The sequence below is a fragment of the Halalkalibacter krulwichiae genome, from assembly GCF_002109385.1.
Classification (GTDB): Bacteria; Bacillota; Bacilli; order Bacillales; family Bacillaceae_D; genus Halalkalibacter; species Halalkalibacter krulwichiae.
In genome coordinates, this window is record NZ_CP020814.1 from 2,252,572 (window position 1) to 2,310,242 (window position 57,671).

The 57,671-nt window shown below is 35.1% G+C and carries 53 protein-coding genes, 1 other RNA gene and 4 pseudogenes (2 of these 58 only partly in view); 14 read left to right on the forward strand and 44 right to left on the reverse strand.

The features are described 5' to 3' along the window. Positions 1 to 1,120 carry the 5' portion of an ATP-binding protein gene (locus BkAM31D_RS11285; protein ID WP_066149141.1) on the reverse strand. The gene continues 389 nt to the left of window position 1, outside the view, so 1,120 of the gene's 1,509 nt are visible here — the first part of the coding sequence; its start codon is at positions 1,118 to 1,120; its stop codon lies beyond the left edge, outside the window. Between the two features lie 241 nt (positions 1,121 to 1,361). Between BkAM31D_RS11285 and xerS the strand changes: the two genes are divergently transcribed. Both xerS and BkAM31D_RS11295 read left to right on the forward strand, forming a co-directional pair. Further along, positions 1,362 to 2,447: a tyrosine recombinase XerS gene (xerS, locus tag BkAM31D_RS11290; protein ID WP_066149144.1), complete on the forward strand. Its 1,086-nt coding sequence runs from the start codon at positions 1,362 to 1,364 to the stop codon at positions 2,445 to 2,447. A gap of 319 nt (positions 2,448 to 2,766) precedes the next feature. Continuing rightward, a pseudogene (locus BkAM31D_RS11295) lies at positions 2,767 to 3,727 on the forward strand (calcium/sodium antiporter). 212 nt (positions 3,728 to 3,939) lie between these two features. On the opposite strand, the gene BkAM31D_RS24855 reads toward BkAM31D_RS11295, so the two are convergent. The 4 genes from BkAM31D_RS24855 to BkAM31D_RS11310 all read right to left on the reverse strand — a co-directional run bounded on the left by BkAM31D_RS24855 (position 3,940) and on the right by BkAM31D_RS11310 (position 6,757). Beyond that, positions 3,940 to 4,023: a putative holin-like toxin gene (locus BkAM31D_RS24855; protein WP_369692298.1), complete on the reverse strand. Its 84-nt coding sequence runs from the start codon at positions 4,021 to 4,023 to the stop codon at positions 3,940 to 3,942. Positions 4,024 to 4,153: 130 nt separating this feature from the next. Continuing rightward, positions 4,154 to 4,420, reverse strand: coding sequence for a hypothetical protein (locus BkAM31D_RS11300; RefSeq protein WP_066149149.1), 267 nt, complete (start codon positions 4,418 to 4,420; stop codon positions 4,154 to 4,156). Between the two features lie 50 nt (positions 4,421 to 4,470). Next, positions 4,471 to 5,460 carry an LLM class flavin-dependent oxidoreductase gene (locus tag BkAM31D_RS11305; RefSeq protein ID WP_066149151.1) on the reverse strand — a complete coding sequence of 330 codons (990 nt, stop codon included), beginning with the start codon at positions 5,458 to 5,460 and terminating at the stop codon, positions 4,471 to 4,473. A 124-nt stretch (positions 5,461 to 5,584) separates the two neighbouring features. Next, positions 5,585 to 6,757: a TraB/GumN family protein gene (locus BkAM31D_RS11310; RefSeq protein WP_066149153.1), complete on the reverse strand. Its 1,173-nt coding sequence runs from the start codon at positions 6,755 to 6,757 to the stop codon at positions 5,585 to 5,587. Between the two features lie 238 nt (positions 6,758 to 6,995). Here BkAM31D_RS11310 and BkAM31D_RS11315 point away from each other — a divergent pair, with 238 nt between their 5' ends. Beyond that, positions 6,996 to 7,175, forward strand: coding sequence for an H-type small acid-soluble spore protein (locus BkAM31D_RS11315; RefSeq protein ID WP_066149155.1), 180 nt, complete (start codon positions 6,996 to 6,998; stop codon positions 7,173 to 7,175). 73 nt (positions 7,176 to 7,248) lie between these two features. Here the strand turns inward: BkAM31D_RS11315 and BkAM31D_RS11320 are convergent, their stop codons facing one another. From BkAM31D_RS11320 to gnd, 7 genes are all read right to left on the reverse strand, one after another. Continuing rightward, positions 7,249 to 7,458, reverse strand: coding sequence for a hypothetical protein (locus BkAM31D_RS11320; RefSeq protein WP_066149157.1), 210 nt, complete (start codon positions 7,456 to 7,458; stop codon positions 7,249 to 7,251). Positions 7,459 to 7,561: 103 nt separating this feature from the next. After that, complete coding sequence (locus tag BkAM31D_RS11325; RefSeq protein WP_066149158.1) at positions 7,562 to 9,700, reverse strand: ATP-dependent Clp protease ATP-binding subunit; 2,139 nt, start codon at positions 9,698 to 9,700, stop codon at positions 7,562 to 7,564. 411 nt (positions 9,701 to 10,111) lie between these two features. Next, positions 10,112 to 10,505, reverse strand: an RNA gene (gene rnpB / locus BkAM31D_RS11330) — RNase P RNA component class B. A 70-nt stretch (positions 10,506 to 10,575) separates the two neighbouring features. After that, positions 10,576 to 12,645: a peptidoglycan D,D-transpeptidase FtsI family protein gene (locus BkAM31D_RS11335; RefSeq protein ID WP_257391659.1), complete on the reverse strand. Its 2,070-nt coding sequence runs from the start codon at positions 12,643 to 12,645 to the stop codon at positions 10,576 to 10,578. A 131-nt stretch (positions 12,646 to 12,776) separates the two neighbouring features. Beyond that, on the reverse strand, positions 12,777 to 13,349 hold the full coding sequence (locus BkAM31D_RS11340; RefSeq protein ID WP_066149163.1) for a YdcF family protein: 573 nt from the start codon (positions 13,347 to 13,349) through the stop codon (positions 12,777 to 12,779). Positions 13,350 to 13,414: 65 nt separating this feature from the next. After that, positions 13,415 to 15,109, reverse strand: a complete 1,695-nt coding sequence (locus BkAM31D_RS11345) for a M3 family oligoendopeptidase (protein WP_066149165.1) — start codon at positions 15,107 to 15,109, stop codon at positions 13,415 to 13,417. Between the two features lie 85 nt (positions 15,110 to 15,194). Further along, a complete protein-coding gene (gene gnd, locus BkAM31D_RS11350) occupies positions 15,195 to 16,604 on the reverse strand; it encodes an NADP-dependent phosphogluconate dehydrogenase (protein WP_066149167.1) in 1,410 nt (469 codons plus the stop codon). Between the two features lie 335 nt (positions 16,605 to 16,939). Here gnd and BkAM31D_RS11355 point away from each other — a divergent pair, with 335 nt between their 5' ends. Further along, positions 16,940 to 17,500, forward strand: a complete 561-nt coding sequence (locus BkAM31D_RS11355) for a ribonuclease H-like YkuK family protein (RefSeq protein WP_066149169.1) — start codon at positions 16,940 to 16,942, stop codon at positions 17,498 to 17,500. 276 nt (positions 17,501 to 17,776) lie between these two features. Here the strand turns inward: BkAM31D_RS11355 and BkAM31D_RS11360 are convergent, their stop codons facing one another. The 12 genes and pseudogenes from BkAM31D_RS11360 to BkAM31D_RS11415 all read right to left on the reverse strand — a co-directional run bounded on the left by BkAM31D_RS11360 (position 17,777) and on the right by BkAM31D_RS11415 (position 31,033). Next, positions 17,777 to 18,007 (reverse strand): hypothetical protein, encoded by a 231-nt coding sequence (locus BkAM31D_RS11360; protein WP_066149171.1) that lies wholly within the window; start codon positions 18,005 to 18,007, stop codon positions 17,777 to 17,779. Between the two features lie 222 nt (positions 18,008 to 18,229). Then, positions 18,230 to 19,576, reverse strand: a complete 1,347-nt coding sequence (locus tag BkAM31D_RS11365; RefSeq protein ID WP_066149173.1) for an allantoinase — start codon at positions 19,574 to 19,576, stop codon at positions 18,230 to 18,232. 255 nt (positions 19,577 to 19,831) lie between these two features. After that, a pseudogene (locus tag BkAM31D_RS11370) lies at positions 19,832 to 21,116 on the reverse strand (peptidase). A 16-nt stretch (positions 21,117 to 21,132) separates the two neighbouring features. Next, positions 21,133 to 21,798, reverse strand: coding sequence for a 3-oxoacid CoA-transferase subunit B (locus BkAM31D_RS11375; RefSeq protein ID WP_066149177.1), 666 nt, complete (start codon positions 21,796 to 21,798; stop codon positions 21,133 to 21,135). Continuing rightward, positions 21,783 to 22,444 (reverse strand): annotated as a pseudogene (locus BkAM31D_RS11380) (CoA transferase subunit A). Before BkAM31D_RS11380 ends, BkAM31D_RS11375 begins: the two are co-directional and overlap by 16 nt. Before the next feature lie 48 nt (positions 22,445 to 22,492). Next, complete coding sequence (locus BkAM31D_RS11385; protein WP_066149181.1) at positions 22,493 to 23,824, reverse strand: aspartate aminotransferase family protein; 1,332 nt, start codon at positions 23,822 to 23,824, stop codon at positions 22,493 to 22,495. A gap of 57 nt (positions 23,825 to 23,881) precedes the next feature. After that, positions 23,882 to 24,157 carry a YokU family protein gene (locus tag BkAM31D_RS11390; protein WP_066149183.1) on the reverse strand — a complete coding sequence of 92 codons (276 nt, stop codon included), beginning with the start codon at positions 24,155 to 24,157 and terminating at the stop codon, positions 23,882 to 23,884. Between the two features lie 15 nt (positions 24,158 to 24,172). Next, entirely contained in the window at positions 24,173 to 25,576 is a 1,404-nt protein-coding gene (gene kamA / locus BkAM31D_RS11395; RefSeq protein ID WP_066149185.1) for a lysine 2,3-aminomutase, read from the reverse strand. Between the two features lie 229 nt (positions 25,577 to 25,805). Beyond that, entirely contained in the window at positions 25,806 to 26,657 is an 852-nt protein-coding gene (gene ablB, locus BkAM31D_RS11400; RefSeq protein WP_066149187.1) for a putative beta-lysine N-acetyltransferase, read from the reverse strand. A gap of 22 nt (positions 26,658 to 26,679) precedes the next feature. Next, positions 26,680 to 28,080 (reverse strand): sigma-54 interaction domain-containing protein, encoded by a 1,401-nt coding sequence (locus BkAM31D_RS11405; RefSeq protein ID WP_306807465.1) that lies wholly within the window; start codon positions 28,078 to 28,080, stop codon positions 26,680 to 26,682. A 41-nt stretch (positions 28,081 to 28,121) separates the two neighbouring features. Continuing rightward, complete coding sequence (gene cls, locus BkAM31D_RS11410) at positions 28,122 to 29,573, reverse strand: cardiolipin synthase (RefSeq protein ID WP_306807466.1); 1,452 nt, start codon at positions 29,571 to 29,573, stop codon at positions 28,122 to 28,124. A 173-nt stretch (positions 29,574 to 29,746) separates the two neighbouring features. Next, entirely contained in the window at positions 29,747 to 31,033 is a 1,287-nt protein-coding gene (locus BkAM31D_RS11415; protein WP_066149191.1) for a glycoside hydrolase family 18 protein, read from the reverse strand. A gap of 136 nt (positions 31,034 to 31,169) precedes the next feature. On the opposite strand from BkAM31D_RS11415, the pseudogene BkAM31D_RS24300 reads away from it, so the two are divergent. Next, positions 31,170 to 31,805: pseudogene (locus tag BkAM31D_RS24300) on the forward strand (M50 family metallopeptidase). 16 nt (positions 31,806 to 31,821) lie between these two features. Here BkAM31D_RS24300 and BkAM31D_RS11430 read toward each other — a convergent pair. Then, positions 31,822 to 32,391 carry a nitroreductase family protein gene (locus BkAM31D_RS11430; protein ID WP_066149193.1) on the reverse strand — a complete coding sequence of 190 codons (570 nt, stop codon included), beginning with the start codon at positions 32,389 to 32,391 and terminating at the stop codon, positions 31,822 to 31,824. Between the two features lie 339 nt (positions 32,392 to 32,730). Here BkAM31D_RS11430 and BkAM31D_RS11435 point away from each other — a divergent pair, with 339 nt between their 5' ends. The 3 genes from BkAM31D_RS11435 to yxiS are packed head-to-tail and all read left to right on the forward strand — an operon-like array spanning position 32,731 to position 35,074. Next, the gene (locus BkAM31D_RS11435) at positions 32,731 to 34,059 is read left to right on the forward strand and encodes a hypothetical protein (protein WP_235820217.1); all 1,329 of its coding nucleotides are present in this window, start codon (positions 32,731 to 32,733) and stop codon (positions 34,057 to 34,059) included. Positions 34,060 to 34,074: 15 nt separating this feature from the next. Beyond that, on the forward strand, positions 34,075 to 34,773 hold the full coding sequence (locus tag BkAM31D_RS11440) for a hypothetical protein (RefSeq protein ID WP_066149197.1): 699 nt from the start codon (positions 34,075 to 34,077) through the stop codon (positions 34,771 to 34,773). Positions 34,774 to 34,777: 4 nt separating this feature from the next. After that, complete coding sequence (gene yxiS / locus BkAM31D_RS11445; protein ID WP_066149199.1) at positions 34,778 to 35,074, forward strand: protein YxiS; 297 nt, start codon at positions 34,778 to 34,780, stop codon at positions 35,072 to 35,074. A 72-nt stretch (positions 35,075 to 35,146) separates the two neighbouring features. On the opposite strand, the gene BkAM31D_RS11450 is transcribed toward yxiS, so the two are convergent. The 8 genes from BkAM31D_RS11450 to lepB form a co-directional block, all read right to left on the reverse strand. Beyond that, positions 35,147 to 35,329, reverse strand: a complete 183-nt coding sequence (locus BkAM31D_RS11450; RefSeq protein ID WP_066149201.1) for a hypothetical protein — start codon at positions 35,327 to 35,329, stop codon at positions 35,147 to 35,149. A 114-nt stretch (positions 35,330 to 35,443) separates the two neighbouring features. Then, positions 35,444 to 38,026 (reverse strand): helicase-related protein, encoded by a 2,583-nt coding sequence (locus BkAM31D_RS11455; RefSeq protein ID WP_066149203.1) that lies wholly within the window; start codon positions 38,024 to 38,026, stop codon positions 35,444 to 35,446. 265 nt (positions 38,027 to 38,291) lie between these two features. Beyond that, the gene (locus BkAM31D_RS11460; protein ID WP_066149205.1) at positions 38,292 to 39,914 is read right to left on the reverse strand and encodes a Na/Pi cotransporter family protein; all 1,623 of its coding nucleotides are present in this window, start codon (positions 39,912 to 39,914) and stop codon (positions 38,292 to 38,294) included. A 328-nt stretch (positions 39,915 to 40,242) separates the two neighbouring features. Next, on the reverse strand, positions 40,243 to 40,881 hold the full coding sequence (locus tag BkAM31D_RS11465; protein WP_066149207.1) for a hypothetical protein: 639 nt from the start codon (positions 40,879 to 40,881) through the stop codon (positions 40,243 to 40,245). 164 nt (positions 40,882 to 41,045) lie between these two features. Then, complete coding sequence (locus tag BkAM31D_RS24305) at positions 41,046 to 41,633, reverse strand: sensor histidine kinase (protein ID WP_235820225.1); 588 nt, start codon at positions 41,631 to 41,633, stop codon at positions 41,046 to 41,048. 60 nt (positions 41,634 to 41,693) lie between these two features. Beyond that, positions 41,694 to 42,863: a HAMP domain-containing protein gene (locus tag BkAM31D_RS24310; RefSeq protein ID WP_257391660.1), complete on the reverse strand. Its 1,170-nt coding sequence runs from the start codon at positions 42,861 to 42,863 to the stop codon at positions 41,694 to 41,696. Positions 42,864 to 42,879: 16 nt separating this feature from the next. After that, complete coding sequence (locus BkAM31D_RS11475) at positions 42,880 to 43,881, reverse strand: BMP family ABC transporter substrate-binding protein (protein ID WP_066149209.1); 1,002 nt, start codon at positions 43,879 to 43,881, stop codon at positions 42,880 to 42,882. A gap of 169 nt (positions 43,882 to 44,050) precedes the next feature. Continuing rightward, complete coding sequence (lepB, locus tag BkAM31D_RS11480) at positions 44,051 to 44,662, reverse strand: signal peptidase I (RefSeq protein ID WP_066149210.1); 612 nt, start codon at positions 44,660 to 44,662, stop codon at positions 44,051 to 44,053. 240 nt (positions 44,663 to 44,902) lie between these two features. Here lepB and BkAM31D_RS11485 point away from each other — a divergent pair, with 240 nt between their 5' ends. Next, positions 44,903 to 45,172: a hypothetical protein gene (locus tag BkAM31D_RS11485; protein WP_066149212.1), complete on the forward strand. Its 270-nt coding sequence runs from the start codon at positions 44,903 to 44,905 to the stop codon at positions 45,170 to 45,172. A gap of 69 nt (positions 45,173 to 45,241) precedes the next feature. Here the strand turns inward: BkAM31D_RS11485 and BkAM31D_RS11490 are convergent, their stop codons facing one another. The 3 genes from BkAM31D_RS11490 to BkAM31D_RS11500 form a co-directional block, all read right to left on the reverse strand. Continuing rightward, positions 45,242 to 45,505: a hypothetical protein gene (locus BkAM31D_RS11490; protein WP_066149214.1), complete on the reverse strand. Its 264-nt coding sequence runs from the start codon at positions 45,503 to 45,505 to the stop codon at positions 45,242 to 45,244. Between the two features lie 196 nt (positions 45,506 to 45,701). Beyond that, positions 45,702 to 47,306 carry an ABC transporter permease gene (locus BkAM31D_RS11495; RefSeq protein WP_066149216.1) on the reverse strand — a complete coding sequence of 535 codons (1,605 nt, stop codon included), beginning with the start codon at positions 47,304 to 47,306 and terminating at the stop codon, positions 45,702 to 45,704. Continuing rightward, positions 47,306 to 48,217, reverse strand: coding sequence for an ABC transporter ATP-binding protein (locus tag BkAM31D_RS11500; protein ID WP_066149218.1), 912 nt, complete (start codon positions 48,215 to 48,217; stop codon positions 47,306 to 47,308). The genes BkAM31D_RS11495 and BkAM31D_RS11500 overlap by 1 nt, the downstream gene beginning before the upstream one ends. A 149-nt stretch (positions 48,218 to 48,366) precedes the next feature. Here BkAM31D_RS11500 and BkAM31D_RS11505 point away from each other — a divergent pair, with 149 nt between their 5' ends. Further along, entirely contained in the window at positions 48,367 to 48,957 is a 591-nt protein-coding gene (locus BkAM31D_RS11505) for a TetR/AcrR family transcriptional regulator (protein WP_066149220.1), read from the forward strand. 492 nt (positions 48,958 to 49,449) lie between these two features. Continuing rightward, positions 49,450 to 49,647: a cold-shock protein gene (locus BkAM31D_RS11510; protein ID WP_066149223.1), complete on the forward strand. Its 198-nt coding sequence runs from the start codon at positions 49,450 to 49,452 to the stop codon at positions 49,645 to 49,647. A gap of 38 nt (positions 49,648 to 49,685) precedes the next feature. Here the strand turns inward: BkAM31D_RS11510 and BkAM31D_RS11515 are convergent, their stop codons facing one another. Next, on the reverse strand, positions 49,686 to 49,832 hold the full coding sequence (locus BkAM31D_RS11515; protein WP_084371927.1) for a YfhD family protein: 147 nt from the start codon (positions 49,830 to 49,832) through the stop codon (positions 49,686 to 49,688). Positions 49,833 to 50,259: 427 nt separating this feature from the next. Here BkAM31D_RS11515 and BkAM31D_RS11520 point away from each other — a divergent pair, with 427 nt between their 5' ends. Continuing rightward, positions 50,260 to 50,958 (forward strand): lytic transglycosylase domain-containing protein, encoded by a 699-nt coding sequence (locus BkAM31D_RS11520; RefSeq protein WP_066149225.1) that lies wholly within the window; start codon positions 50,260 to 50,262, stop codon positions 50,956 to 50,958. 48 nt (positions 50,959 to 51,006) lie between these two features. Here BkAM31D_RS11520 and BkAM31D_RS24315 read toward each other — a convergent pair whose 3' ends face one another. From BkAM31D_RS24315 to BkAM31D_RS11530, 3 genes are all read right to left on the reverse strand, one after another. Beyond that, a complete protein-coding gene (locus BkAM31D_RS24315; RefSeq protein WP_235820232.1) occupies positions 51,007 to 51,639 on the reverse strand; it encodes an alpha/beta fold hydrolase in 633 nt (210 codons plus the stop codon). A gap of 20 nt (positions 51,640 to 51,659) precedes the next feature. After that, positions 51,660 to 52,043 (reverse strand): alpha/beta fold hydrolase, encoded by a 384-nt coding sequence (locus BkAM31D_RS24320; RefSeq protein ID WP_235820234.1) that lies wholly within the window; start codon positions 52,041 to 52,043, stop codon positions 51,660 to 51,662. 149 nt (positions 52,044 to 52,192) lie between these two features. After that, on the reverse strand, positions 52,193 to 52,378 hold the full coding sequence (locus tag BkAM31D_RS11530; RefSeq protein WP_066149228.1) for a YqaE/Pmp3 family membrane protein: 186 nt from the start codon (positions 52,376 to 52,378) through the stop codon (positions 52,193 to 52,195). 153 nt (positions 52,379 to 52,531) lie between these two features. Here BkAM31D_RS11530 and BkAM31D_RS11535 point away from each other — a divergent pair, with 153 nt between their 5' ends. Together BkAM31D_RS11535 and BkAM31D_RS11540 are read left to right on the forward strand one after the other, a co-directional pair. After that, positions 52,532 to 53,779 (forward strand): hemolysin family protein, encoded by a 1,248-nt coding sequence (locus BkAM31D_RS11535; RefSeq protein ID WP_066149230.1) that lies wholly within the window; start codon positions 52,532 to 52,534, stop codon positions 53,777 to 53,779. Positions 53,780 to 54,073: 294 nt separating this feature from the next. Beyond that, entirely contained in the window at positions 54,074 to 54,523 is a 450-nt protein-coding gene (locus BkAM31D_RS11540) for an Rrf2 family transcriptional regulator (protein WP_066149231.1), read from the forward strand. A 47-nt stretch (positions 54,524 to 54,570) separates the two neighbouring features. On the opposite strand, the gene BkAM31D_RS11545 is transcribed toward BkAM31D_RS11540, so the two are convergent. From BkAM31D_RS11545 to BkAM31D_RS24860, 4 genes are all read right to left on the reverse strand, one after another. Beyond that, positions 54,571 to 55,173 (reverse strand): pyridoxamine 5'-phosphate oxidase family protein, encoded by a 603-nt coding sequence (locus BkAM31D_RS11545; RefSeq protein WP_066149233.1) that lies wholly within the window; start codon positions 55,171 to 55,173, stop codon positions 54,571 to 54,573. A 239-nt stretch (positions 55,174 to 55,412) separates the two neighbouring features. After that, the gene (locus BkAM31D_RS11550; protein WP_066149235.1) at positions 55,413 to 55,643 is read right to left on the reverse strand and encodes a DUF1450 domain-containing protein; all 231 of its coding nucleotides are present in this window, start codon (positions 55,641 to 55,643) and stop codon (positions 55,413 to 55,415) included. A 251-nt stretch (positions 55,644 to 55,894) separates the two neighbouring features. Continuing rightward, complete coding sequence (locus BkAM31D_RS11555; RefSeq protein WP_084371928.1) at positions 55,895 to 57,136, reverse strand: MFS transporter; 1,242 nt, start codon at positions 57,134 to 57,136, stop codon at positions 55,895 to 55,897. Between the two features lie 15 nt (positions 57,137 to 57,151). Further along, positions 57,152 to 57,671, reverse strand: partial view of a M20 metallopeptidase family protein gene (locus tag BkAM31D_RS24860; protein ID WP_371807203.1) — the 3' portion only. The gene runs 83 nt beyond the window's last position; only the last 520 of its 603 coding nucleotides appear in the window; its start codon lies off the right edge, out of view; it ends in the stop codon at positions 57,152 to 57,154.

A 57,671-nucleotide genomic window follows, 5' to 3' on the forward strand; every position in this document is an offset into this window, starting at 1 on the left:
ACTCTGATCTGATGATTGGCTCAATTTCTTTAATAATTTCATTAGCATCATATGTTTTTAGAGTGTGTGCAGTTGGTTTTCCCAAAAGCAATAATTCACTAACGATTGAATTAATACGATTAACTTCTTCTTGAATGATTTTGAAGTAGAGTTGATCTTTTTCATCTTTGTGTTTTTCACTTAATAGCTGAACAAGCCCTTTAATGCCAGTCAAAGGATTTCTAATTTCGTGTGCTGTGCTAGCTGCCAGATTCTCGACCAATTCTATTTTTTGCATTTCATTTTCTTTTTTCTCCAATTTGATTCTTCGTTTAAGTAGGGAATAGCGGAGAAATAAATAAAAAATATTAGTAATAATAAGAGATATCCCTAAATGTTTAAGAAAAGCGCTAAGGTAAACAAAATTTTCTTCTGGCATAATATATGCGGTTATTTTCCAAGGGACGATATCAAGCTCAATCGTATGACTATAGTAATTTTGATTAGACAGTAATGCGTCTGATTGGATAATTGTTTGTCCCAAGTCATCTGTTACGTGAATCAATTCATCATTTATTTTTCCTAGGACAGATTTTTCAATTTTATCAATTCGTATACTACCTAATAATACCCCGCTTATTTCTTCATTATTAAAAACAGGTGCAGCAATGGTATTCACAAACCGACCAGTCACTCTTCCGATGTGTGCTGGCGAAATCGAATATTGCCCATTTCTTACCGCTTGTTGAAAGTATTCACGATCAGACACATTGACTGGACCGTTTAAATTATTAGTACCAATTATAAGATCTCCGTCTGGTGTTGCCCAATAAAAGCCAGAGAAGCGTATGTCTTTTTCTTGTGTTCGAGTTAGAATTTCCTCTACATTATTTAAATCATTAGGGTTTATATTTATTAATGTGGCAAGCATATCCAAACGGCTAATGGTTTCCCCAATAAATCTTTCAATATCATAACCATGAAAATTAGCAAGAGCTTGTGCTTGGCTCATATACTCAAGTTCATATTCTTGAGTTTTTTTCAGAGAGAGGATATGACTAATGGTAATAGCTGGAACTAAAGTAAAGAGGAAATAAATCGTTAGCATTTTTTTTTTATTATTTATGAAATGTTTAAACAAGTTAGTTGGCCCCTTTATTTCTATCTTTTCATATTTTATCATTTTGCCCGGCAACATTCTATCATTGTAGAGATATTGACCAGAAGGAGAGAGGAATGACTAACTTTTAATTCTACTCACAAAGAAAAAGAAGAGAATCAAGTCGTTACAACAAAAAGATTATTACGTAAAATATAAATTTGACGTAATAATTGCTGCAGATATTGAAATATTGTAAAATAAAATAAACGAGGTGATATTTATGGCTAGTCAATTTCAACAGCAACAATATAAAAAACTACAAATGCTACTCAAAGATTTACCCTGGTATGTTGAAGAATATATGAGTCATAAACGCAGAAAACTTTCTGCCGCATCATTGTTAAATTATGCTCATGATTTCAAAATTTTTTTTAATTGGATTTGTACTGAAGGTTTGCATTCTGGCGATATGAAAGATGTTCCACTAGAACGATTAGAATCCATAACGGTTCAGCAAGCTGATGGTTTTCTCAGTTTTCTCGAGTATCAACTAAATAACAAGAAAGTTACTGTGAATCGAAAATTATCCGCATTGAAATCTCTTTTTAATTACTTACAAAATATTGCTGAAACTCCTGATTTAAAACCGTATTTGCACCGGAATGTTATGGCTAAAATTGAGTTTAATGAATTAAAAGAAAGTATGGAAACTGTAGCAAATAAAATGGAAGGCAAAATATTGATGGGCGATGAATATGAGAAGTTTCGCCTTTTTATTTCTTCTGATTATGGCCATCTTAATAAAGATAATAGGAAAATAGTAAACTTTCATCAATTAAATCGAGAACGTGATACAGCCATTGTATCTCTCATATTAGGCTCTGGATTGCGACTTTCGGAGGTTGTGAACCTGAATTTAGACGACATTGATCATAGTAAATTCACAGCAAGAGTTATCCGAAAAGGAAATAAAGAACAATATGTGTATTTTAGCAAGCAAGCAATGGACGATCTAAATGAGTATCTTCTTATTCGCAAAGCACGATATAAAGTTGATAAGGCTAATAAAGCGTTGTTCGTAGCTGCAGCAATGGGTCCTAAAGGAACACCTAGAAGGTTGACTGCTCGATCGATAGAGAAATTAATTGAAAAATATGCAAAGGCATTTGGAAAACCTTCATTATCTGTACATAAATTGCGACATTCATTCGCAACAAGGTATCATAGCGAAATAAATGATGTACCAAAATTAAGAAGACAACTCGGACATTCTTCCATACAAACAACAATGATTTACACACACATTAATAATGATGACTTGAAAAATGCAGTTGATAAAATGGATATGCCTAAAGGTGACGAATAATATCATTTGGGCATATTGCTTCAGAATCTAGTTTACATAATATATATTATCGGAAGTTAATAAACAAAGAGTTCTCTTGTCTCATATCCAAAGTATACTTATGTTTTTGAGACGGGAGAAATTTTTGGGATGGTAACTCTATTTGACTTACTGTTACATAGCATCCATCTCACTTAATTGCCCACTAATCAATTCTATAAAGATAAATATCACTTTTATTATCTGTACATAAATGTGATGTTATTAGTTATGCTAAAAAATATGTTTCTTTATATGGAGTAAGTTCTTAATTACTGATCAACAGAAAGCTGGTGAAGCGATGGTATATATTTTGTTACTTGTAGGTTTTGCACTATTAATAAAAGGTGCCGATTATTTTATAGATGGGTCATCAGGTATAGCTAGTTTATTTCGCATCCCCCTCTTATTATTGGATTAACGATCGTTGCTTTTGGTACAGGAGCTCCAGAGGCGACTGTGAGTATTATTGCTGCTTTAGAAGGAAGTGCGGACGTTACAATTGGGAATATTGTCGGTAGTAATTTGTTAAATATGTCTTTAGTTATTGGCGTAACCGCCTTTATTTTCCCATTAGCTGTTGAAAGACCAACTATCAAAAAAGAAATCCCATTTGCCTTCTTATCTACTTTGGCATTATTTGTTTTCATGAGTGATCGAACGCTTGATCTAACAAATGTTAATATGATTACCCGTAGTGATGGGATAATTTTCTTATTATTCTTTTCAATTTTCCTATATTATGTTATTGAAGCGGCGAGAAATAGTAGAGAAAAGGCTGAAAACGTTGCTCCAAATAACGATAAGGAAGTTGGCTCACTCACTAAAAATATTATCATTACGATAGTTGGATTAGCAGCCATTATCTTTGGTGGGTCTTTAGTTGTCAACAACAGTACCGAAATCGCCTACCGTTTTGGGATGAGTGAGACATTGGTTGGTTTAACGATTGTTGCGATTGGCTCTTCTTTACCAGAACTCATTACATCAATTACAGCAGCACTCAAGAAGCAAAGTGAAATAGCACTTGGGAATATCGTAGGTAGCTCAATTTTCAATATCCTATTTGTTTTAGGTGTAGCTTCCGTCATTTCCCCCTCCCTGTTAACGATAAGCTGTTCTTTGATGTTGTCGTTCTCTTAATTCTTACTATTTTACTGTTTATCTTCTCAAGAACACAATATAAAGTTGCTAAGTATGAGGGTCTTGCTTTAACTATTTTTTATGTCTTATATTTAGTCTATATCATTATGAGAAACTAGAAAATCTTGCTTATTGATCCCTTTCTTGTTATGAAATTTCTCATGCTAATTGCATTGCTTACTTAAATTGCGTATACTTAAAAGTATTAAGCATATAATAAAAAGCCCGATGTTGCTGGTAACAACACCGGGATGCAAAAGAACTGCCCTTCAAGGGGCGGCAGATCATACATTTGGCAAGATCCACCCAGCTTCTCTAGAGTAAGGGTGGATTATTTTTTATTGTTAGCCGTAAGTATCACAACTACCAGTGTCGCAAATGCAACCATAAGCATAAGTGATTCAAACACGGTCATTGGCCTCACCCCCTTTCAATGGGGATGAAATGCCTCCACCCTTGAGAAGCAATATTCAGTTGCTAGTTTTAATCTTACCATAAAAAACTGTTAACGGAAACGAATGTTCGTATAATATTTCGAGCTCACATTAATGGTATAGATCTTGGATTTCTTCTAAGTCACAAATGAGTGAATTAAGTTCCTCTCGAGATAAGGATAATAGCATTTGGTCATATAAAGTAATAACTTGGCCTCCTGGATCATTTTCATGACTCTTTAAATAATTATACAGCTTTAATGCTTGCTTTTTAGTAAGAGCAGATGACGTCGATAAATTTTTTACTTTATGGACTAAAAATTCATTTACTTCTTTATCAAATTCTCCAGCAACAATCCTACCGTTAATTAAAGACATTAAACCCACTCCAGCTAGTTTTCTTATAGTATGACCGACAAATTAGTTTATTATAATAATGCTTCAGCTAATAATTGATAGGATCTGGTTCGCTCTTGATATGTAGATGGGATCGTTACAATCATTAGTTCTTCTACATCGTACATTCTCTTTAATCCTTGAAGCTCACTAGCCACTTCCGTTTGATTCCCTATTACTGTGTTCCTTTTTAGTTTTTCGAGTGTTCGTTCTCTGTTAAACGTTTCAATCATTTTACTTGGATCTTTAGTTGTTGTTGTCACATTAATATCTAGAGATTCATTCATTTTCTTCCAAGCGTAATTGTATAATGCTAATTCCTCTGCCTCTCTTGTTGTGTCTGCACAGATAACAGATACGGTTATTAAAGGCTCTGCTTTATCGCCTTCTTTTATAGGAGTGAAATGCTTCTTGTATTGTTTAATAATCTCAACACCGTCGTAATCGCTCATGAAATGACCAAATGCATAGGACATACCGTACTCGGCTGCAAGGAGTGCACTTTTCTTACTTGTGCCAAGCAACCAAGGCTTTGGTGCTTGATCAGGTAAAGGTGTTGCAATAACTCTGGACTCTTTCCTTTCTAAATCATTTGTATCTAGAAATTCTAATAATTCCTTTAAGGTTGCTGGCATCTTCCAAACTTGTTCAAGAAAGTTATCAGATAAAGCGTTTGTTGCTTCAGCTGACCCGCCAGGTGCTCGACCAATACCTAAATCAATTCGATTTGGGAAAAGAATAGCTAACGTATTAAATACTTCTGCGACCTTATACGGTTTATAGTGAGGTAATAGAATCGCCCCTGAACCAATACGAATCTTTTTCGTATTTGCACCAATATAACTAAGCATAATTTCTGGAGCTGAGGAAGACAAACCTGAGAGATTATGATGTTCAGCAATCCAATATCTTGTATATCCAAGCTCTTCACCTAACTTCGCTAAATTCAGTGCTTCCTTTAATGCGTCACTAGCTTTTAATCCTGATAAAATAGGTGCTTGATCTAAAATGCTTAATTTCATTCTAGACGTAACCTCCCTGTTTTTCATTTGTTTGGATACATAACTATAAAAAACAAGGGAGTAGTGAATACAATTCTCCCCTGCTTTTTCATCTAATATGTAGTTATATTATCAATTTAAGCTCTTACCCAAGTATGTTCTGTATAAATTGTCGAACGACATCTGCTCCACCAACAGCAGTGCCAATGGTGCTTCCTAAATTCGTTAAAACAATAATTAGCAAGATGCGAGTAACTTTATTATTCCAGAAACCTTTAACGGTATAAACGTCATCTGATAAATTTTCAAAATCAGCTACTTTAGGTTTTCGTAAGTAGGCTTCAACAAATCCAGCTACCCAACCGGCTGCTAGTAATGGATAAAGTGAACTAAAAGGTGCAATGACTATTGCAGCTAAAATGGTTAATGGATGGGCTAATGCTACAGTTGCCCCAATTCCAGCAAATAGTGCATTCCAAATAATCCAACTCATCGTAAGATTTACTCCAACTTCAGGATTGGCATAGAATGAGTAAATTATAATACCGAGAATGATAAGTGGAATAGACCAACCAATTATTGCTGGAGTTTTCGATTTTGGCGGTCGTTTTGACAATTCCTCTATATCATTTTCCTTTTTGATTTGTTCCTTAATACCAGGAACATGCGCTGCTCCAAGGACTGCGACAATTTTGTCTCCTGGTGCTTCCTTAATTTTTTGAGCTAAATATTGATCTCGTTCATCTATTAGAGGAACTTTCAACCGAGGAAATGTTGCCGTAAATTCATCCAACATGGAATGAAGCATATCTTGAGATTTCATCTTATCGAGTTCCTCTTCAGATATTTCCTCTTTATTAAAGACACTATAAATGATTTGCATTAAAAGTTTCGCTTTGCCACTAAGCCCAATATTGTGCCAAATTCGTGCAAACGTAGTTTGAATATTACGGTCTGCTAATACTAGCTCGGCACCGACATCTTTTGCTGACTCAATACCTTGTATCATTTCTTGGCCAGGTTTAATGTCAAACTGTTTAGCAATTCTTTTTTGGAAAGAAGATATTAAAAGATTCATAAGAAGTAAAGTTGCTTTTTTTTCTTTAATCACTTTAAATATATCCATATCTTTCCACTTATTGCCTTCTGTGATGGACTGATACCTTTGGTTATCTAATTCTATACAAACAGAGTCTGGTTGTTCCGCTTCAATTACTTCTTTCACTTCCTCTGCACTTCGTTTTGACACATGCGCAGTTCCAATCAATATGTATTCTTTACCTTCTAAATGTAGCCTTGTAATATTCTGTTCTGACATAGACGACCTCTCTCTTATGAATTTCAAACTCTTATAAATACCATCATGAGCTAATTTTCATTAAAATTCAATTGAAATAATTGTTAAAATTAATTTAATCTATTTAAGTATTTTGTTACCCTTACCGGGAGATATGAAAGCGAAATGAGCACACAACTGAATAAATTGATTATGAATAAGAATTACTATTTTTGCAAATAGTAACATTCGAAAATAAAATAAAATAAGGGGGACTAGCATGAATAAACAGCGTGCAATCGAAATTTCACAATCTCCAGTAATGGCAAATGTTACTTACGATGAGATACCTATTTATATTCAATCAGTAAGTAATCAGTACGACACGGCTAGAATCTTTCCGCTTGACGATCCTCAAGATGAAAAAGAAGTAAATCTATCAAGTTTGATTGAACATTAATGAAGTAAGCCACTCAGCAATTTGAGTGGCTTACTTCAAATAAAATAAAAAAACTAGACTTATCTTTAGTTTGTCAGCTGTTTTCTGATACTTGTTTAATTTCTGCTTCTGCAAGGCCTTCATTTGCTTTTTCTAATTCTTTATGCTGATCAACAGAATCACCAGCATATCGATCAACTGTTTGGGAAGGATCTCGTGAATCTAATTCAGTCCGAATCCCTATTTCTCCATCTAAAGTTGCTTGTGTTGGCATAGTGAATGCGTTTTTTTTATCTTCTCTCATTTAAATCACCTCTAAAAGTAGCATTTGCTTCAGCAATCATTTCATACATAAGATTAGGACTAACAAAAAGGAAATAAGACAGTCAAGAAAATCCTTGACTGTCTTATTCATTCATTCGAACATGAATCTTATTATTGGCAACATCTACTGTAAATGATTGAACGGATTCTTCTGTTTCAATAATAAGGGATGTAATCGGGTCTTCAATGTACTCTTGAATTGCTCTACGTAATGGGCGTGCACCAAATGCTTGATGATAACCGAGTTCAGCAATTCTTTCTTTTGCTGCTTGTGTTACAACCATTGAATAGCCTTGTTCATGTAATGTCAATTGTAACTCTTTAAGCATGATGTTAATAATTTGGATTAAATCAGTTTTTTGCAAAGGAGAAAATTCAATAATCGAATCGATACGATTCAAAAATTCTGGTTTAAAGTAATCTCTAAGATCTTCAAGAATACTTTGTGTTGCTAGAACACTTTCTCCTTCATCGTTAAATCCAATCGTAGCTAGTTTTCTGTCAGTTACACCGGCATTTGATGTCATGATTATAACCGTTTCAGTAAAGTTCACTACTCTACCTTGACTATCTGTTAACCGACCATCCTCCATAATTTGCAGAAACATATTTAAAACATCCGGATGCGCTTTTTCAATCTCATCTAACAAGATAATAGAATAAGGATTACGACGAACCTGTTCCGTTAATTGTCCAGCTTCATCATGACCTACATAGCCTGGCGGAGAACCAATTAATTTAGAAACAGAATGTTTTTCCATATACTCACTCATATCGAGTCGAATCATTGAGTTCTTACTTCCAAATAACTCTGCTGCTAACGTTTTTGTTAACTCTGTCTTACCAGTACCGGTTGGTCCGACAAATAAAAATGATGCAGTTGGACGAGATTTGGGCTTTAATCCAACTCGTGCTCGTAGAATTGCCTTTGTAACTTTTTCGATTGCTCTATCTTGTCCAATGACTTTTTTAGCAAGGTTTGATTGCAGATCTTTCATTTTCGATTTCTCTGTTTTTTGAAGTTTCTTAACAGGGATTCCGGTACTTCTTTCAATAATGCCTTGTATATCCTCTTCCGTAACTTCTTGAACCGGTTCTTTTATGTCATTTTCGAGTTTATTTTTAATGTCAACTTCTTCATCGCGAAGCTTTGCGGCTCTTTCATAATTTTCGTCTTTAGTTGCTAGTTCCTTTTCTCTTGCAATCTCATTTAAACGCTTCTCTAACTTTCCTTTATCTGTTTCTCCTTGTGTTAAATTTAATTTTGATCCAGCTTCATCCAGTAAATCAATCGCTTTATCTGGTAAGAAACGATCCTGAATATAACGATCTGATAATGTAATACAAGCTTTTAATACTTCATCAGAGTATTTTACGTTGTGATAATTCTCATAAATAGGTCTGATACCTTTTAAAATTTCAAATGCCTCATCAATTGTCGGCTCTTTAACGATAACGGGTTGAAAGCGGCGCTCTAGAGCTGCATCTTTCTCAATCATTCTGTATTCTTTTAAGGTAGTTGCACCAATAATTTGAAACTCTCCACGTGCTAAAGCTGGTTTAAGTATATTTCCGGCATCCATTGACCCTTCTGAACTTGCACCTGCTCCAACCATCATATGCAACTCGTCAATGAACAAAATGACATTGTCTCGTTCCTGTAATTCCGTTACAAGTTGCTGCATTTTTTCTTCAAATTGACCTCTATAGTTTGTGCCTGCAACGAGTGAACTAATGTCTAACACGTATACTTCCTTGTTTAAAAGCTTTGTAGGGACTTCACCTCTTACAATTTTAAACGCAAAGCCTTCAGCAATCGCCGTTTTACCTACACCAGCTTCTCCGATTAAAACTGGATTATTTTTAGAACGACGGTTTAATACTTCAATTACTCGTTCAATTTCTTTTTCACGCCCAATTACTTGATCAATGCGTCCTTGTCTCGCTTCTTCAGATAAATTTCGACCATGCTGATCAAGGAAACCATTGCCGCCTTCTCTACGTTTTTCTTCTTTTACGTGTGTAAATCCGCTATTAGTTTGATTGCCCTGCGCTTCAAAAAAACCTTTAAATAAATCATCAAACGGTAAAGAATTCATGCCAAACTTTGAACTTATTTGGTGATAGCAATCTGTACATAAAGACATTTGTTGTTTCGCTTGATTTACGATAAGGTTCATTGATATGTTCGCTTGATTTTTTTGACATTTTTGACACAGCATCTTCTTCATCCTTTCTATACTAGGTTTGACTTTGACTAAATTTGACCTTTTATTGAAAAGAAAAAGCCATTTCGGCTTTTTTAAATAATGAATATACTTATATTATATTTGACCTTTATTGACTTTTCAAGTTTAAGTTATTGATTAGAAAAAAGATCAGTCCCGTAAGAGAACCTGATCATTTTAAAATTTACTAAGTGGTGTGCCGCTTTTGCCGTTAAATAATAGAGTTTCAAACGACCCCTTTTAAAAAAGTTGGTGTTTGCACAAATCCTTCTGCCTTCCCCTAAAAGAACAAAGGCCTGACATTAGAATCTAAATTTTAAACTCACTATTTACGTATAAAGGTTGAAACATATATCAATAACGAGCAACGCAGCCTTGATAAACAAATAATCTGTTTCTATAACATTCGATAAGCCATGTTTTGTACCTTAGTACTGCAAACGGTTTTACCCTCGTACTCCGGTGGTAATCATCTATCTACAGATAACAACTGCTATCTGTCTATCTCTCCGTTTAATTCCTTCGAGATAGTTCCCCTACCAAATTTGGGTTTCTCGCTCGTGGGGTTTACCGCGTTCCACCTCTTCCGTTTCCAGGAGAGCTTCGTCACTGTGGCACTTTCAAGGGTACTCGCCCATAGTCAAATTAACCTTAGGTGCTTTTCCCTGCCGTCAATCTAGTCTACTTGACCAAATTGCCCTAGCTTATTTTTTGGCTAGGCACGAACACTACGATCATCTCAGACCGTGCGAGCATGGACTTTCCTCTACATCAAATGATGCAGCGATTACCTGAATGTTATATCAGATGTTCTATTCATACTATATACGATAATGTAATTCCGCGCAACTTATTATTGTTGGTAATTTCTACTGAGGAGATAAAGTAGGACCTTTTCTAACTTTTTTTAATTTAAAATAAGTTTTCATGGCGTCATCCGCGATATTTTGTGCCATACCTTTTCTACCACCTTCTTCGTCTAATTGAGCAAATGGTACGACAACGGCAAATGCAATCTCTGGATCATCATACGGTGCATATCCTACAAGCGTCTGTGTATTTCCTTCTACAAAGTGACGGTTTACTCCTTCTCCTACTGGTATTCTAACTTGAGCAGTACCTGTTTTTCCTGCTGGATTGTAACGAACTTTTGCAAATTTTTTTGCTGCAGTTCCTTTAGTCATTACGGCTCTTAGCCCCTCCTTGACACGCTTAATGTGAGCGTCGCTCATTTCAATACGGTTTAGTATTTTCGGTTCAAATCTTTTGATTACAATAGTGCGATCATGCTCATTAATTAAAGGCGCTCTAATTTCTCGAACTAACCGTGGTTCCATTCGATAACCATCATTTGCGATGGTTGCAATGTATTGAGCTAACTGCAGAGGAGTATAAGTATCATATTGGCCAATCATTAAGTCCATTAGATTTCCGCCTACTTCACTCCCACCTTTTAAACCAGTTTCTGAGTATGGAAGGTCGATACCTGTCTCAGAGCCTAATCCAAATTGGTTGAAAGAGTTACGTACTTCGCTATAGGCTTTGCGTATCGAATTTGTATTCCAACCACAGTGTTCATCTTTCTCTTTGTAATAACAATTCGCTAAACGCATACCTATTTGGAACATATAAACGTTAGAAGATTGTTCTAACGCTTGAATATCATTAACAACACCGAGTTGATTTGTCCACGACTTTTTGACCGGTGTAGCCGGTAAATAAATTGGTTCATCGAGAAATCGATCTCCTGGTTGAATAATATTTGTCTGAAATCCAGTTAATACCGATGCGGCTTTAACGGTTGAACCCATCGCAAAGGCTTTTGTGACATTACCAATATGATCAGAAACTCCCTCTGTCTTCTCATTCGCAGGATCAAAATATCCAGCCATTGCTAAAATATCACCTGTTTTCGGTTCTATAAGTACAGCATAAGCCGAGCGATCTGAAATAAAAGATCCTTTTCCAGCCTTGTTCATTTCTTTTGAAATAATGTTTTCTAATTGTTGTTGTAATTCCATATCAAGAGTTAATACAAGATCATTTCCTCTTGCACCAAGGATTTCCCTTGTCTTTTTTTGAACAGTGTTTCCCGGAGTTTTTTGAGTTGTTCGTTCAACGACAGCTTTTTTCCCTCTTAGAACATCTTCATATTGAGCTTCTAAGAAACTTGTACCAACTAAATCTGATTGTTCATATCCTCTAGATAGAAAATGATCGACTTTTCCTTTAGGTATAACATTAATGGACCCAAAGAATTCTCGGAATGAATCTCCATAGACGTATGTTCTTCTTGAATCGCGCAATATATCTATCCCCGGTAATTGGTCTAGAATCTCACTTATTTGATGAGCCTCTTCCTCAGTAATATTACGCTTAATTCTTTGTGCGTTATTCATATGTGCTCTTTGCATTTGTCGATAAATTGCAATTATTTTTTTATCAGCTTTTGTTAGATCTTCTACTCGTTGTTGTGGTATACGTTCAAGTTCTAAACGATAGATCAATGTATTTGATTCAAGATTCTTACGCTCTTCTTTGTTAATCAAACGATAGCGCTCGTCTTCTTTCATTTGAAGCAATATGTATTCTCTTTTATCTCTATCGGTCACTCGATTTGTATCAATATCAATCATTGGTTCAAGTTTTCTTGCGATCGCAATCATCTCTACTGGTTTCTGTGTGCGTGAAGGGTTTGTATAGGTAAGTGAAAGCTCAAGTGTGTTATCAACAACAAGATGACCGTACCGATCATACATAAGCCCTCTAGGCGCATTTATTCTTGAAATAATGTTTGTTGTTGAAGCAAGTTCACTTTCAAAATCTTCGCCTTGAACAATTTGAACGATGCCTAACCGTAAAATCAAGCCAGAAAATAAAAGAAATATAAAGAAGAACATGATGTTGACTCTCATTGCAAAATGACTTTTTTTCTTCACGTAATGGTTGCCCTCTTTCATTTTATCTTTTATTAGTTAGTCTTTTAAAACCGATGTTAAAAAATGCATATCATTCAATTATTTTTTTGTGCATAACAAAAAAACACCGTATTAACGGTGTTTAATTTCAATCAATCTTTATTTTTTAAGTAATATTTAGTAATAGCTAAATATTCACGTATATATGATTTAGGTAATGACAGAATAGGCGTTTTTGCAGGGAGCCCTATTAATTGTAATCCTTCATCATTCCCTATTTTTATCGCTCGGTATAAATGATAATCGTTAGATACGACAATCCCTGTCTGAGATTGATTTGGGAGATAAGGTATTGAAAGTTTTATATTCTCTTCTGTCGTTGTTGAGTTGCCCTCTAGCTTAATTCGATTTGCATTAATTCCTTTTGCTACTAATTCTCTTTTAATTGTCTCCGCTTCAGTAAGATCCTCATCTGGACCTTGCCCTCCAGTAGCAATCACAATAGTTTGAGGGTTTTCAAGTAAATATATTGCGGCAGCATCAATTCGGAATTGCAGCGAGAGAGAAGGGGTGGTCCCGTCTACTTTAGCACCTAAAATAATTAGGAAATCGGCTCCTTTTGGAACTTCTTGTTGACTAAATCTTTGAATTTGAATGTGTAACACCAGAAAGTAAAGAAAGAGAGGTACAGTAAATAATAGAAAAACTATATACTTTTTACTCATAGTGTTCGATGCCTTTCTGAACGCTTTTTATTAAGTAGCAGTGAATCTAAAGGTAGCTTGAGTTTTTATAAATCAATTACTTCCAATTCACTTTCTAAGAAGGTCATTAGTTCTTTAATCGTTGTTTCTGAAAAATCAAAGCGAATCCCTGCTGCTTCGTAAACTTCAGGTAAAGATTTAGAGGACCCTAATGCAAGAGCTGACTTATACCTCTCTAATGCTTGCTGAGGGTTCTCACGATATTGCTTGTATATTTGCAGCGCCCCTAATTGAGCAATGACATACTCGATATAATAAAAAGGCACTTCAAAAATGTGAAGGACTCTCATCCATGCTGTTTGTTGCCACTTTTCATAATTGGACCAATCAACGTAATTAGAATCTAACTGCTTTGCTATTTCTTGATATTGTTTATTACGCTCTTGTGCGGAATGTTTCGGGTTTTCATACATCCAATGTTGAAACTGATCAATCACCATTCCTTGAGGCAAGAAATCAATAATCCCTCTTAATTGCATTGTCATCGCTCTTTTTAATTCAGTCTTTTTTTCATAAAAAGTATTCCATTGGTCCATTGTAAGTAACTCCATCGACATGCTTGCTAATTCAGCTGACTCCATTGGAGCTTCACGATAATCACTAATTGGTTGATCTTTCATTAGATCATTATGAATACAATGACCCATTTCATGAATAAGAGTGATCATGTCGTCGTGTGTTTTAGATGCATTCATGAAAATAAAGGATAATTTAGATAAAGGAAGAGCAGAACAAAACCCACCAGGTGATTTTCCCTTTCTACTATTTAGATCAAGCATCCCTTTCTCATTCATGGATGTTAATAAATGTGAAAAGCGGGGATCTAACTTATTTAAAATAGTTCTAGTTTTCTCAATAAGCTCATTGCTCGTTTTAAATGGCTTAAGTGTCGATTGTCCAATAGGAACAGCATAACGATCCCAAGGCTTGTAAGTATCTACTCCAATTTCTTGTTGGTGTTTTTTTTGTAGTTTTTCTTTTAATGGCTTGACATATTTTCTAATAGACTCCGCTAATTGTTTACAATCCTCTGCTGTATAATCAAAACGCTCATACTTCTTAAACATGTAATCCCGATAATTCGAGAGGTTTCTATTCATAGCTTTTTGATGGCGCAGTTTAACTAATTGATCCATAATGACCTGAAGATCTTTTTCTTTTAAGAGAATTGCCTCAGCAGCTAATGTAACGGCCTTTTCCCTTTTGTTTCGATTGGCATCTTCATAATAAGGAGTAAGCTGACTTAATGTTAATTCTTCTCCTTCAAAAATGACCGTAATGGATCCTGTAATTTCAAAATATTGTGTAACAAGAGCATCTTCTTTAACTTCTAAATCAACATTCTCTAAGCTGAATATGTTTTTTGCATTCTTTTTTCGTTTAATAAATTGCTCATATATGTCAGAATTCAATTGATTAACGAGAGGGCTATCGAGTAGCTTATTAGTTAAAAGGAAGTCATATTTTTTATACATTGGTTCAATTACATTTTGATCATGCTCAAATCTTTCTTTTGCTTTCCTTGAATCACTTTGACATTGAAAGTCGATATAGTGACCAGATAACGCTTCTTCTAACGCTTCATCTAAATCAGATTGCTGCTTTAACCAACTTTTTAACTGGTCAAGTGTTTGGATCGGTTGATCAAGTAATTGCTTAAATGCATCTTCAATTTCCTTCGGTTGATTGAAGTCAAATTTTTCTATGTAAAAATGAGTCATTCTATTACCTCCTAGGTCAAAATATCTTACCATTTTCAAAAAAGAAAAGATGAATTCAACTAATGTCAAATTCATCTTATCATGATTACTTTTCCATCCAATTTGTATGGAAGATTCCTTCTTTGTCAACACGTTGATACGTGTGTGCACCGAAGTAATCTCGTTGCGCCTGTAAAAGGTTGGCTGGAAGAGTAGCTGTGCGATAGCTATCATAGTAGGCAAGAGCGCTAGCTAAACCAGGAACTGGAATACCTAATTTAACAGCTGTCGCAACAACGTCACGTGCTGCTTCTTGGTAGCTCTCAACAATTTCTTGGAAGTATGGATCTAATAACAAGTTCGTTAAGTTAGCATCACGATCATATGCTTCTTTAATATTTTGAAGGAAACGTGCACGAATAATGCAGCCGCCTCTAAAGATCATTGAGATTGCACCTAAATCTAAGTTCCAATTATACTCTTCTGAAGCAACTTTCATTTGAGCAAATCCTTGAGCATAAGAACAAATCTTACTTAAGTAAAGTGCTTTACGGATTTTCTCCACAAATTCTTGTTTGTCTCCTTCAAAAACCGTATTCGGTCCGCGTAAAATCCCGCTAGCTTTCACACGCTCATCCTTCATGGCAGAAATAAATCGTGAGAAAACGGATTCCGTAATAATTGAAAGAGGAACTCCTAAGTCAAGTGCACTTTGACTTGTCCATTTGCCTGTCCCTTTTTGCCCAGCAGTATCTAATATCACGTCTACTAAAGGTTTCCCTGTTTCATCGTCTTTCTTTGTAAAGATATCTGTTGTAATTTCAATTAAATAACTATCGAGCTCTCCTTGATTCCATTCCTTAAATGTTTCATGTAGTTCATCAGCACTTAAACCGAGAACATCTTTTAACAAATGATAAGATTCACAAATTAATTGCATATCACCATATTCAATTCCATTATGAACCATCTTTACATAGTGACCTGCGCCGTCAGGTCCAATGTAAGTGCAGCATGCATCGTCGCCAACTTTAGCTGAGATCGCTTTTAAAATTGGTTCAACTAAGTCATATGCTTCTTTTTGACCTCCTGGCATAATAGAAGGGCCTTTTAATGCTCCTTCTTCTCCACCGGATACACCCGTTCCGATGAAGTGAATTCCAGATTCAGCAAGATCTTTATTTCTACGACGTGTATCTTCAAAGAAAGTGTTTCCACCATCAATTAAGATGTCGCCTTTTTCTAAATGTGGTAGTAAAGACTCAATGGTTGCATCAGTTGCTTGACCCGCTTTAACCATTAATAAAATTTTTCTTGGTGTCTCAAGAGAAGAAACAAATTCTTCTACACTGTATGTACCTACAACGTTTTTCCCTTTTGATTCTTGTAGCATTTCTTCTGTTTTTTGAGCTGAACGGTTATAAACAGAAACACTGTATCCTCTACTTTCAATATTTAAAGCAAGGTTACGCCCCATTACAGCTAGTCCTACGACTCCGATTTGTTGTTTTTCCACTTTCATACCACTCCTAATCCTAGCTTCACTTTCTTTATATAGTGCTCGACCTCCATAACTAGTATGTATAAATCGTCATACTTAAATAAAATGGAGTACGGCACTTCTTACTTATATTACTATCAACTTCTATAGCTGGCAAATAACAATGCAAAAATAATCACAATATTTTTTATACAAAAATGAGAGGATAACTAAAAGAATCTTATTCAACCTTCATTACTACTTTATAAAAATTACAAAAACACTAAATGAAAGCAGTTAATAAATAGGGCTTGCTTGCATATGATGAATCAAACAGAAAAATGGAAGGTGATCATTTGAAGCGGCCTCGTATGATTCGATATAACTTTCAAAATCTTCAAGAAAAGGATATGTCCTTTGAACAAGTATTTAACAGGATTATAAAATTCATGAAAAGGAAACCGGTTGGGAACTATCGATTAATGGTAGGGACAGATTCACAAGTTCACGCCACGATGACCGTATTTATTACAGGTATTGTTATTCAACATACAGGAAAAGGAGCATGGGCTTGTATTAGAAAAGTGGTTGTTCCAAGAAAGATGGTTCATCTCCATGAACGAATATCACTTGAAACGACATTAACAGAAGAAATCGTTTCGATGTTTACAGAAGAAAAGAAAAGTAAGATGATAGAGATTGTTCTTCCCTATCTTTATCAAGGGGCCACGTTCTCAATAGAAGGACATATTGATATAGGGTCAGGACAGAGAAACAAGACCAGAGATTTTGTTCAAGAAATGGTTGCGCGTCTAGAGATGATTGGCGTTGAACCCAAAATAAAACCAGATGCTTTTGTAGCATCAAGCTATGCAAATCGCTATACGAAAAAAGCTAGTAAGGTCCCGTCAACTGAGTTAAAAATCAAGTAAACTTCTAATTTCCCAATAAAGATAAAATTAGGTTCTACTTGGGTAAATAAAATAGTTTGTTTGATTTTTAGACTTAGCTATTTTAAGAAGCTTTCCAAATCAACAGAGAAGTAGATTGGGTTGCAAAACCCAAGTAGAGCCAATCATTTACCTAGTATGTATCGAACGTTCTATAATCCATATGATCAATTCCTGCTCTTCAGACGTCAACTTTCTTTTTAGTTTCCTTTCACAATCATGGATGAGTTCATCTACTGTCATATTTCCCTCTCCTAACTATCCTTCTAGTTTTTGTATATTTAATTCCTCACCTTTGGCATTTTCACGCTGAGATTTTCTTCCTTTTATCCAATGGAGACCCCAAAATACGAGAACGAGGCTAGTTATAATTGCCCCTGAGTACCATGAGTAACTGATAATCCATTGAAAAATGAGATCTGTACGTGGAATGATCCACAAAATACTTAAGAATAATGAAAAATAAAATATCTTCAATAAATCTGACAAATTATCTACTCCTCTCACACAAGATTGTCCTTATCTTTTATATATGTAAAAATTTAAGAAACATGTCATTCCTTTTGTTAATGCTGATATGATGTTGTTAAGAGAAGTATTTTCAACAAAAAGGCTGACTTAAAAGTATAAAACTTTTAAGTCAGCCTTTTTGTAAAAATGGAGTTTTCTTTCATACGACTCTACTTTCATATTTTATTTATAAGTATCTTTCTATTTAGAGACCCTTAAATCTACGTGCTGAATTTTATCGTTAGCAAATATGCACTTACCGTTTGTAAACGTATATTTAACCTTTCCAATAAACTGTTCCCCAACATATGGACTAATTTTGTGACGATAATAAAGTTCTTTAGCTTGTAGTGTATAAGGTTTTTCTATATCAACAATTACAAAATCGGCATCTGCTCCGACACGAATGGTCCCTTTATTTGCTAGTAACCCAAATCTTTTCGCAGGATTATATGCGGTAACCTGAGCAATTGTTGTTAAAGGAATTCCTCGCTTATGATACCCTTCTGTCAATAGTACAGATAACATACTTTGACACCCTGCAATTCCACCCCAAACGTCAAAAATATTATTACTTTGGAATTTTAAGTCCGGGGGAGATGGGGAATGGTCGGAACTAATAATATCAATATCACCTCTTTGAATGAAATGCCATAGTAACTCAACTTCCTCTTTCTCTCTTAATGGTGGTGCACACTTTGCCAAAGCGCCAATTTCTTCAAATTCAGTTAATGAAAAATATAGATAATGTGGGCAAGTCTCAACGGTAACATCAATTCCAGCTTCTTTTGCTCTAATTATTCGTTCTACAATTTTTGAGCTACTAACGTGACAAATATGAATTTTGCAACCTGTTAACTCTGAATAACGTAAGATCCGTTCAACGGCTTCCAATTCCGATACAATGGGTCTTGTTTGACAATAATCACGTACGGAAAATTTTTTCTCATTAACTGCGATTTCTGTTAAATAATTAATCATTTCATTTGATTCCGCATGTATTGCTAAAATAGAATTTACTTTCGCGATAATACTCATTCCTTTTAGCAATGTCTCATTATCTGCATATTGAAAATCATCGGTACCACTTTCTGACATAAATGCTTTGAATCCGATGGCCCCTTCTAAATGTAATTGCTCTAAATGATTTAGATTGTCAGGGACAAGTCCAGCCCATAACCTGTAATCTACGATGGCTTTTTCAATTGCTAATTGTTCTTTTCTTTGAAACCGCTCTTTTGTTGTAGTTGCCGGATTACTATTTAAGGGCATATCAAAAAAAGTAGTGACACCGCCCGCAGCTAAACTCTTACTTCCTGTTTCGAATCCTTCCCATAATTCTCTTCCTGGTTCGTTAAAATGACAGTGAATATCAATTAAGCCTGGAAAAATATGTGCCCCTTTTGCGTTAATCGTTTGTACATTACCACCTTTTAATTTACCTGCTTCTGTAATGGTTGTGATTTTCCCATTTAAGAGGCCAAGATCTGCTTGAAATACTTCATTCTCTGTTACAATATTGCCAAACTGGATAATCGTATCATGCATTTTGTGGGACCTCCTTCAAAGGTTTGCATTTCTTTAAACGACCTATCACTATGTACAATCATTAAAAAATAGATCAAATTATAGAATTTTGAAAAAGGAGCATATACGTAAAGAACACCTTTTATTTAGTTATAACATTGGTTGTTTTTCTTTTATTTGATTACGTAAGATTAACTTACAGGAATTTTGATCTCAAACGTTCAAAAAACCATGTATTAGGTGATGTGAATCACGAATACATGGCTTTGTATACTTTCAATTGTTATCAGTATAAATTTCGCACCAGTCAATTAACGTTAAAGCGATTATCTCAGCGGCTTCAAATACACGGTCTAGCTCAATATACTCATTTGGGAAATGAGCTTTCTCGGTTACACCAGGGCCAAATATGATGGATGGTGTACATCCAGCCTCCGTTAATAAGCCCCCATCAGTACCCCAAGGTGATGCTTCAATAATAGGGTTTTCATTTAGTACAGATTGATAGTTCTTCTGTATTAGAGCAACTAAAGGATGATCGTTATCAATTGAGCCTGGAACCCATCTTGCTCCAAACCACTCAAGTTTTATTGGATAATCGCTAAACCAAGAATCTAATTTACTAATATCTTTTAACCAATTTTCCATTTCGTTTTTTGCAGCTTCCATTGTTTCTTCTGGTGAAATCCCTAATCTACCTTCAATAATTACTGAATCACAAACAGAAGAAGGCCAATCGCCCCCATTTATTTTTCCAATGTTAATTGGGATTGGGATTGGGATGCTTTTATAAAGGGATCATTAATACGTTTATTTCTTTTTTGCTCTAATAATTTTATATGTTCCATAACAAGCATGCTCTTCTCAATGGCACTTACTCCTTCATATCGAGTTCCTCCATGTGCCGATCTTCCTTTGACTGTTAGGCGAAACCAAATAGATCCTTGTTGTTTAGGGAATATTTTCATATTAGTTGGTTCTGGAATGAGAGCAGCATCAGCTTTGTAACCTTTTAATATAGCAGCTAACGTTCCAGTCCCTCCACTTTCTTCTTCAATGACACTTTCAAAAATCACATCTCCCTTTAGCTTGATATTTAACGCTTGAATCGCTTGAATTGCTAATAAAAGCGCAACATTTCCTCCTTTCATATCTGTTACACCCCGTCCATACATTTTGCCATCTATAATCGAAGCGCTGTACGGCTCAACATGCCATTGTTCGCGATCACCTGCAGGAACGACATCAATATGGCCATTTAAAATAATCGAACGGCCTTTTCCCTGCCCTTTAATACTCCTATCACATTTGGGCTTCCACTAAAGTCTGAACGGTTTGACGCAAAATATTTGCTTTTTACTAGCTCACTTTTATCTGGTTGCCAGACGTCTACATTCATACCCATTCTAGTTATCTCTTCTATTACAATCGTTTGCGCTTCTGCTTCATTCCCTTGAATACTCTTCGCTTGAACTAGTTTTCTTAAGAGATCGATACCATCGTCTTTATTAGAAAGAAGCCAATGATGAATATGGTCTTTAAAATCTTGATTTTTCGTCATCGTCCCGCTCCTTTTGTCAGACATCTAATATTTTTAATTGCGATGAAATGAGTAATTCAGTTCCTGTATTTTGAATGACCTCTTCAATACTATAAGGAGTTAATACTTCCTTTAATAATAAGCCGTCTTTTGTAACTTCAATGACTGCCATATCAGTAATAATTAAGTCAACACATGTTTTAGCTGTTACAGGCAAGTTGCACTTATTTACAATCTTCGGTTCACCATTTTTACTTATATGATTCATTACGACAACGACTTTCTTCGCTTTTGTTGCTAACTCCATTGCGCCTCCAATTCCAGGAACTCGTTTACCTGGAACAATCCAATTTGCTAGATCGCCATCTTTACTAACCTCTAACCCGCCAAGAATCGTTACATCTATATAACCAGATCGAATCATGCCAAAAGCGGTTGCACTGTCGAAATAGGAAGAACCTGCAATAGTCGTAACGGGAAAGCCTGCAGCATTACAAAGCATCGGGTTCTCAGAACCTTTGTCTGGTGATTTTCCCATTCCTAAAATTCCATTCTCGGCATGAAACATTACTTGGTACGAATTAGGGATATGATTAGAAACGAGAGAAGGAATTCCAATTCCTAAGTTGACTATCATTCCATTCTCAATTTCACAAGCTGCTCGTTTGGCAATTCTATTGCGAATATCTATTCCCAAGCCCATTTCCAATCGACCCCTTTACTTTCTATAACTAAATCAACAAACACACCGGGTGTTACGATTTCATGCGGATTTAAATCTCCTAATGGAACAATTTCTTCTACTTCTGCAATTGTAAAAGAACCTGCCATTGCTACTAATGGATTTGTGTTTCTAGCACTAGTATCATAGATTAAATTACCGAAACAATCTGACTTTTTGGCATAGACAATCGAAACGTCAGCAGTTAGGGCTGTTTCTAGTAGATATTCCTTTGCATTCAGTAATACTTTCGCTTTTCCTTCCTCCATGACACTCCCTATCCCAATATCTGTAACGATTGCCGGAAGTCCAACCCCACCAGCCCGAATTCTTTCTGCTAGCGTTCCTTGAGGGGAGAATTCTACTTCTAACTTTCCTTCAACCATTAGTTTCCCCGCAACAGGGTTTGAACCTATATGGGATGCGATTAGTTTCTTCGCTCTTCCTTGACTAATAAGTTTTCCAATCCCTATATTCGGAAATCCAGCGTCATTTCCGATCAATGTCAAATCTTTAATTTCCTTTTCTATTAATCCATTAATTAATGTCGGTGGATTACCAACCCACCAAATCCGCCAAACATTAACGTACAGCCATTATCAATACGTGCTAGAGCCTCATCTAACATTCCAACTTTATTAATTGATTTTTGTGAAAAAGTCATGTTTTCCACCTCTTAACTATTCTTTATGTCTAGTAATGTTTTATCTAGTAGCTCTACTAATTTCCTTATTTGTTTTTTCTTTATTGTTAATGGTGGGGCAATAATAACAGCATCGCCTCCTTTGCCATCCGTTCCTGCTGAAGAAGGGTAAAGGAGAAGTCCATTATTTTGTGCTATATTGACGATCTTATTTGTCAAATTTAAGGAGGAAGGATATGATTTTTTGTTTTGTTGATTTTCTACAAATTCTATTCCTATCATTAATCCTTTACCCCGAATGTCTCCAATAATGGAATGACTATTAGCTAAACCTTTTAACTTTTCCATTAGGTATTTACCTTTGTTAAAAGAGGCATTCACTAAATCGTTTTTTTCGATATAGTCAATAACTGCAAGACCAACTGCAGTAGACTGCGGATTAGCACTAAACGTGTGACCACTCATTACGACTTTAGAACCTGTAAGAATCGGACTGATTACAGCTTCACTGGCCATCGTAGCCGCGATAGGGCTATAACCTGCACTCATTCCTTTTCCAAGAGTCATGATATCTGGCTTTACATCCCAATAATCGATCGCAAACATCTTTCCAGTTCGACCGATTCCAGTCATGACTTCATCTGCGATAAATAATATGTCATTTTGTTCACAGATTTGTTTAATCTTTTGATAATAGCCATCAGGTGGAACGATGACCCCACCTGCAGCGCCTACGATCGGTTCTGCGATAAAAGCAGCTATGTGTTCTGCACCAATACGCTTTATTGCTGTTTCTAAATCATCAGCACAAGCGATTCCGCACTTAGGAACCGAACTTTGAAATGGGCAGCGATAACAATAAGGTGGAGCAACGGTTGGATAATCTTCCAATAACTCTACAAACCTCTCACGCCGTCCTAGATGACCTGACATTGATAAAGCTCCGAGTGTAATGCCATGATAACTAATCCGACGTGATAAGATCTTCATTTTTTTATGCTTTCCTTGCTCTTGCCAATATTGAATCGCGATTTTCATTGCAGTCTCCGTTGCTTCAGAACCACTATTTACAAAGAAAGACCAATAGTCTTGTTCAGCATTCACAAGCGCGCTTAATCTCTTTGCTAAAGCTTCTGCAGGATCTGTTGTAAATTGAGAACGATATACAAAAGACAGCTTTTGAGATTGCTCATAAGCAGACTTTATAATCTCAGGCACGGCGTGGCCAATGCTTGCCGTTACCGCGCCTGAAGATCCGTCTAAATATTCCTTTCCATTTTCATCATAAATATAAATTCCAGATGCTCGAACTGCCTTTGGATAAACATAGTTCATTAACGGTTTAATCAGCAATGAATCTAGCATCTTAATCCCTCTCTCTTTTTAAATGACAGACTATATTTCTTTTAGTAGCTCCCTCCGTCAATCAAATCTGAAATAATTCCGTTTCAATAATTTGGGTTGGTCCATTAATTGTTGATACGTAATGCTTTTTCCTATCTTTTTCGTGTTTATGAGAATGAGTTGATCTTCTAATTCGTTGATGGTTGATTCTAGTTGATACTCCATTCCACAATTCTTACACTTGATACTGGGTGTATTTGTAATTTCGATTGCTCTTGTACCATCAGGAAGTTCCCAAAATACGGTACATGAAATATTTACAGCCCCAAACTCTTCACACCATTCACACTGCATATTATGACCCCCTTTTTAGTTGCGGTCAGTTTCTTTGTCTTTTTTAAATTGAGCATTGTATTTTTTCTCTTTTAGTTGATCTCTCTTCTCACGTTTATCTTTTAATGTTGAATATCCTTCCTTTTCTTGATAACTAGATCGACGATTGTAACGCTCTAATGACTTCGGGATAATCGTCTTCTGCTCATCATTTAAGATTGACGATATCCCCGTATTGCTTTGATTATCCTTGTAATTCTTATACACTTTCTCGAAGTACTCATCAGCACGACCTGCTACATATCCTTTTGGCTCTGGATAACTTGTAATAACGCCTTCAAAATTTCGTAGGACAATTTTTTCTGGGCTTTGTGACAGGATATAATTCGGTTGAAGAGTAATTTTTCCGCCACCACCAGGAGCATCAACTACAAAGGTAGGTACACTATAACCAGAAGTATGACCGCGCAATCCCTCAATAATTTCGAGACCTTTTGAAACAGGTGCACGAAAATGTCCAATTCCTTCAGATAAATCACATTGGTAAATGTAATAAGGACGAACTCTAATTTTGACAAGGTCCAAATTTAATTTCTTCATAATCGGTACACTGTCATTGATTCCTGAAAGTATCACAGCTTGGTTTCCTACTGGCACGCCTGCATCTACAAGCATTTCACAAGCTCTTTTCGATTCCTCAGTTATTTCTATAGACGTATTAAAATGAGTGTTCAACCATACCGGATGATACTTCTTTAAAATATTACAAAGATTCTCAGTAATACGTTGCGGGAATACAACTGGTGCTCTTGTGCCAATTCTAATAATTTCAACATGAGGAATTTCACGTAGATTCTTTAAAATATATTCAAGAATTTTGTCATTTATTAATAAACCATCTCCCCCAGAGAGAAGGACATCACGTACTTTGGGTGTGTTACGAATATAATTTATCGCATCATCTAATTGTTTCTTAGGCACTCCCATTCCAATTTGACCTGAGAAACGACGACGGGTACAGTATCGACAATACATCGAACATTGGTTGGTCACTAGAAAAAGGACACGGTCAGGATAACGATGGGTTAACCCTGGAACTGGAGAGTCTTCATCTTCCTCGAGTGGGTCTTCTAGATCATATTTCGTTTTGTGAATCTCTTGCCCAATCGGGACCGATTGCATTCTAATAGGACACCTTGGATCATCAGGGTTCATTAGAGATGCATAGTACGGGGTGATATTTAAGGGAATTGTCATCGTAGAAATTCGAACCCCCTCCTCCTCCTCCGGGGTCAAATTAATGACCTTCTTTAAATCATCTAAAGTTCGAATTGTATTCGTTAGTTGCCAAATCCAATCATTCCATTGTTCATCTGTGACCCCTTTCCATAGTTCGATGTCTTTCCAATGACGTTCCGGTTTATATAGATCCATTTTCATGGGGACCCCTCCTTAATGAGCTTTCATAATTAGCTTTTGCAAGTATCATGCCAGCTTTATCTTTTGAATAAAGGCTGTCCAATAACTGTGGAGCTGTTTATTTCTACAAAAATTATCAAATAAAAAAGAAGAAAACTGCCAATAAGTTGGCAGTTTTCTTCAATCTCTTGTGATACCAATCATTTTTATGCCTAATATTCGGCATTTTCGACTTAAAAGTTGGCAGCTTTTACGTAGCTAGGTTTTTCACCCATACATTCATATCTTCAAGATTATCGTATATATAACAATTATTTGTCATTCTTCCTGTATACGTATAACCTAACTGATAAAAAGCAGCATTCATGCCGAAGGATAGTGCTCTAGCAATCGAAAATGTACAAAATATATGTTCCCTTCGTAACTCTTCTTCTAATTTAACTAATATTTTCTTCATTAATCCGTACTTTCTGTAGGTAGGAAGAGTTGCACAATCTGTTAGTTCAGCATGATGAAAAGATTTATTTATATCAGCAGAGGCTGCACTTACAATTTCGTTGTTGTACTCTACAATATAAAAGATGCTAGTAGTTCTCAACATCTTTAAAACATATTCTTCCTCATCCATTGGTGTAGGATAAATGGAGAAAACTGTTCGATATAAGGTTGCGAGTTTACCTGCATCTTTTTCCACTGCACGACGAAACACATAATCTTCAGGCGTTCTCTTTAACTCTTGGTTTTTTCCTTTTTTCATAACAGATTCTAAAATTTCATCTTCTTTTACCCAAACATCACTCTTACGTCTCTCTTGGTCTTTGTATAATGTCATAGCGTAATTGTCTGAGCCATTAAAATAACCCGAAAAAATTGCCTCAAGTTGAAATCCGTAGGAAAGTAGTAATTTCCAATGTTCTGCTCTGCTATGAAAAATGCATTTAGAAAATTGATTTTCTATTAGAATTGGTTCAATAGCTTCTAATACCTTTTTGATATTTCCTCGATAATCATCAACTCTTAGACGTTCGTTAAAATAATCAAGGTACAGTTGAACAGTGAATGTTTCATTTGAAAGGATTTTCACTTCCCCTCTTTTTCCCATTGAAAAACCCCTTTCTCCTTTTCTATCGGATTAATTGAAATTTTTTCATTTTATATTGAAGAGTTTGCCTAGGTATTTCTAAAATCTTTGCCGTTTTCAAGATATTGAAGTCCGTCATTTTTAAAGCATCAGTAATAAGCTTTACTTCCGTTTCTTCTAATGTTTCTCGGAGAGGTTTAATGAATACTTCAGATCCATTTTGATTGTTCCTGCGGTTCTCCAATAAATATTGTGGCAAATGCATAATTGTAATCTTGTCCTTTTCAACCAGATTCATAGCAAATTCTATGGAGTGTTCTAATTCTCTAATATTTCCTGGCCACTGATGGTACATTAATCTTTCAATAGCGGTTTCATCAATACCAGTTACTAGTTTTTGAAATTTATTATTATATTTTTTAATGAAATGTTGAACTAAGAGCGGAATATCCTCAATTCTTTTACGCAGAGGTGGGATTTCAATGAAGATAACATTTAATCGATAATATAAATCAGACCGTAATAGTTGTTTTTCAATACAGGAATGAGGATGTTCGTTCATTGCAACGATCATCCTCACATCTACTGCATAAGCTTCTGTCCCTCCAACTCTCCGAATGACACCATCTTCAAGGACTCGGAGTAATTTTGATTGGAATTCAAGTGACATTGTATTGATCTCATCAAGAAACAGGGTGCCATTATGTGCCAGTTCAAATAAGCCTGCTCGATCAACTGAACCAGTAAAGCTCCCCTTCTTTGTACCAAACAAAGTACTTTCTAACAATGAAGCTGGGAGAGTTGCACAATTTTGTGCAATAAATTGATTGTTTTTTCGTGGCGAGTAATTATGAATAGATTGAATTAATAATTCCTTCCCTGTCCCAGTCTCTCCATAAATCATCACAGGAGAAGATGTGTGAGCAGCTCTTTTAGCTAATTCTTTTACTTTATACATTTCGTTAGAGGTTGTAACGATATCATCAAATGTATAGTTTGCACCAGTAATTGATACGGGTTTCAATCGTTGCTTATGAACTTTTCCTTGAAGTTCAAGTAATGATTGCGAAAGCTTCCTAACTCTGGTTAAGTCCTTCGCGATCTCAACAGCACCGATCGTCTTTTTTCCGACTTTTATCGGTAAAGTTGTATTGACTGTATCAATGAATTGCCCTTTTATGTTTTTATAAGATTGTGATTGTTGATAAATGGGGTCGCCGTTTTCAATTACTTTAAGCAATGTGCTTGATTGTTTATTTAATGACGGGAAAACTTCTAATACATGTTTCCCAAGAACATCGACAATATCTACACCATCATTATTAGCAGCTACCTGATTATAATAAATAGTTATGCCGTTTGAATCTACGACATGAATTCCTTCATCAATACTTCCTAAAATCGCCTCTAACATTTGCTTTGTTTCAAACGGTTCTAGGAACAAGTCATTCACCCCTCTCAACACAGATGCTCATTTAATACGAGTTATAGGATTGGTGATAATAACCTTGAAATAGATTCTTTAAATCTTATTTTTAATGACCGTTGTTCATATTCATGAAGTGTAAGTTCTTTAGATTGTTTAATGTCCTCTTGAAATACCCTTGTTAAGTTAGAAACTTCTTCTTGAGAGTAAAGAAACGCATTCACTTCAAAATTCAACCTGAAACTTCGAACATCAATATTCGCCGTACCAACAGACGCAATTTGATCATCACACACGATTGTTTTGCAATGTAAGAAGCCATTATTGTATATATACACTTTAGCGCCTATTTTTAGAAGCTCCCCTATATTAGAATAGGTTGCCCAATATACAAACGGATGGTCTGGTTTATTAGGTAACATTATTCGAACATCTAATCCCGAAAAACAAGCAATTTTTAATGCATCTAATAAACTATCGTCAGGAATAAAATAAGGCGTTTGGATATAAACATATTCTTTCGCAGATAAAATCATCTTAATATATGCTTTCTTTATTTGTTGGAGTTGCGAATCTGGCCCACTTGAAACAATCTGGATTCCTACCTTCCCATAATTTCTAGAGAATGGATAAAGAAAATCTTTAATAAGTAACTCTTTATTGGCAGCTTGATTCCAGTCTTGGATAAATCTTGTTTGAATATGATTAACGGCCTCCCCTTTTATTTTAAGGTGAGTGTCTCGCCAATATCCAAATCGATGATTTAATCCTAAGTATTCATCTCCTACGTTAAAGCCACCGATATAGCCAATTTCACCATCAATCACTACTAGTTTGCGATGGTTTCGAAAGTTAAGTGTTAAATTTATGAAAGGAATTCTCGAAGGAAAAAAAGCCTCAACTTCACCTCCGGCATTTTTAATTTTTCCGATAAATCGTTTACTCAAACCTCTTGATCCTAAATCATCATATAACAACCGTACTTGAACACCTTCACGCGCTTTTTTTGCTAGTTCATTTGCTATTTTATTACCTAACTCATCATCTCGAATAATGTAATACAATATATGTATATGTGTTTTAGCCTGTTTAATATCATTTAAGAGTGAGTCAAATTTCTCTTTCCCACTTGTATAAATGGTGACTTGATTATTTTGAGTCAGTAAAGAGGCGTTATTGGTCAAATTCATTATAATAAAATCTTTATACTTCTCTATAACAGGATCATATAGGCGTCCATTACGAACTCGTAAAGTCTCTAATTGATTCGTGACAGCTCCTTTTAGCAATTCGTAGCTTCTTTTATCCCAGCGAAAAAGTTTTGACCTACTTAAATTCCTCCCAAAAATGATATATAAAATAAAACCAACTATCGGTAAGAAAGTAAGGACGAGTGCCCATGTCCAAATAGAATTTACATTTCTTCTTTCTAAAAAAATAATCATCAGTACAAGTGCTGTATTCATGATAAAAATGATTGATACCATAATTGCCATTACATTCATCATCATGCCTCCACCCATTTAACAGTTAATGCGTATATGATTAGAATAACATGTTTCCATCAATTGTCTAATAAACCAAATAAATGTCTTGATAGAGTTCAGTTAAAGGGTGGAAAGCCGACTTCATAAGTTGAAATAAAAGCGAAAACGCATTTCCGCCTAAGCATAGTCTGCATTGACTAACGTTTAATTACATTGAAATTTTCACCTATTAGAAGCCAATTTTGTGGAAAAGGCAGCCCAAGTTTCCAGTAACTAATCCCTCTCAAACCTAGTCGCTTTATTAGATTAAATTTCGCTTGAATGGAACGGGCATCTTCGAACCAAACTTTGTGGGCTTTCGATTGTTCATCAACATAATCAAAATGAGGGGCTTGTGCTTGATAATCATATTGAATGGCCACTTGATTATCACGAGCAATTTCAATCGCCTTTTGGGGACTAATGGCTCGTGCGTATGGACCACCTTGAATATAAGGCAAAGTCCAATCATATCCATATAAATTTTGCCCCATTATAATTTTTGAGGCGGGCATTTCTGTTAATGCATATTGGATTACTTGTTCTACTGGACCAATTGGTGATACCGCCATTGGCGGTCCTGCAGAATATCCCCATTCATACGTCATTAACACGACAAAATCGACTATTTCACCATGAGCTCTATAATCATGAGCCTCATACCATTGCCCTGGCTGATCAGCCCTTGTTTTCGGTGCTAGGGCAGTTGAAATGAGTAGCCTTTCTGCTCTTAATCTTTCAGCTGCTCTTCTTAAAAAGTGATTATAAGCAATTCGTTGATCTCCTGGCAAAAATTCAAAATCAAAATGAACATCTGTAAATCGTCCAACCCTTTTCGTTTCAGCAATAATATTATCCAATAGTAACTCCTGCACAGCCCGACTCTGAAGAATTTCTCTACCTAGTTCACCACTGAATTGACCTCCTTCTAGATTCGTTATTACCATCATTAGTGATGCCCCCGTTTCTCGTGCAACTTCTGGTATTCCAGTTAAAGGCTGAGGATTCAATGAGCCGTCTCTTCTAACTTCATAGCTAAAAGGTGCTAAATAGGTCAAATAGGGTCCAGCTCTTCTTGCATCACTTAGAAGAGCTGGGCTTACAGTACCTCTAGGTTCAATGTATGCATTCGTTTCTATACTCTGTTTAACTGCCGGGGGAATGTATATTCGTATTCCAACTCGTAACGGCTGCAATAAATTTATTTGATTAATTTGCGCTAATGTAAAGTAATCAATTCCAAAACGTTGACCTATCGACCAGAGACTATCGCCTTGTTGTACCCAATAAAACTGCCCCCAAATAGGAATGACGATTGATTGACCGATTACAAGTTGATTTGGGATTGAAATCTTATTTGTTTGAACAAGTTCACTAACAGTCGTTTGATAACTTTGAGCAATAGTCCAAAGTGTATCACCTGGTCGAACCACATGGATTTGCACAGTTTCATCCCCCATTTCTTAGAAGACAAGAATTCTTTGATTATGGTATGAGGTATAGAAAATGTCCTATACACTGTCTTTTTAAAAAGGCTATGATATGGATATGATTGTTGTAAGGAGGGTCAAAATGGAATTAATGTATTTATCGATCTTACTAGCATTAATAGTATCGTTCCTTCCGTATTTAAAATCTATTTTAGGAACCATTCATACTTTAATTCATGAAACAGGTCATGCACTTGCTGCTATCTTGACTAGCGGGAAAGTTTACAAAATCTACCTTTACTCAAATACAAGCGGGTTAGCATATACTGGATCAACTTCTTGGCTAAGCTCAGTGATTATCGCTTATGCAGGATACACTTTTTCATCATTAGTCGTGCTCTTTGCCTTTTACTTAATCATCCATTAAAAGGTCATTATCTTATTTTATATTTACCTTTTTATCGCTTTGAGTAATCTAGTTCTTTGGGTACGCAATACTTATGGGGTTATATGGCTTACTTGTTATTTAATCGGATCTATACTTGTCATTTATAATCAACTTGTGGAAGTTAAAGCTTTTGTTGTTTATTTGTTGTCGAGCATCATCTTAGTCCAATCTGTATTAGCGTCGATAGCAATTTTTCTAAAAAGCATTACGAATGCCTCCCAAGCTGGAGATGCAACAAGTTTACAAAAGTTAACGTTTATTCCCGCTTTTATATGGGGCTTTCTCTTTTTCTCTCAATCGGTAGTGGCAGCTTCTTATATCGTTATTTATTTAATTTAATAATAAAGAGTAAGTCTCAATTCAACCATGTTGTAAATGATTCAAAAGAAGTCTTCGTAACGGAAGGAGGATTCATGTCAGGATAGCCTAAATATATAAACGCTACAAGATCTCCATTTTGAGATAGCTGGAAAAAATCTTTTACTTTTGGATGATAGCAAAGCGGACCCGTTCTCCAAATCGCTCCTAACCCGAAATAATGTGCGGCTAATAGCATATTCTGTACGGCACTATGAACAGCTGCATATTCTTCAATTGAGATTACATTTCTTTGAGAGTGAGGTTCAACTGCAACAGCAATGATTACCGGTGCTCGTAATGGATTTTTTTTTGCTCGTTCAAGTTTCTTTGATTTCACATCTAGATTCTCTTCTTGAATTTGCTCATCTTCAATCTTTTCAAATAATAGGCCTAATCGTTTTCGTGCATCACCTTCAAGCACAAAAAACTTCCAAGGTTCTGTTCGATAATGATTAGGAGCGTGAATCCCTGCATGTAATACTTCCTCTATTAATTCATGCGGTACAGGGTCTGACTTTACTTTTCCAATACTTCTTCTAGTAAGAATTCCCTTAATTAAATCCATTAGAGCCCTCCTTAGGTAAAAAACTTTTCACAGAAAACATTGTTCAATGAGTTAATCTCGTTTTTCAACGCAGGTTTTTTTAGTAAAGTAATACAAGTTGATTTGAAAATTAAGCATTATTAAAATAACAGCTTATTGCTCCTATATGATATATTTTGGCTATTTATGATAAAGTAAGATAAGTGAGACGAGTCAAAATGTTTCCCCCTTTACGGAGACTAAATGGACACCTTAAAATATACTAATAACAATCTATATGATCACATCTTCAAATTAGGTCAAAGGAGTTGACCCATTACGAAACAGAATATTTTTCGAATTTTAGGCGTAATTTGTTATTTGACTTCCATACTATATTTAATTGAATTATTTTCCCAAAGTGAACTACTTAAGTTAATTTATAGTAGTTTAGCCGGGGTGTTACTTTTCTCTACACTCTTTTTCTTATCTAATGTCAACCGGGTTGTCGTTTTAACCTTAGTTGCTATCGGTAGTTACTTACTTATAAGAGAAGATGCTGGCTTTAAGACAGCCGTACTAGGGTTAGGAGAAAACACAAACCTGCTATCCTTATTTTTGTTGATTCCGTTGATCGGCACTTTCATGTCAACAGCTGGATATTTATCTGCACTTAAACAAAAAGTGCAAGCGAAGACAAAAGCAACTGGGGCACATCCTTATCGACTTAGTTTTATCTTAACGGCCACCATTAGTATTCTATTAAACTTTGGCTCAATGGCGATTGTTAAACGAATCATCGATGAAAGCTTTTCAGGTTTTCAGAACAAAAAATTAACATTAAATATTATGCGAGCCTTTGCTACTTCGATGTTCTGGTCACCATATTTTGTTAATGTCGCTTTAGTTTTGGTTTTATTTGATGTTGCTTGGATTGATATCGGCGGGTTCGGCCTGATCATTGCTTGTATTTACATTCTCATTTGTATCGCAATGTTTCGTTACATATCTTTTCCGGTTGATCCACTTATCGAGAGAACGGACAGCGAAGAAAAGTCATTTGGATCCTCTTCTTTACGTCCATTCGCGCTCTTTGCAATCGTTCTAGTATGTTTATCTTTTTTACTGGATTTTATTTTAGAAGTAAATATGTTAACGATCGTGTCGTTATTATCAATAGTACTTCCAATAATTTGGGCCGTTCTTTCAAAGGTATTCAAAACATTTATCCAAAATGTGATTGAACAAATATTCTACTCTTTTGAGCGATTGAAAAATGAGTTAGCAGTCTTTATAAGTGCTGGCTTTTTAGGAGTGGCAATGTCTCTCACAAATATCGGTGCCTTAATCTCGGGCTTTCTATTCGAGGCATCATACGGATCAATTTATTTATTAAGTTTGTTGCTTGTATTAATTGCAACATTATTAGCACAAATAGCCATTCACCCTGTTATTATTGTTATTGGTATCGGAAGTGCGTTATCACCAGCTATGTTTGGTGTTAGTGCTGAGTATTTAGCGCTGCTATTACTTATCTCATGGTCTATTGCAACACAATTATCTCCATTCTCAGGACAAATATTAATGGCGTCAAGGTTAATGGAGCAACCGAGCAGAGTCATCGTCAAGCAGAACATTCTGTTCGTTTCACTAAGTGGTGTTATCTTAACAACCATTTTATATAGCTTTTATTTACTAGGATGGGTATAGGAAGGGTTTTTTTAAATGGAAAGTCATGTTCATAAACACCTTAAGAAACAATCTTTGTATTGGCTGAAAGAAAAAATGACTGATTTATGTGCAAATGAAGTTAAGTTATTTGTTCGCAGAAAACGTTTTAAAGCAGATGCTCTTGGGATCAATCTAAAAAGGAAAGAAGCACGTATTATTGAGGTGAAAGCAACTCGCTCTGACTTTTTACGAGATGAAGTGCTTCACTCAGATTGTGGCTATTATCAAATCGCCCATTATGCTTATATTATGACACCTGTTGGTCTGATAACTTTAGATGAAGTACCAAAGGGGTATGGCCTATTGGAAATTGATGAATACGATACAATTATCGTTAAACGAAAGCCAACTCGTAATCCAAATCCTGTTCTAAGCTTAGATATCCTTATAAAACGTACCGGGCGAGCTGCAACAAATGCTGTTTTATACCAGGAACTTTCGAGAGAGACAAAAGATAAAACGGATGGGGAATTTTCAAAAGGGGCAACCGTTCAATTAATAAGCGCTACATGTCCTGCATGCAAAAAAAGAAAAAAATATTTAACAAAAATTAACGAAGCTGAGGTAGCTTGTAAAGCACGAGGCTGTAAGAATGCAATTCCCCTCTCAAAAGCAAGAGTGCATATCATTACACAATACAATGAAAGTTTCTTTAAACAATTAAAACAACTCAACGATGAAGAACAGGAGTAAGCATATGAATAAAAAAGAAATGGAAGAAAAGATTATCGAAAACTATCAAAAAGATGAGAGCATGATGGTTCTAGTTTTTGCTCAATGGTGCATTAATCAAGATTTAGATCCGATTGAGATATATAAGAAAGCTTACCCTAACCAAGAGAAAAATGAAGCTCTTGATTATGCGTTAAACTTAACTGTCCCTAAAGAGGAATCAGAAACGATCGCTAATGAAACTTTACTTGGAGTCCTGTCTTTATTTGGGAATGATGACCTTGCATTTATCGTTCAAGAGGAAATAAAGAAAATGCAATAAAAATAAAAAAGAGGATGAATGATTGGAGTTACATATTCCTTCATTCATCTTCTATTATGTTACACGCAATTTTTAGTCACTAATATGCTCGGTTGACCTTTTTATGTATACTAATAAACCAAGATAAAGGACATTCATGACAACAGTAAACAATAGAATTTCAACTAAATAATCTATCCCTGTAAACAGACTTCCGATAAGCAAGCCATTTATAAAGAAGAAACCTATAATAATTAATATTTTTCTTGCTGACAAGATTATCACTCCTTTATAAAAGATTGAATTGATTTTAAATCATTTGCAAACATTTAGCAAATAGATCAAAAAGGAGATCCATTATGGATGTATCTCCTTTAGTCATTATTTGCTTCACTTAAAAGCTTTTCTTCTATTGTTTCTAAATTGGTGGCTTTGTCTTTTCTTAGATTTTAGAGCATAACAGTGATCACAAATAGTAAAGGCATGATCCCATTCTAAGCTCTTTCCACAATGCTTACATTTTTTTGTTAAATTCTTGACGTCATTTTTTAAATATTCATGTACGCCATCACTTATTTCTTCTCTTACTCTTTCCCAATACATTGCCTCTGTCCGCTTATCGAGACGATATAAAAATAACAAATGCAACCCGATTGACTTATAAGAAAGTTCCATTTCTTCAAGTGAACTTCTAGTGATTTGAGGTTCTGGTAATTCTTCTCCTCTGATAATCGCAACCATTTTGTCTTGCCATTGTTCTATTAGCCCTGAATCTTTTGTTGAAAAAGGCAAGTGCAAGAATCCATACAAGTCCATCATTGATAGGCGTGCTTCAATTTCTGTCCCACGAATTGTTTCATATAATTCTTTTTCTTCAGAGAGTGAGGCTTTCTTCGTTCCTTTGGGACTCTCAAATTTATCCCAAAGCTCAAAGAATGTCCCTAAATCGCGATAATATTTTTGAAAGCGTTCAAACACTGATGCGGTTGGAGCAATGGCAAAGGTCTGAATGGAATCATCTTCTTGTTGAAGAAGGTGCTTCATTAATTTAATATCTGATGCAAATGCTACTTTGCCAACATCATAAATTCCTTTACGTCCAGCTCTTCCTGCAATTTGCTTTACTTCCTGAGAGGTCAAACGTCGTCTTCTCGAACCGTCGAACTTTTCATTTTCTAAAAAAGCAATCCGCCGAATCGGTAAATTTAACCCCATTCCGATTGCGTCTGTTGATACAATAACAGTTGTTTCACCTTCAATAAAGCGCTGCATTTGTTTTTTTCTTGTTTCAGGCGGCATACTGCCATAGATCATGCTTACAGAATGGCCGTTTTTTTGTAATTGTGACGCTGTCTCAAGTACCCTCCGCCTCGAGAAACAGACAAGAGCATCACCTTTTTTTGTTTGATTCATTGTAAATTCTTTTCTTTCAACTTTTAATGGAATGTCTCGCTTATAATCATAAATTTCAATATCAGAGTCTCCCAATAACTGAAGGGTCATTTTTTCGACATTGCGACTTCCTATAATATGAACTTCTTTTGCATTGGCTTTCGTTATAGCTTTATACCATGAAAAACCACGATCTTTATCGGCAATCATTTGCGCTTCATCAATGACAATTACTTCATAAGCCTCTTTCTCATGAAACATTTCTACCGTACAGGAGTGATGAGTAGCACCAGAAACGACCTTTTCCTCTTCCCCTGTTCTTAATGTGCATAAGACACCTTCTCCATTTAATTTATCAAAAACTTCTAGAGCTAATAGGCGTAGGGGGGCTAAATATAATCCACTCTGTGCTTTTTTCATACGCTGAAGTGCATGATGTGTCTTTCCGGTATTGGTTTCACCTATATGCAGTACATAGCGAATGCTTCTTCCTGCTGACGGCCTATACTCACGTCCGAAAATGTCATCTAATATTCGCTCTTCTTCCTCCTGTTTTTTTCTAATAGCCTCTTCTTCTTCTTGCCGCTTACGCTCCCTTTCTTGTAAATCTTTGTAGTATATTTCTTTATGTACTACTAGATCATAAGGGACATCTGCAAGCTTTAATAAATCTGCTAAAATTTCTGATTGTATTTGCGAAAAATATTTTTTCCGCCAAGGGGTAACAGTAAGTTCCACCAGTCCTTTTACTTTTGAAGGGGACAAGTTGTCATTATAAATTTCATAATATTTCGTGGTGATTTCGTTCGTGAATTGAGTGAATAAAAGTTCACCTATATAATTTACTAACTCATCTTCAACAAACGTATAATAGGAATTAAAATATGTCTCGTATTCCCAGTAATAAGCTCTATGCACCTCTCCTGTCAGTTCATCTAAGAATTTAGAGACAGTGAAATAATCTGAACTATTGAAAGGACCTATTTTCTCTAATTTTTCTTCAATTTTTATGGTTTCAATCATTCTATATTTAGGCTTTGTTGTGAAGTCGCGCGACAGTTTTCTGCTCACTTTGTGACGAAGGTATAGATAAATGTTTATTTCTTCTTCTTTCATGAGCTTATTAATAATTGTTTCAACATCTTTTTGAAATTCGAATCTTTTTTGGGCTTTTGCTTCCTCGATTAAAAATTTCTTATAACGTTCTGTAGCTGTTTTGTATTTCTTTCTCCAGTTATCATCAGTACGAAAAGTTTGATCTAACCATTCAATTACATTAAACGGTTCAAAATTTCGCATTTCATTCCGAAAGAGTCGATTTAAAATTTTCCGGTCGATTCCATCAACGTCATAATTATGTTGAGCTAATATTGCTTTTTTCTCTTTTTTTGAAATTGAACTAGTTACTTTATTTAACCAAACATTTAGCCAAATCTGTTCAAGATAATTTCTTCGATCTGTTTTATATTGCTCATAATTAGGTAATTTGTCTAATACCTCAAGATAACGGTCAATATCATCAAGTACTTTTCGTTTTGTATGTTCAATAGCTTGTGGATACACGGTCATTAATTTAGTCATGAGCGTACTCCTTAAATCTGACTTAAGTGGCTTGTCTTTTTTAAATCTTGATTCGTTCTGAAATCACGACCTATAATACTTACTTCTAGCATACGGTATTTATATCATTTTATGCACGAAGTCAATATATGAACTCTTCCTTGAATTGTTTGATTCTATTATAACAGATTCCTCCATTTAATAAGAACACACGTTCCTGAGATTATCTGTTGATCTTCATTATTAGCATAAACCAACAAAAAGCGGCCATTTGGCCGCTTTTTGTTTACTCTTCACTTAGCACAACTTGTGCAATATTAACAGCATGATCTCCAATTCGTTCAAAGTTGCTGACAATATCTACATAAATGATCCCTGCTGACCCTGTACATTTATTCGCATTTAAACGAGCAATATGTTTCTTTCGTAAATCTCGTTCCATTTTATCAATTTTCTCTTCTTTTTCTAATACCGCTCGTGCCTCAGTCTCATCATTGAGTTCTAGTGCTTTAAATGATTGTTTCACTGTAGAGAGAGTCAAATCAAACATCTCATCTAAATCTGAAACTGCCGAATCAGAAAATTTAACTTTGTTTGCAACTTGTGATTGAACTAACTCCATAATATTTTCCATATGATCACCGATACGCTCTATATCCCGAATCGTATCCATCAATGTTGAATGAAGCTTCGAATCCTCTGAAGATAATGGATGCGAAGAAAGTTTAACTAAATAATCCGTAATTTTTCGGTCTAGATTGTTAATAGCGTCTTCAAATTGCGGAATCAGTTCTCCATGCTTTTTATCTTGTGTTTTTAAATACTCACCAACTGATTCCAAGCCTTTTTCTGATAACTCTGCCATCCGTAAAACTTCTTTCTTCCCTTGACCTAATGCAATGGAAGGCGATTCTCTAATAAAACGCTCATCTAAATGATGGGCTTTATAGTCAATTGCAGAATCTTGTCCTGGAATTATTTTGGTTACAATAATCGCTAATATTGCAATGAAAGGAAGCTGAATTAACGTATTCGAAACGTTAAAAATTCCATGTGCAAAGGCAATAGTCATTTCTGGATTTAACGTTAGCGATTCTTGTAATTTGCCAATAAGGAAAACAAAAGGTCTGAATACTAATAAAACAATAATCGTTCCTATTAAGTTAAATATTACATGTGTTAATGCAGCTCTCCTTGCTGCAATCGATGCCCCTAGTGATGCTAATACGGCTGTAATCGTTGTACCAATGTTGTCTCCAAACAAGACAGGCAATGCTGCTTGCAAATCCATAAGTCCTTGCGAATATAACGTTTGTAATAAACCTATTGATGCAGAAGAACTTTGTACAATAACTGTGAATACAGTACCAATTAAAACACCTAATAAAGCATTATCACTCATGCTCACTGTTAAATCGGCAAAGGCTTGAACTTCTCGTAAAGGTTTCATGGCATCACCCATTAAATTTAACCCATAAAAAAGAGCCCCGAACCCAAAAATAACCTGACCTAAATTGTTTACTTTATTATTCTTGAAGAAAAAGATTAAGAATGTTCCTAACGCAATGATTGGCAAGGCGTAATTAGATATTTTTATACCGATAATGAATGCTGTAACAGTCGTTCCAATATTTGCCCCCATAATAACACCAATTGCTTGTTTTAGCGTCATAAATCCCGCGTTAACTAAACCAATCGTTAAAACTGTTGTACCAGTACTTGTTTGAAGTAGCACTGTTACGACTATACCAGCTAAAACCCCCATTAAAGGATTGGTTGTAAAACGGTCTAAAATATCTCTTAATCGATCACCAGCAGCTTTTTGAAGACCATCTCCCATATATTTAATACCAAATAGGAAGATACCTAAGCCCCCAAGAAACATGAATAAAATTGTTTGTAAATCCATTTCATCAACCCTTCTTTTTGTCTTTTTCGACAAAATTCTACAAAGTGTACATCCCTATCTAAATATAAGAAATTGTTAACGTAATGTAAAGATTTGAATTGTAAAGATATTGTAAAGATATTGTAAACGGCTATTTAATAATAGTGTCTCCTTTTAACAATGTCATTATTAGTTCATTGTCAAATTATGAACTAAACAAAATGTAACATTCAGTAAAGTTAAAAAAGATTTTGCGCCGGAGAATATCACTTTTCTAGAATATTTGAAGCACAAAAAAGCCACTGAAGACTTTTCAACAGTGAGCTTTTTAAAGTGCTATTCAACATAGTTAATTTTCTAGACTATTTATGGAATTCATATGACTAGCAATCATGGCAATAATCGTGCTAGCCTCGTCTTTGCTAAAAATAAAATTAAATTCATCTTTAATCAGGTCATCGTCGTCTGTTCTTACACGATTGATCCGTTGAAGAATGCCATCACCGGTTTCTTGAATGACACCAAATTTATAAGTGATTTCAACATCTTCAGACTCATTTATATAGGCCGTAACCTCAGGTGTTTCCCAGTCTACTTCAAGTGTTTCGTAGCCTTCATCGTCATCATAATCGTATTCGTGATCATCACTGTATTCTAGTGCTTCTTCGTATTCCTCATCATTCATATAGTCATGGAAACTTTCATGAACGGCATCGATAATGTCTTCAATGTCATCTAAAATGGTTCTAGACACAAGGTCAAACTCTATGTCATAGGACTCAATATAAAATTCGTTATTAAATGGATCAAATAAAAGCGTGCAGAAGTAATCTCGTTCGTCTTCATTCATTTCCACAAAGAACTCGATTCGGGGATGCTTTGCAGCTTTATCAATAGACATATGACCTATTTGATCATACTTTTCACAAATAGATTCCAAATTGTCTTGCAGTTCTTCAGTAACTCTATCAAACCAGTCTAATGTCATACATATACGCCCCTTACTGTTATAATCTTCTTTTACCTTTCTACTCTAGTTTGACCGCTTTATACTCTTTTCAACCATAAAAATGAAAATTAGCTTTGTCTGTAGGTTCGGCTTTGGCGAGTGTGTATTAACTTTGACAAACAAAATAAACCTACTTATTTATATTAAGTAGGTTTATTGGATAATGACCGAGGTATTTTTATTAAGAAAATCGTTTCCCCTTCTTTAGAAGAGATTAACCTAATACTCCCGCTGTGATTATCGATAATACGTTGAACAATTGCTAAGCCTAACCCAGTACCTGAATCTTTTGAAGTCGTAAATGGAGTGAAAATAGAGTTCTGAATAGAACCAGGTATTCCCGCTCCATTATCTGAGATATAGATGAGATATTCAGTAGTAGTAAGTTGCGAATAAATGGAAATCTTTCCTATATCTTGAATAGATTCAACACTATTTCGGATCAGGTTATGAAACACTTGCTTTAATTGCTGACTATCCACCATAACCAGCTGTCTGTCTAGCTGAATAGAGAACTCTATCTTTTTATTCTCAGACGAGTGTTTAATTAAAGGAAAGATTTCATCAATAATCTCTTCTATGTACTGTTCTTTAAAATTGGGTTTATTGGGTTTTGCTAATAATAACATTTCTTCAATAATTGCATTTATTCGTTCAAGTTCTTTTAATAAGAGGGAAAGGCGGAACTTTTCTTTTTCTTCATCTGTAAGAGAATCATTCATCAATGTCAAAAATCCATCAATTACCGCTAATGGATTGCGTATTTCATGAGCTGCTCCTGCAGCTAACTCTCATACAAGGGCTAGCTTTTCGGATTGATGTGTTCTTTTCTCTAGATCTTCATTTTCTGTAATATCTATAAAGTAGAAAATTCTACCAATACCGAGTTGATCTTGATTAAGTAATTCAGATTGTGAAATAAGGAAGTATTTCTCTTCACCCGCTAAGCTATAAAATGGAACCTTTTCATTGTGAATCAATTCTTTTGAACGAAGTATTTCCCAAAACCTTTTATTTGGATTATCAGCTTCATTTAATAAAAAAGTAAATTCTTTTTTACTACCTAGCACTTTCTTTGCCAAATTATTTAAAGATACGTCTTCAAATCGATCATCAAACGTAATAATGCCAATCGGCAAAGAGTTTACAATCTGTTCTCTAAAGACCTTATCATTGATAATCGTTTGAAATGAATCTTTTAAACCTTTGGACATCTTATTTATAGAAGAAGTTAGTAGCTGTAACTCAACTTGATTAGGGTGATCTACAGTTAAACCATAATTCCCATTGGCGATATGATCAACTTTTGTTACCATCTGTTCAATTGGCTTTGTTAAGTTCTTACTAAGTTGATAAGCTAGAAAAATTGAAATACTAACCGAGCTTATCGTTAGTAATAGAAGCAACCAAAGTGATTCTTTAATAATGACCGATAGATTGTTAGAATGTTGGTGAAGAGTTTGAAAAGTTGTTTGTTTTGAATTTTCAATTAATCCTCTTACTTCATGTAGCTTTGCCATGTATTCATTATTTAAATAATTCTCTAAAGCAGTTTGATCACTATACTGTATCAAACCAGATACATAACTCAAAATCATAAAATCTAGTAATTCTATCTGCCTATTAATAGACACTAAGGATGGGGGGACATGTTCAAAAGAATGCTCTAATTCTTCAAGAGAACCTGTTTCAAAAGAGAAATACGTCTCCACTAAATCACAACAATAATCATTTTCTATGAAAGACTCAACGATGTATTCTTTCGCTTTCAACTCATTTTCCCAATGTGTAATCCAGATGAGCTCTGGTACATTGTTATGGTTAATTTCAACACTTACTTGATTAACTTGATCGATTGAACGAATGATAATAAAGGCAAAACTACTCAAAATACCTGTTATTAAAAGGAGAACAATCAATATTTTATTACGGAAAGACATGTTCCTACTTAAATTCTTCATCTTCTCCCTCTTTTACTCAATACAAGAACTTTTCATTGTATGCCTCCAACTCATGCTGCATAAATTGGAGTTCTTCTTCAGAAAACATTGGTCCAAATGGTGCTAACTGATAAACTTCATCTTTCTCTGTTAATATACGTGTTCCAGGCTGGAGCCCTTCATCACTATAGAAATCCTTCATAATGGCTACATACGATTGCGAGACATCATTTAATACACTCGTTAACACGATATCCTTAGCCATATAAGCCTGGTCATCCAAGTAACCGATGACGTACACATCGTGTAACTTTGCATATTCTATCACGTCACGATTGAATTCATTTCCTTTTGAATAGATCACGTCTACCCCATCTTCAATTAGCAACTCGACAATCTCAACTGCTTTTCGTCCGTCATCCCGACTATTAACAACTTTATAGAAGAATTCCGCATCTGGATTATAATAATGAAGACCATCCTCAAAACTAGGTACACTTTCTCTAACTCCATAAGCATCAAGTAATGCTACTTTATTGCTGCTTGTTTTTAACGCAGCTGTTAATCCTGCTAGAAATTCGACCTTCCCTTGGTTAAACGTATATACTGACTGGTTTTGATTTTCAGCAGTACCATGGATTGTAACAAAGTGAACATCAGGATGCTTGAGAGATAAAGAAGTAAAAACATCTGAAAATTCACGCCCATGTCCTATAATCAAATGGGCGCCCTTATCAATGGCATTTAAAACAGTTTCTTCTTGTAATTGAATTGTATTTACTTCACTATATAACTCAACATCTACAGGGAACTGCTCCTCTATTTTAAGTTGTCCTTTATAGGCAAGACTTCCCCAACTCTGATCTAATATTTTATCAGAGGTAATAATTGTCACTTTTGTTTTGTCATTATCATATTCTTTACTGATTGCAGATTCATCTAATATGCCACTTGCTTTGAATATAATGGCACTAATAAATCCTAAAAATACAATTGATGTGACAACAGAAATCCATCCAAGTTTATTAAATGGCTGCATAACCATTTCTCCTCTATATTAAGTCTCACATATTATCTTACTTAAAAATAGGAGATAGGTCTACTATTCTTTTATTGTTACCGTCTTTTTTCGACATTTTTCTCATATTGTTCAAACGTGATACAAATAGCTGTACTCTACCTTTTGTATCACGTTCCCAAAAACACTATTATAAGATTCCTATTCTCTCGAATGGGTAGAATCTCAATATTACCTTCCCTACAACATTCTCAATAGGTACAGGACCAATTTCCCTGCTGTCAGAGCTATTATTCCTGTTATCTCCCATTACAAAAACATGTTCTTTTGGTATCACAAACTTCTCATTTTCAACAAGCATCTCTTCTTTAATATAGTCCTCCATTAATATATCTCCGTTACGATAAATACTACCGTCTTTAAACTCAATCGTATCTCCTGCTTCACCGATTACTCGTTTGATCCATATATTACCTTTATTTCGGCTGTTTGAAAAGAATGAAAGAATGGGGCTGTCTAATAACTGATCTTTTATTGTTCTTGTATGATCAACTCTACTATCTATAATAACCATTTCTCCGTATTCTGGTACGTTCCCTAATATGTATGCGCTCTTAAAAACAAGAATACGATCGCCGACTTTATCAGTTTCAAGGAAATCTTCTCCAGCTAAAGTTGGTTCCATTGAACTTCCACTTACTATATATGGTTGAACTAAGAAAATATTAATTGAAATGGCAAATACCAACGCTAAAACAAGGATATTCCCCCATTTTAAATAAGAAATCGTTCTACTCCTCATAACAATCACCTCTCCTCTTCTTTCTATCCACTTTCCGGCAATAATATTCATCTATTAATAATTATGTTAGAAGAGTGCTACTTAGTCTAAAATCAAAGATTTGAGAAATTATAGGCACATCCACTAAGGCAATAATCACTTTTCACGATTTATTATGTGAATGAATAAGCTAAATTAATAGACATATAGCAAAAGAGTAGTTGGAGAGGAAAAAGTCTGTCATTGAAAGGAGGGAACAACATGGCGCGTTATCGAAAAAAACCTATAATTGTAGAGGCTGTAATACTTTCTAGAACGATTACAATTGAAACTCCTGAAGGGTCAGTGAAAGGCTTTAGGGGAGATTATCTTATTACAGAATCAGATGGAAATCAATTTCTGTGTAAAGCGGATCAGTTTGAGAGTGAATATGAAAGAATAAGAGATGGAAGGGACGTTACGACATTTATAAAAAGGTGTTTGTGGAAAGTCAAAAACACATCAAAAGACTTTTTTGTTAAAGCAAAATAAGATATATAAATAATATAAATGGCTTCTAAGCAACCCTTCTTTTTGGTTGCTTAGAAGAAATATATCTTGCTATTTCAAAACAGCAATCAGAAAACTAATCACAAGTAATGAAAGCGAACCTACTAACAACGGGCTTAGTTCTACAAGCTTCGCCCCATTCTTCGGTACGTAATTCCCTAATGTTTTCATTGCTAAATGGGCTTCAGTTGCAGTTCCTGAAGTAGAAAATAAGAGAGAAATGGCACCTACAAAAAAAGCAACATTTATCCAAGTTAGATCAAAAAAGAACGCTATGATAAAACTTATAATACATAATGCCACTACGACTAACATAGTCATCCAAAGGAATTGTTTAATCCTGCTCACCTCTTTCCAATGATCTATTTTAGTAATAAAACATTAGCATGTAAAGGTGTATCCTTTAAGAAAAACTCATTTATTCCACATACATATAGACTTCTAAAAATGCCCAATAGATTAGCTTCTTTTACTTTTTTTCGGACAACCCTGAATCTTAAGAAACTAGATGTTAGGATAAGAGATCACGTTTTTTATAACTGAATAGTCCAAGGATCATTGCTGCAATAGAGAGACAAATTAAGATGGAAAGACTGACAAAGTTACTCTCTTCTACTGGTACCTGAGGGACATGACCATAAGGAGAGAGATTTCCCATCCATTCAGGAAACTGCAAGAGGCCACCTAAATAAACAACGAGAAATGAGTAGCCTAAATAGAGCCAGATTACATTCGTTAAACGGGGGAAGAAACCTATTAACAGAACAGTTAAGTTGATCATAAGCCAAATTGCAGGCAAGTATACAATGGCAGATTCAACCAGCAAAATAAATGACAGAGGTTCATCCATTACAGTAGAGGTAGCTAACCATAAGCCAAATACAGCTAGTATTAGCATGACAACTCCCGAAATGACTGAAAGAGCAAGATAACTTCCCATTAATTTGATTCGAGATATCGTTCGGACTAATAAATGATCTATTCTGCCTTTAGTTTCTTCTCCTTTAAGTTTCAACATAAACATAAGAGATGGCACTGTACAGATCATAGCTATAACCGACATGAGCATCGTTAAAAACTGCTCCGTTAGTGTTAACCCTTCTATTGGGGCTAACATTTGACTTAACAGTTCATTATTTAAAAAGAAATCTTCCAGGTCACCAAAGACCGAACCATATGATGCCCCCAAGACAAACATACCTAATGCCCAAGCTATGATTCCTGTCCTTTGAAGTCTAAATGCTAACCCGAAAGGATTTTTCAACATCCGTGATGCATGCTTTTTTCCTGGTTTTGCAGGCAATATCCCTGAACCTAGATCACGAAGTGCGTGCAAATAAAGAGTGATTCCAACAATTATTATAGCTCCAGCTAACTTGAGAAGGAGCGGCCACCAATAGTTATTTACGTACACTTCAGTCTTTAATACCCAGCCTAATGGAGATAGCCACGAAAGTGTTTCAACGTTTACATCTCCAATTGCCCTGATTACATACGCTCCACCTAGCACAGCAAATGTATAACCTATTGCTCCTCGAGAATTTTCTGCAAGCTGTGCAAATAAGGCTGCAACAGCGGAGAAAAAAATACCAGTAACCCCTAATGCCGCTCCATATAGAAGAGAATCAAATAGATAGAGCCCTTCAATTTGTAAACTATACAACCCAAATCCAATGATGAGAGATAATAGAATATTTGTAGAAAATAATACGATCATTGCTGCACTTACGTTGGAAAGACGTCCGACAGGCAAAGATCTTATTAATTCGATTCTTCCTTCTTCTTCATCTAAACGTGTATGACGAACAACAAGGAGGATACTCATGATTGCAACGATTATGGCCGTAAATAACAACATTTGATGAGCAAGCATTGGACCAGTTGTATATTCATCTAATCCATATCCAGGTCCAACCATTGCCGTCATCGCTGGGTTCCTCATCGTTTCTGCTATAGCTTGCCTTTCTTGTTCATTTTGGTATAAATCAGTGAAAGAAACAGCTGTTATCATTGTGAGCAACAAAATTAAAAATAACCAAGTTGAAATTCGAATCCAATCACGACGAATCATAAAGCGGACGATTTTTCCTGTTTGGCTGAATAAATGGTTCCACATTACAATTCACCTCCAACTCCTTTATTCTGATCATTCATTTCATAATGGCGCATGAATAAATCCTCTAGTGTAGGGGGTGCACTTTCAAGCTTGACTAATCCAAATTGACTAATATATTTCATGATAGCATCGAGATCATTGGCTTCAACCTGAAAGGATAGAGTCTGACCTGTTTGCTTTAAATCATATATACCATGAATTTGAGTTAAACCAGCAATCGGCTGCTTCGTCTCTACGGTTAAACTAGTTCTCGTTAAATGACGAAGTTCTTTTAATGAGCCAGTCTCAATTATCCTTCCTTCTCTAATGATTCCGACCGTATCACAAAGCCTTTCTACTTCTGATAAAATATGACTTGATAGAAGAACACTTTTCCCAGCACTTTTTGCCTCAAGTACACAATCTTGAAACACTTTCTCCATTAACGGGTCTAGTCCTGATGTAGGCTCATCTAATATATATAAATCTGCATTTGAAGCAAACGCTGAGATTAAGGCTACCTTTTGACGGTTTCCTTTCGAGTAAGTACGACATTTTTTTGTAGGATCTAGATTAAATTTCTCAATCAATTCATCTCGACGTGGACGAGCAGAATCTCCGCGCAAGCCCATAAATAAATCAATCACTTCTCCTCCAGTCAAGTTTGGCCAAAGATTTACATCTCCAGGTACATAAGCTAATTTTTTATGAATTTCAACAGCATTAAGCCAGGCATCTTTACCAAAAATCGTCGCTTCCCCTTCTGTTGCTTTTAAGATGCCTAACAAAATACGAATCGTTGTCGACTTTCCGGCACCATTTGGACCGATAAATCCAAATACTTCCCCTTTTCTTACTTTTATATCTACATTACTTAAAGCGGTAAGCTTCCCAAAGCGTTTTGTTAGATTGTTAGTTTCGATCATCAACATATTAGATCCTCTCTCTAACCCAAGGTTTTGAAATATTTTAACTTATAAAGTTCATAATATACAACACGATACAATTTGACAACAGGTTATGAACTCTTTTATTTGTTTTAATACATAATTTTCATTAAAATAATAGTGAGGTGAAAAATGTGGACGGGTTTCAACGGCGAAAAGAACAAAAAAAACGAAATATTTTAGACGCAGCTACTGCTTTGTTTATGACATATGGGATTCAAAAGGTTTCTATTTCTGAAATTGCGAAAGAAGCAAATGTATCCCAAGTGACTATCTATAACTATTTTGAGAATAAACACACGTTAATACATGAAGTGTTTATCTACTATGTCGATAAAGCGCTAAGCGATTTTGAACAAGTTGTACATAGTGACATCTCTTTCCCTGAGAAATTAAAGCAAATCATATTTACAAAAAGAGAAGTCGCTCAGCAAATCCATGAAGAGTTTTATCATTATTTAATGAAGGAATATTCAAAAGAGGGAAATTATATAGACAAAATTTATGAGGAAAAGACAATCCCCATTTTTACAAAGCTGTTTCAAGAAGGCATGGAGCAAGGTTATGTTGACCCTACTCTTTCGCAAGAAGCGATTCTTTTTTACATTCAGATGTTAAAAGACTATATACAAAAGGAAGAGATCTATAAAAAGATCCTTCCATTAACAGAAGAAATTACGAGTATTTTCTTCTATGGAATTGTTGGAAAGAAAGAGAATGAATAACTCTCAATAATTTTAAGGAATTTATTTCAACTCTTCACCTCTAAGACCATTACTAGTCAAACAAGCGGTTTCTTTCCCCTCAAACTTATGAGATACTTAATAAAATACCATAAAGGAAGTGGGAACTAACTTGAAAAATAAAAATAAATATGTGTCAAATCAAAAGGTGCGTCTTAAAGCTACAGGTGAAACGATCACGATAAATAAACATAGCTATGTCCCAAATATGAAAAGATTTTCTTACACATGCTTGGAATACCCAAGTACATTCTATTTTGAGGAAGAATTAGAAGATCTTCAACCTTAACTTGAATTTTTTTCAAATTAACCTTGCAATTACCTATCTTTACTGATATGATAAGTATAATTATTTTTGTTCGATAGTACTGATAGAGTAAAGACTTTCTTAATTAAGTGGTTTTGTCTTGATGGATTATTCATGAGCAAGGATAGTAATAATTTTTGTGGGTAATCCACGTTGGAGGCAATATCATGACACAAGGTACAGTAAAATGGTTTAATGCAGAAAAAGGTTTCGGATTTATTGAAGTTGAAGGAAGCGACGATGTATTCGTACACTTCTCTGCTATTCAAGGTGAAGGTTTCAAATCATTAGAAGAAGGTCAAACTGTAACATTTGAAATCGAGCAAGGTGCTCGTGGACCACAAGCTGCTAACGTTCAAAAGTAATGAACGTTATAAAGGACTCTCAAATGAGAGTCCTTTTTTTATTTATTTTTCTTTTTTCGTCCTTTTGTTGCTCGTTGGTCAGCCGCTTCCATTCGTGCCATTGCTTCTTGATCTTCGGAATCAGCTAGCTCTTCAGAATATTCTACATCATCAAATTTACCTTGTATTTTTTTCTTCTTTCCCATTTTTAACGCTCCTTTGATTGTTTATTTCAGCTAACAAATGTTAGACCTAAGTTTAATATGAGCGTTTTTATGATTACAATGAATTGAAATTTTTGGTTTTACTTCTTCAACTTCACTTGAAAATTTCTCTTTTTAATAAGCTTTCTTTTGAAATTATTCTGTATGTCAATTACACATTTTGGAACTTATTTTATAATTTTTAACATTATAGGAAAATTCACTCAGTGTTTTTCATGGGAAACAGAGCTGTAAGGAGCAGAACGGTGATAAATGAATAAGAAATGCCGTTAGGGTTATTACATCAGTATGTATCTAAGAATATATCTTTAAATCCCTCTATTCAATAATTGTGTTTTAGTGTTAGCTTCGTTACGATGTAAAGCATTGAACGTTCGAAGCAACGTTAACTATATTAGGAGGTACAGAGATGAAAAAGAAAACCATTATCCTCATCACAGTCCTTTCTTCCATGGCTGGTTTTTTCTTATTACAAAACATTAATTTATCAAAGCAAATAGAAGAAGCGAAAAAGTTTGAAGAAGTTCAAAAAGTGAATCAAAACATGCAGGAAATGCAAGGGTACTTTGCGAGTAAGTTAGTTTCTGTTGATTTCGATAAAAACTATGATTCTTGGGTAACATCAATGGATGTAGCTGATCAGCTGCACGAAGATAGTGATGGGAATTTCAAAAAAGAATGGGGTTTATTTTTAGCTGAATTATCTCAACAACATGAAATTGACCCCTTTATCGTTTATGAATTGTTAAAAACAGAAACAGGAGGCACATTCGACCCCACTCTTGTCGGTCCAGAGACACGCTTTGGTCACGCTTATGGGTTAGCTCAGTTTATGAAAAATACCGCCCCTTGGATTGCTGACATGGCTGATTTACCCTATAATGATGAATTATTATTCGACCCACTCTATTCCATTCAGCTATCGGTAACGTATTTAGATTTTCTTTATAATAAGTACAATGATTGGGATCATGCATTAACCGCTTATCATCGCGGGATGGGCGGATTAGAAACGTATCTCGGTGAAAATGGACATGCTAAAAGTGCTTATGCGGTCGAGATACAAGATGGTGCGAAGCAATTTGATTTAATTGCATATAATAAATAATGAAAGGATGACTAGAAGGTTCAAGGCTTTCTATGTCATCCTTTCTTTTCACTTTACATATTTTAATTCTTCAATTAATACAGATTCTATTTTCTTTGTATCATCTGGGTGAAATATATGTGCTGATTTATCCATCCATAAGAATCGCTTACCCATTCTTGCATCTATTTCATTATAAAATGTCTCAACTAACTTGCTACTGACATGAAAATCATGTTTGCCGTGAATAAACGTAATCGGTACCTCTACTTTCTTTACCATCGTCAAAAAATCGATATTAGGTAACTCATTTATAAAATCAATTGTATAGATTAATTTGAAACCTTTATAAAAAGAGTTATATATATCTTTAAGAGAATAATCTTTAGAGCTTATTAACACCTTTATTACAGATAAGTACCCAGGGTGTTTCACACCCTTCTTTGCATCTGAGTAAATCATTGAATTGAATCGAGCTTGCCATTTTCTTAATATCCCCCATTGTTCAAAGCTTTCTACAAAAGGAGGTTGACCGACCTCCGTTAATTCTTCTAATGCTTTTTTATGATTTCTTTTTTTAGCTTGGCCTTTGGCCCATGTTAGAGCTAGGCGATCATTCTCAACCCAATTAATTATTTGCGAAACGCCTATATACGAGTGATACTTTTCCGGATATAAATGTATTAATTGTAGACCAATCACTGATCCCCAGGAATGACCAATTAAAAAGATTTTTTTTGGTTAAACTTTTTTCTTAAATACTCTGTTATTTCATTGGCATCGTTAATAAATTGAGTAATATTCATCGTCTCACTGTTAATTACCTTACTATAGGACTTCCCAGTGCCTCGCTGATCCCAAAATACAATAGTAAATTTCTTAACAAGTTCTTTTGTATTCGACACAATCGTGTAATCCACTCCTCGACATGAGACACCTGGTAAAGGCATTGATGGACCCCCGTGTAAGAATAACAAAATAGGATTGTCTTTTCGTTCTCCTTGAATGAGAAGAGCTTGGTCAATACCACCAATTTGAATCTTCTCTACGACGCTAATTCCTTTATCTGAAACCAAGAAATCTGTTTTTTTTAGGGAGAACCCCATCTTTATCCCGCCCTCTTTAATACTTTATTCCTATACTACATAATTAAAAATAGTACTCTTTATCCTAAAATATGTATAGGAAATCCAAAAGTAGGTCTTTAGTACCGAATACAAGAAAGACTAAAGAGTGGTGATTGTTTTTTTTATTTTTACCCTCTGTTGCCATATTTCTTTGCTCTTCTATCTGCTTTTTTATCAGCTACGATAAAACATGCATGGATGGCTCCTGGCAACCAAAAGAACATGGTTAAAATTAAGTTCAAAACTGCTTGGAAAGGTCGGCCAGCTAACAATACTGCCAGCGGTGGTAATAAAACAGCGATTAAATACATCATTACACTCACCTCAATATTCTTTCGTTTAAACTCATTCTAAGTTTACTTAACAGATGGCTAATTGTCACGAAGCTGCTTCATCTAAATTTCTATTTATATTTCGTCTCTTTATAGGGGAACCTTCTTAATAAAGCTGAGTTAGGAGGGCTTATCTTGAATGAAATTCCAACAACACTTGTTTTATTGCTAGTTTTTTTACTCTTTTTATCTGCCTTCTTTTCATCTGCAGAAACAGCTTTTTCAAGTGTAAACAAAATTAGGTTAAAGAACTATTCAGACGAGGGCAGAAAAGGAGCAAAAAGATCTTTAGCTATTGCTTCTAACTTTGATGAAGCACTTTCCACAATTTTAGTTGGAAATAATTTAGTGAACATAGCTGCAGCTACCCTTTCTTCTCAATTAGCTATACAACTCTTCGGGCCTAACTTAGGTGTCTTTATAAGTACTTTTGTTGTCACTATACTCGTTTTAATTTTTGGTGAAATTCTCCCAAAATCTTTTGCAAAAGAGTTCGCGGAAACATATAGTTTGAAAATTTCTGGTGTATTATTTCTATTAATGCAGATCTTTAAACCAGTTACTTGGGCTTTTATTCAAATACGAAAAGCTGTTTCAAAATTAATCAGGCCCAAAGCTAACGTCCCCTCATTGACTGAGGAAGAATTAAAAGTCATGATCGATATTAGTGAAGAAGAAGGAGTCATTGAACAACATGAAAGAGAGCTAGTTCATCGCTCTTTAGAATTTAATGATATTATTGTCGCTGAAATTTTAAAACCTCGTACGGATATCATTGCCATTAATAGTAAAAGCACAATTGAAGAAATTAAGGAAGTTTATTTTCGAGAGCGCTACTCACGGATTCCTGTATACGAAGGACACATTGATAATATTATTGGAATTCTTTCCGAAAAAGACTTTCTCACATCATTAGTAAAAAATGAACATGCTGAGATAAACATTCAGTCATTAATAAGGGACCCTTTATTCGTTGTGGAGTCGATGAGAGTATCAAACCTGTTGCCGCAATTACAAAAACAAAAAACACATATGGCAATTGTCGTTGACGAATATGGTGGAACTGCTGGACTGATTACGTTAGAGGATATTCTGGAAGAGATCGTAGGTGAAATTTGGGATGAACATGATGAAACGATTAAGTTATTAAAACAAGTCGATCCCTCTACGTACATAATTTCTGCTGATTACCCTCTTGATGATTTCGCTAGACTCACAAAAATTGAGTTGCCTGATTCAAGCTATCACACATTAGGAGGATGGTTAATGGAGCTTTTCCAGAGATTACCTCATAAAGGTGAACAAATTTCCTATGAACATATTACGCTTGAAGTTGATGAAACTGACGAAAAACGTTTACGTCAGATCAAAGTTGTCATGTAAGCAATTTTCTAATTCACTTTGTTTTTTTGCTAAGGAATGTATGAATAGTACTCTAAAACTATTCATACATTCCTTACTAATTTATACATACCTTTTTCATCGACTGAATTTTTTTCTACACACTGATATCTTTATTTTACAAAAGTAATATAATCTTACATACTTTTTGATGATAACCAAAATAATCGAAGGCTTTCCTAAAGACCTTTCGTCTTTTTTGCTGTATGATTAAAGGGTAATAATAATTAAATACAGGCTCTATGATCAAACGTTTTATGAATTGAGGTGATGATTTTGCATCTTACCAGTTATACTGATTATGCTCTTAGAACTCTTATTTACTTAGGGACTCAAAAAAATGATAATACGCTAGCAAGAATTAAAGAAATATCAGAAATCTATAAAGTTTCTACTAACCATATGAGTAAAGTTGTCTATGAATTAGGACAAATAGGTTTGATTTCAACAGTTCGTGGAAAAAATGGCGGAATTAAATTAGCTAAAGATCCTGCAGATATTAATATAGGTGCAGTTGTACGTAAAACAGAAAACTTACATATCGTAGAGTGCTTTGATAAAGAAAATAATATGTGCATCATAAGTCCTGCATGTAACCTGAAGTTCACTTTAAACAAAGCTCTTCAAGCCTACTTATCTGTCCTGGATCAATATACACTTGCTGATGTCATTTCAAACTCTGATGAACTACTCGATATTTTCCGCTCACATGATAGACAAGTTTAAAGAAAGAAGGCTGATTGAGAGGATTAAATCCTCTCAATCAACCAGCGTTAGAGTTGTATTTCTTCCTTTCTTTTCGTTTGTTTAACATTAAAAAAATCTCCTCCTGATAGTTGCACTTCTCCCTCCTTATCTTTTTTCAATTTAGGAATATTTTTCGAACAATGGATAAAAGCTTCTTTAATCTCAATAATGACCCACCTTGTAGCTTTCTTCCCCTCTTCTATTCGTATGTCCATTCTTTGTTCTTCTGAGAGATTAAGGGCGTCTAATTCTTCATTCTCGTAGATATACGCTTTGCCATTAACATGCAAACCAATTCTGTGCTCAATGAAATCGATAAACATTAAACCTATATTCGGGTTTTCTATCATATTTCCCATACTAGCCATTACGCCATTTCCTCGATATTCTGGATACATAAGCGTCGATTGATTAAGGATTTTTACAAACCCTCGTGGTCCTGACCTAAAGGAAGAGTCACAGTTTCCTTTTTGATCTGAAGTCGAGATAAAAACCATTTCTTGATTCTTAATGAATTCTTGCATAAATACATTAACATGATCTAACATTTGATTGTCATAAAAAGCTTTAGCACGCTTTGTAGTTTGATACTTTTCTTGCAAGACCTGTTCTCCTGTCATTTTAGGCATAGTCCAAACCCCTTTTCACTACCGGTATAGGTTTAACTAAGTATTATTTTTATTTTAGCTGAAAATTCAAATTTTAGTTGATTCCTTGTGAGGTTTTCTAACAAGCTTAAAAAGGCGTTGTTTCAAAAGGGCTTTTCTGGCCTTTTGAAACAACGCCTTTTTTTAATTGACAATGTTATCGTTATGCTTCTATGCTTTTACATTCTAATCCTAGCGCTCTTTATTAACTTGGAATTTAGCTATACGGTTTTCTTTAAGATCTTCTTGTTCAGTTTTCTATATAACTCATCATTCGAATCACATTTAACTACTTTTCCATCGACCAGAGAGAAGGGACACTCTTTACATGTTTTGCATTTCCCTAAACATCCTTTTCTCTTAATCTTTAAATCAGGATAAGACGATTTTAACGTTTTATATAGTTTCTTAGTTTTAAAGTCATTTTCTTTACAGAAATAGATCTTATCCATCTGTTGCACCTCTTAATTAATTGATAATTATAATCATTTTCATTTTATCAAAAACGAAGTGAACAGTAAATGTTTAATAGTAACATTTTAGGTCATAAACTGAATACTAGGACTAGCTATGTTTTCACAAAAAACACCTTAATGTATCCGTTCCCAAATAACATTAAGGTGTTTGTCCTATTTCATTTAGTTACGCCTATTATATAGTAACTCTCAGACTTAATCTTAAAATCACTTATCCTGTTTGCATTCTATACTACCTGATCATGTTCAGTCACTGGATGAGGCTTGTTAAAAGCATTATCTTTTGAATTCAGACTAAATGCTGCAAAAATTCCTACAGTTGCACATGCAATAATATAAATAAAGGCAGAGACATACATTCCATTAGAAATTTCAATTAAAAATCCCATTACCATCGGCGCTAATAATGCGCCAATCATTCCGCCAAGATTTACCATTCCAAATGTAGACCCTAACACGTTTTTAGGGAATAGCTTATGTGGATGACTAAAAACTGTCGCGACAACAGGGCCGTGAAAAAGCATACAAATTGATTGGTAAACAATAACAAGAGCAACGGACGAAGCATTGTATAACATGTACAGTGATCCAATCATGATAAGTAGACTCACGATGGAAAGGTGTTTTTCTTTTCCGCTTAGACGTGATTTAATCAGTTGCCCACCGACAATAACCCCAATTGCTCCAAATAAGGCAGGTATCGATGTTAGCAGCCCCATAGACATCAAATCAAGACCTCTTACATTGACAAGATAAGGAGGCATCCAAGAAATGAGTCCCCATACGACTGTACTTACTGCAAACCACATAATTGCTAATTGCCAGCTCGTTGGAACTTTTAAAATATCTTTAAAAGATGATTTTTCAATTCGATCTTGTTTAATTACTTCGATCAGCATATTCTCCGGTCTTAAATAGTGCCACATTAGCCAGGCAAATATGATACCAATTAAGCCAATGGCGATAAAGAGATTTTGCCAACCAATCCATACTAGTAGTGGTGTAGCTATTAAAGGGGCGATCACCCCTCCAAGTGAATTGGAAGACATCATAATTGTCTGAGCACTTGTTCGTTCTTCTTTAGGAAAGGCATCAGCAATGGCTTTTGAGCTCGCTGCCGGATACCCACCTTCCCCAAGGCCGAACATAAAACGAATAATAATCATTGATAAAAGCGACCAAGCCATCCCAGTTAAAACGGTGAAAAATGACCAAACGAGTATGGCAATTGTTATGACTTTTCTTGATCCATATTTATCAGCTAACCAGCCTCCTGGTAATTGCATCAAAGTATAGCCAGCAAAAAAGCTACTTAATACGATCCCCATTACAGACGGGCTCAGGTTAAAGTCTTTGGCAATTTCGACAATTCCTACGTTCATTGCCATCCTGTCTAGATAAGATAAACACCATCCTAAAAATAGGAGTACAAGAATCGTTTGTCTTTTGTTCTTTTTCGGTTGTTTCATAACTTTCTCTCCCTCTTATTTACTCATATGTAATGAAAATTCCTTGCTGTCTTGTTGTGATCCGTTTAAATAATCAAAAACAAGTGATATAAACATTTTTCCTGCGATAAGAATGGACTGCTCGTCTACATCAAATTTAGGATGATGGTGCGGGAAAACAGCCTGAATATCAGGATTCTTCCCTCCGACATTAAAGAATGCACCGGGTCTCTTTCTTACATAGTAAGCAAAATCCTCCATCGCCATTTGCAAAGGGGATTCTGAAACATTTTCTTTCCCTACAATTTCTTCCCCTATTCGTTTAATCCGAAGGGCTTCTTCCGGGTCGTTACATACAGAAGGGTAACCATATTCATAATTGACTTCACTTGTAGCTCCCGCTGAGCTACAAGCCCCCTCTGCTATTTGCCGTATATTTTTTTCAGCAAGCTCGCGCGCTTCATTCGAAAAGGTTCGAACAGTCCCAGACAAAGTCACTTTATCTGGAATAATATTATAGCTGCTAACACCATCAAAGGAACATACAGTTATAACA

Coding starts and splice junctions, on each gene's coding strand:
- xerS (WP_066149144.1), top strand. CDS start 1,362: ATGGCTAGTCAATTTCAACAGCAACAATATAAAAAACTACAAATGCTA.
- BkAM31D_RS24855 (WP_369692298.1), bottom strand. CDS start 4,023: ATGACCGTGTTTGAATCACTTATGCTTATGGTTGCATTTGCGACACTG.
- BkAM31D_RS11300 (WP_066149149.1), bottom strand. CDS start 4,420: ATGTCTTTAATTAACGGTAGGATTGTTGCTGGAGAATTTGATAAAGAA.
- BkAM31D_RS11305 (WP_066149151.1), bottom strand. CDS start 5,460: ATGAAATTAAGCATTTTAGATCAAGCACCTATTTTATCAGGATTAAAA.
- BkAM31D_RS11310 (WP_066149153.1), bottom strand. CDS start 6,757: ATGTCAGAACAGAATATTACAAGGCTACATTTAGAAGGTAAAGAATAC.
- BkAM31D_RS11315 (WP_066149155.1), top strand. CDS start 6,996: ATGAATAAACAGCGTGCAATCGAAATTTCACAATCTCCAGTAATGGCA.
- BkAM31D_RS11320 (WP_066149157.1), bottom strand. CDS start 7,458: ATGAGAGAAGATAAAAAAAACGCATTCACTATGCCAACACAAGCAACT.
- BkAM31D_RS11325 (WP_066149158.1), bottom strand. CDS start 9,700: ATGCTGTGTCAAAAATGTCAAAAAAATCAAGCGAACATATCAATGAAC.
- BkAM31D_RS11340 (WP_066149163.1), bottom strand. CDS start 13,349: ATGAGTAAAAAGTATATAGTTTTTCTATTATTTACTGTACCTCTCTTT.
- BkAM31D_RS11345 (WP_066149165.1), bottom strand. CDS start 15,109: ATGACTCATTTTTACATAGAAAAATTTGACTTCAATCAACCGAAGGAA.
- BkAM31D_RS11355 (WP_066149169.1), top strand. CDS start 16,940: ATGATTCGATATAACTTTCAAAATCTTCAAGAAAAGGATATGTCCTTT.
- BkAM31D_RS11365 (WP_066149173.1), bottom strand. CDS start 19,576: ATGCATGATACGATTATCCAGTTTGGCAATATTGTAACAGAGAATGAA.
- BkAM31D_RS11375 (WP_066149177.1), bottom strand. CDS start 21,798: ATGGGCTTGGGAATAGATATTCGCAATAGAATTGCCAAACGAGCAGCT.
- BkAM31D_RS11385 (WP_066149181.1), bottom strand. CDS start 23,824: ATGCTAGATTCATTGCTGATTAAACCGTTAATGAACTATGTTTATCCA.
- BkAM31D_RS11390 (WP_066149183.1), bottom strand. CDS start 24,157: ATGCAGTGTGAATGGTGTGAAGAGTTTGGGGCTGTAAATATTTCATGT.
- kamA (WP_066149185.1), bottom strand. CDS start 25,576: ATGAAAATGGATCTATATAAACCGGAACGTCATTGGAAAGACATCGAA.
- ablB (WP_066149187.1), bottom strand. CDS start 26,657: ATGGGAAAAAGAGGGGAAGTGAAAATCCTTTCAAATGAAACATTCACT.
- cls (WP_306807466.1), bottom strand. CDS start 29,573: ATGATGATGAATGTAATGGCAATTATGGTATCAATCATTTTTATCATG.
- BkAM31D_RS11430 (WP_066149193.1), bottom strand. CDS start 32,391: ATGGATTTAATTAAGGGAATTCTTACTAGAAGAAGTATTGGAAAAGTA.
- BkAM31D_RS11440 (WP_066149197.1), top strand. CDS start 34,075: ATGGAAAGTCATGTTCATAAACACCTTAAGAAACAATCTTTGTATTGG.
- yxiS (WP_066149199.1), top strand. CDS start 34,778: ATGAATAAAAAAGAAATGGAAGAAAAGATTATCGAAAACTATCAAAAA.
- BkAM31D_RS11455 (WP_066149203.1), bottom strand. CDS start 38,026: ATGACTAAATTAATGACCGTGTATCCACAAGCTATTGAACATACAAAA.
- BkAM31D_RS11460 (WP_066149205.1), bottom strand. CDS start 39,914: ATGGATTTACAAACAATTTTATTCATGTTTCTTGGGGGCTTAGGTATC.
- BkAM31D_RS11465 (WP_066149207.1), bottom strand. CDS start 40,881: ATGACATTAGACTGGTTTGATAGAGTTACTGAAGAACTGCAAGACAAT.
- BkAM31D_RS24310 (WP_257391660.1), bottom strand. CDS start 42,863: ATGAAGAATTTAAGTAGGAACATGTCTTTCCGTAATAAAATATTGATT.
- BkAM31D_RS11475 (WP_066149209.1), bottom strand. CDS start 43,881: ATGCAGCCATTTAATAAACTTGGATGGATTTCTGTTGTCACATCAATT.
- lepB (WP_066149210.1), bottom strand. CDS start 44,662: ATGAGGAGTAGAACGATTTCTTATTTAAAATGGGGGAATATCCTTGTT.
- BkAM31D_RS11485 (WP_066149212.1), top strand. CDS start 44,903: ATGGCGCGTTATCGAAAAAAACCTATAATTGTAGAGGCTGTAATACTT.
- BkAM31D_RS11490 (WP_066149214.1), bottom strand. CDS start 45,505: ATGTTAGTCGTAGTGGCATTATGTATTATAAGTTTTATCATAGCGTTC.
- BkAM31D_RS11495 (WP_066149216.1), bottom strand. CDS start 47,306: ATGTGGAACCATTTATTCAGCCAAACAGGAAAAATCGTCCGCTTTATG.
- BkAM31D_RS11500 (WP_066149218.1), bottom strand. CDS start 48,217: ATGTTGATGATCGAAACTAACAATCTAACAAAACGCTTTGGGAAGCTT.
- BkAM31D_RS11510 (WP_066149223.1), top strand. CDS start 49,450: ATGACACAAGGTACAGTAAAATGGTTTAATGCAGAAAAAGGTTTCGGA.
- BkAM31D_RS11515 (WP_084371927.1), bottom strand. CDS start 49,832: ATGGGAAAGAAGAAAAAAATACAAGGTAAATTTGATGATGTAGAATAT.
- BkAM31D_RS11520 (WP_066149225.1), top strand. CDS start 50,260: ATGAAAAAGAAAACCATTATCCTCATCACAGTCCTTTCTTCCATGGCT.
- BkAM31D_RS24320 (WP_235820234.1), bottom strand. CDS start 52,043: ATGGGGTTCTCCCTAAAAAAAACAGATTTCTTGGTTTCAGATAAAGGA.
- BkAM31D_RS11530 (WP_066149228.1), bottom strand. CDS start 52,378: ATGATGTATTTAATCGCTGTTTTATTACCACCGCTGGCAGTATTGTTA.
- BkAM31D_RS11545 (WP_066149233.1), bottom strand. CDS start 55,173: ATGCCTAAAATGACAGGAGAACAGGTCTTGCAAGAAAAGTATCAAACT.
- BkAM31D_RS11550 (WP_066149235.1), bottom strand. CDS start 55,643: ATGGATAAGATCTATTTCTGTAAAGAAAATGACTTTAAAACTAAGAAA.
- BkAM31D_RS11555 (WP_084371928.1), bottom strand. CDS start 57,136: ATGAAACAACCGAAAAAGAACAAAAGACAAACGATTCTTGTACTCCTA.